The sequence below is a fragment of the Streptomyces sp. NPDC004721 genome (assembly GCF_053601495.1).
On sequence record NZ_JBSGBZ010000009.1, the window covers coordinates 185,238 to 235,731 of the forward strand.

Sequence of the window (50,494 nt, forward strand, 5' to 3'; positions counted from 1 at the left end):
CGAGGTCACGCGCGCCGCCGGTGTCGCCCCGACGGCCTTCTACCGCCACTTCCACTCCACCGCGGATCTCGGCGTGGCCCTGGTCGAGGAGGCGCTGAGCAGCCTGCACCCGATGATCCGGTCGACGGTGTCCGAGGCGGACGACAGCGAGCAACGCATCACGCGCGCGGTCGGATTGATCGCGCGTCATGTCGAGGCGTACCCCGCCCACGTCCGCTTCATCGCCCGGGAGCGCCACGGCGGGGTGCAGCAGGTGCGGGAGGTCGTCGGCGAGCAACTGGCCAGGTTCGCCCGCGAGGTGAGGGACGAACTGGCCAAGGACCCCCAGTCCGCGGGGTGGAGCGAGGACGATCTGCTCATGCTCGCCCATCTGTACGTCGATCAGATGCTGATCACCGGCTCGCTGTTCCTGGAGGCGCTCGACGCCCCCGAGGAGGAGCGCGAGCGCGTCACCCGGGTCGCGACCCGGCAGCTGCGTCTGATCAGCATCGGCCGCCGGCACTGGCTGGACTGACGGTCCGACCGGGCGCCGGTACGGCGATTCCTCAGTCGAGCCTGACCCGTGCGAGCTGCCGGGACTGCGCCACCAGCCGGCCGGCGCCGTCCCAGACCTCGGCGTCCTCCTCCAGGAAGCCGCCGGCCAGGTTGCGGGTGGTGATGGACACGCGCAGCGGGCCCGGCGCCGGACGGCAGCGGACGTGCACGGTCAGCTCGACGGTCGGCACCCAGCCCTTGATGCCCAGCTCGAACGCGGTCGGGGGCAGCGCGTCCACCGCGAGCAGCAGGGACAGCGGGTCGTGGTCCCGGCCGTCGGCGAGGCCGAACCAGGCGCGCATCTCCCCGTTCCCGGAGGGCGAGCCGAGCGCCCAGCCGAGGGTGGCGGGGTCCAGCTTGAGCATCAGGCGGTCGGTGATGGCCGAGCTGCCGGGTACGGGCGCGGGGACGCCGACCGCGTCCTGGGGGCCGAAGCACTGCTCCATGGGCGGGATCGCGGGCGGCTTCGCCGAGGTGCGCACGTCGTCGGGCAGGGTGCCGAGGTCGCCGTAGGAGGCCAGGACGCGGATGCGCTCCACCTCGCGGCCGTCGTCGTCGCGCTGGAAGAGGGAGGCCTGGCCGGTCGACAGGGTGCGGCCGGTGCGGACCACGTCCGTGCGGACGATGGCGCGTCCCGGCCGGGACGCGGTCAGGTAGTGGGCCGAGATCGTGAACGGGTCCGGGTGCGGCAGGGCGTCCGCGAGCGCACGGCCGAGGACGGCCAGCAGATACCCGCCGTTGACGGCGTTGATGATCGTCCAGCCGGCGGAGAGGTCGACGTCGTAGACGCCGGGCTCGCTCCGGGTGACCGCGGTGTCCCGGTCGAACTCGCTGTCGCCGATCGTGGCCCGCGCGGCCGCGGCGGTGGCTGCTTCTGACATGTGTGAACGGTACATCAGGGCACTACTAAGCGGTAGCTTTCGTCCGTTGTGCTCGTATGACGAACATCCCGCGGGGTGAGATGCAGGCAATTTCTTGGTAAGTGTCCGCACTTGCCCGTAACCCCGAGGCCCCGTCCCCCCTCTATCGGGACATGAGCCTCACCGGGACTCCGTTCCTGTACACCGCCATCGTGCTGGCCGTCGTCGCGCTGGCGCTGCCGTTCGTCCTGTGGACGCGGCTGAAGGGCCCCAAGGCGCTGCGTGCCGCCCTCCGGGCCCTGATGCTGATGTTCGCCCAGGCCACGGCCATCACCCTGGTCTTCGTGCTGGTGAACAACGCCAACAACCTGTACGACAACTGGGCCGACCTGCTCGGCACGGGCAACCACGTCCAGCAGGCCGCCAACCTGGGCGCCGACGGCACCGGGGGCATCGCCTACCGGAAGCTGCCCAGGGTCGTGCAGCAGTTCACCCCGGCCGACGGGCCCGGGATGCGCGCGGCCGGCGGGGTCAGGGTCACCCAGCTCAGGGGCCGGGTCTCGGGGGTGAACGCCGAGGTCTACGTATGGCTGCCGCCACAGTACGACGAGCCCGCCTACAAGAACAGGAAGTTCCCGGTGGTCGAGCTGCTGTCGGGCTACCCGGGCTCGGCGAAGGCCTGGTTCGGTTCCCTGAAGGTGCACCAGCAACTGGAGCCGCTGATGCGCAGCGGACGGGTCGCGCCGTTCATACTGGTGGCGCCGCGCACGAACCTGATCGCCAAGATCGACACGGGCTGCGCCAACATCCCGGGCACCGTGAACGCGGACACCTGGCTGAGTATCGACGTACCGAAGATGATCACGGACAACTTCCGTGTCGCGTCCGGTCCGAACGGCTGGGCCACCGCCGGCTACTCGGCCGGGGGGCACTGCGCGACCAAGCTCGCCGTCGCCCACCCCGACCGCTACCGGGCCTCGGTGAGCCTGTCCGGATACAACGACCCGATCGGCGAGCGCAATTCGCTCGCCAGCCAGAACCTCCGGCTGCGGCGCGCGAACAACCCCTACATCCTGCTGAAGAACTACCGCACCCCGCCTCCCGTCGCGCTCTACCTCTCGGGCCAGAGCGGCGACGGGTACCAGGCGGGCGTCGCCCTGGAGCGGATCGCGAAGCCGCCGACCACCGTGCACGTGGTCTTCGTGCCGCGCAGCGCGGGCGGCCACAGCATGGCGCTGTGGCGCCCGCAGATCCCGGCGGCGTTCCGCTGGCTGACCAGGGTGCTGGAGCACAGGCCGCACCACCACCTCCGGACGGCCCTCACTCCTCCCGTACCGTCGTCCGGCGGTTCCAGGCCCGCGGAGCTCGCCAGTGGTACCGCATCGCGAGCAGCCGCAGGACGAAGGCGGTGACCACCGCCAGCCCGCTGGTGAACGGGTTCAGCGCGTCGTAGTGGATGCACAGCACCACCATGGTGGCGCCGACGATCGCCGGGACCGCATACAGGTCGCGGTCCCAGCGCAGCAGCGACGGCACGTCGTTGGCGAGCACGTCCCGCAGCACACCACCGCCCACGGCGGTGGCCATGCCCAGCGTCGCCGACGCGGTGAGGTTCAGCCCGTAGGCGTACGCCTTCGTCGTGCCGGCCACGCAGAACAGGCCGAGGCCGGCCGCGTCGAACACGTACACCGCGGTCTGGATGCGCTCCATGTGCGGGTGCAGGAAGAAGACCACGAGCGCGGCGAACAGAGGGGTGAGGAAGTACCCGAGGTCGGTGAAGGCGGCCGGGGGCACGGCCCCGATGACGATGTCACGGAACAGCCCTCCGCCCAGCGCGGTGGCCTCGGCGAGGACGGCGATGCCGAAGACGTCGAAGTTCTTGCGGACGGCCAGCAGCGCGCCGGAGATGGCGAAGACGAAGATGCCGACCACGTCGAGCGTGTGCTGGACGGAGGGGCTGAACAGTTGCTGAAGCACGCCACATTGTTACTCGGGGCCGGTTCGCCCCCGAACACGACGGAGCGGGAGAGTGCGACCGCCGGGGCCGGCGGCTCCGCACTCTCCCGCTCCGTCACGCGCACGGCCTCACCGTGCCGCCCTGCCTACTTCCCGGTCGGCTCCTGGCCGCCGGAGCCGTCGGTGCCGGACTCCGAGGTCTCGGAGGTCTCGGCGGACTCCGAGGACTCGGCGGTCTCGGCAGACTCCGAGGAATCGGCGGACTCGGCGGACCCGGTGGTCCCGGACGGCTTCGCCGTCTCGCCGACCTCCGCGGCCACCGCCGCCGAAGTCGCCGCCGACTCCGCCAGGACCTCGTCGGCCACGAGTTCCGCGGCCTCCTTGGCGGCCGTGAGCAGCACGGTGTCCTGCGGGGCCTGGTCCTCGAAGTTCTCCGGGTGGTGGCAGGCCACCTGCTGACCGGGCTTCAGTTCCTTGAGGGGCGGCTCGGTCGTACGGCAGATCTCCGTCGCCTTCCAGCACCGGGTGTGGAAGCGGCAGCCGCTCGGCGGGGCGATCGGCGAGGGCACGTCGCCCTTGAGCAGGATGCGCTCACTCTTGGCGTTCTTGCGGCTGGGGTCCGGGATCGGGACGGCCGACATGAGCGCCTTGGTGTACGGGTGCATCGGCGCCTTGTAGAGCGACTCGCGGTCGGCCAGCTCCACGATCTTGCCGAGGTACATCACCGCGATCCGGTCCGAGACGTGCCGGACGACCGACAGGTCGTGCGCGATGATCACGTACGTCAGGCCGAGCTCCTGCTGGAGGTCGTCGAGCAGGTTGACGACCTGCGCCTGGATCGACACGTCGAGCGCGGAGACCGGCTCGTCCGCCACGACCAGCTTCGGGTTGAGCGCGAGCGCCCGGGCGATGCCGATGCGCTGGCGCTGACCGCCGGAGAACTCGTGCGGATAACGGTTGTAGTGCTCGGGGTTGAGACCGACCACCGACAGCAGCCGCTGCACTTCCTTCTTGATCCCGCCCTCGGGCTCGACGCCCTGGAGCCGGAAGGGAGCGCCGACGATCGTGCCGATGGTGTGGCGCGGGTTCAGCGACGAGTACGGGTCCTGGAAGATCATCTGCACATCACGGCGCAGCGGGCGCATGCCGCCGACCCCGAGGTGCGTGATGTCCTTGCCCTCGAACTCGACCTTCCCCGCGCTCGGTTCCAGCAGACGGGTGATCAGTCGGCCCATCGTCGACTTGCCGCAGCCGGACTCGCCCACGACGCCGAGGGTCTCACCGGCCCTGACCTCGAAGTCGATACCGTCGACCGCGCGCACCGCTCCGACCTGGCGCTGGAGGAGACCCTTCCGGATGGGGAAGTGCTTCTGCAGGCCGGTCACCTTCAGCAGGACCTCGCCCGGGGCGGCGTCCTTGGTGAGGGTGGCCGTGCCGGAGGCCCTGTCCTCGGCGCCGTCGCTCTGTGCAGGGATGCTCACTGCCTTGTCCTCTGCGTTCTCGCTCACAGCTTCGGCGCAATCTCTTCGGTCCAGATCCGCTCCCGCTGCTCCTGCGTCATGTGGCAGGCGGCCCAGTGCTGGCTGCCGACCTCGGTCAGCTCGGGGCGGACCGTGCGGGTGACGTTGTCCTTCGGGACGTCGGCGTACGGGCAGCGCGGGTTGAACGCACAGCCGGACGGCACGTTGATCAGGGAGGGCGGGGACCCCTTGACCGGGATGAGCCGCTCCTGCTGGTCGCGGTCCAGACGCGGCATCGAGCCGAGCAGGCCCCAGGTATAGGGGTGCCGGGGCTCGTAGAACACCTTCTCGGCCGGTCCGCGCTCGACGCAGCGGCCGCCGTACATCACCAGGAGGTCGTCGGCCAGTTCGGCGACGACGCCCAGGTCGTGGGTGATGATGATGACCGCGGAGCCGAACTCCTTCTGCAGGTCGCGAATCAGGTCGAGGATCTGCGCCTGCACGGTGACGTCCAGGGCGGTGGTCGGCTCGTCCGCGATGAGCAGTTCGGGGTTGTTCACCAGCGACATCGCGATCATCGCGCGCTGGCGCATACCGCCGGAGAACTCGTGCGGGTAGCTGTCCACGCGCTTGTCCGGCTGCGGGATGCCCACCCGGTCGAGCATTTCGACGGCCCGCTTGCGGGCGGTCTTCTTGTCGACGTTGTTGTGGATCCGGTACGCCTCCACGATCTGCTGACCGATCGTGTAGTACGGGTGCAGCGCGGACAGCGGGTCCTGGAAGATCATCGCCATCTCGCGGCCGCGCATCTTCCGCACGTGGTCGGGATCGGCGGACAGCAGTTCGGTGCCGTTCAGCCAGATCTCGCCGGAGATCCGCGCCTTGCGCTTGCCGTACTGGCCGGCGGTGTGCAGGCCCATGATGCCGAGCGAGGTCACCGACTTGCCGGAGCCCGACTCACCCACGATGCCGAGGGTCTTGCCCTTCTCCAGCTTGAAGCTGAGCCCGTCGACGGACTTCACCAGGCCGTCGTCGGTCGGGAAGTGCACCTTCAGGTCGCGTACTTCGAGGAAGGAGGTCGGAGCGGGCGAGGCGGCGGTGGGTTCGCCCACGGCGGCGTCGCTCTTGCTGAGTTCGGTCATGCGAGCCTCACTCGGGGGTCGATCACGGCGTACAGGACGTCCACCACGAGGTTGGCGATCAGCACGGCGAGGGAGGTGATCAGAACGACGCCCAGGATGATGGGCAGGTCCTGGGTCTTGATGGCGTTGAGCACCGCCTGGCCGAGGCCGGGCAGGCTGAACGTGGTCTCGGTCAGGATCGCGCCGCCGATGAGGGCGCCGAGGTCCATGCCGAGCATGGTCAGGATGGGCGTCATGGTCGAGCGCATGGCGTGCTTGCCGATGACGGTCTTCTCACGCATACCCTTGGCACGGGCGGTGCGGATGTAGTCCTCGCCCAGGATCTCCAGCATGGTGGCGCGGGTGATACGGGCGTACATCGCGGCGTAGAGGAACGCCAGGGTGATCCAGGGCAGGATCATGCCGCCGAGCCAGCCGGTGAAACTGTGGCCGAGGGGTACGAACTCCCCGTCGATCCAGTTCAGGCCGAACGCGAAGATCGCCAGGCTGAGCATGCCGGTGAAGTAGATCGGGAGCGAGACACCGCCGAGAGCGACCAGCATCGCACCCCGGTCCCACAGGCTGCCCCGCTTGAGCGCGGAGAGCACACCCGCCGCGACACCGAAGAGCAGCCACAGCACGGCGGCACCGAGCGCCAGTCCCAGGGTCACCGGGAAGCGGTCGGTCAGCACCGGCCAGACGGCCTGCTCGCTGCGGAAGGAGTAGCCGAAGCACGGCGCGGCGCAGTGGGTGACGTCGCCGCCGCCCGCGTAGGTGCGGCCGACGAAGATGCCCTTGAAGAACTCCCAGACCTGAAGGAAGACCGGGTCGCCCAGCTTCAGCTTCTGCCGCACCGCTTCCACGGCGGCAGGGTCGGCCTGCTTGCCCAGGAAGCTGGTGGCCACGTCGACGCCCGCCCACTTGGGGACGAGGAAGAAGATGCTGAAGACCACCAGGATGATGACCAGCAGCATCACGGCGGCAGCAAACAGCCGCCTGATGAGGTAAGCGAGCACAGCTTACGGCCCGCCGCGGGACCGCGGACCCCCGGATGTTTTCCCGGGGCCCGCGGTCCCGCCGCGCCGGCCTTCACCTGCCTTTCGTGCCGTTCGGCGGGTGTGCCGGGTTTACTTCGAGGACTTCAGACCGAGGTTGACGAAGTCGTACATGCCGCTGTAGCCGGCCGACGTGTAGACGTTCGCCAGCCGGTCGGAGCGCCAGTTGATGAACCGCTCGAAGACGAAGGGCATGTAGTAGCCGCCCTCCATGACCTTGTGGTTGATCTGCGTGGCGATCTCGGCCTTCTTGGCGTCGTCCAGCTCGTTGACGTAGTCGTCGAACAGGCCGTCGATCGCCTTGTCCTTGATCAGGGCGTAGTTGTTGTTACCGCTCTGCAGGATGTACTTGCTGTTCCACAGCGGCAGACCGAAGCCCTGGACGGACGGGAAGTCCGGGCCCCAGCCCATGATGATGATGCCGTAGCCCTTCTTCTTCACGTTCGCGGGGCTACCGATGATGCCGGTGGTCTGCGAGCCGTCGTACTGGTCGATCTGGACGTCGACGCCGATCTTCTTCAGCGACGCCTGGAGCGACTCGGCGGTGGCCACCTCGACCGGCTTGTTGTTGCGGACGGCGATGGTGGTCTTGAAGCCGTTCGGCTTGCCGCAGGCCTTCAGCTCTTCCTTGGCCTTCTCGACGTTGCCGTTCTTGTTGGCGGTGGCCAGCTCGAACGGGTCGTACTTCTGGCCCTCGGCGCCCGGCACCGACGGGGGCAGCATGTTGGTGCCGATGTCACCGCCGGCGACCGGGCCACCGCGCGCGGTCTGCAGCGACACGTGGTCCGCGCCGTAGATCACGGCGTTGCGGCAGTGGATGTTGTCGAACGGCTCCACGCTCTGCGGGAAGACCGCGTAACGGACGTAGCCGGAGACCGGGTTGTCCAGGTTGCCCTTGTACTTCTTCAGGGCGGTCTGGCGGCCCTGCGGCGACATACCGGTCTGGTTCAGGTCCAGGTCGTAGTCACCGGCGATCAGGCGCTGGTCCATGTCGTTGGCGTTCGAGAAGAACTTGATGGTGATCTCGTCCGGGTAGGCCTTGCGGATCGGGTCCGAGGCCTGCTTCCACTCGGTGTTGCGGACGAGCTTCAGGTCCTTGCCGGGGTCGTACGAGGCGAACTTGTACGGGCCCGAAGAGAACGGGTGCAGACCGTACTTGGACTTGGTGTCCATGTCCTGCCGGACGGGGGACGCGGAGATCAGGGACAGCATCTGCTCGAAGTCCGAGTTGGCCTTCGGCAGGTGGAAGACGATGGTCTTGTCGTCCGGCGTGTCGATCGCCTTCAGACCCAGGTGTTCCTTGTCCTTGTCCTTGTAGGGGCCCTGGTACTTGCCGTCCGGGTCCAGGACCTCCTTCAGGTAGGTCGGACCGCCGGACAGCACGTCCTGCGCCCAGACGCGCTCGATGCCGTACTTGATGTCCTTGGAGGTGATCGGCTTGCCGTCCTCCCACGTCACGTCGTCGCGCAGCGTGTAGGTGTAGGTCTTGCCGCCGTCGGTGACCTTGGCGAGATCCGTGGCGAGGTCCGGGGTCAGCTCGGCGCCGGCCTTACCGGGCTCCGTCTTGTTCGTGACCAGCTGGCGGCTGTAGTAGCGGGAGAAGTTCCACATCATGCCGTAGTAGCCGCGCGTGGTGTCCCACGAGTCGGCGTCCTGGGCGGAGGCGAACTTCAGCGTGCCGCCCTTCTTGGCCTCGGATGCCTGGGCGACCTTGTTGTTGGCTGCGTCGAAGCCGGCCGCGCCGGTCTTCGAACCGCCGCCACCACCGCCGTTGTCGTCCTTGCCGCCGCCGCACGCCGCCGTGGTCAGCAGCGCGGCGACCACAGCAGCAGCGGCCACGGCCTGCTTGCGCCGCCCTGAGGTGCGTTGGGTAGTCACGTTCTCGGATCCTCCGGATAGATGAGAGACCCCGTGTAGGTGCACGGGTCGCTGGGGGTAGGGCAGTTCAGCGGGAGCCCTTGGGGTCGAGCGCGTCCCGCACGCCGTCGCCGAAGAGGTTGAAGGCAAGGACGGTGATGAAGATCGCCACACCGGGGACCACCATGTACATGGGGTCCGCCTGGTAGTAGTCGATGGCAGTCGAGAGCATCTGGCCCCAGGAGGCGGTCGGCGGCTTGACGCCCACGCCGAGGAAGCTGAGCGCGGCCTCGGTGAGGATGTTGGTCGGGATCATCATCGTCGTGTACACGATGATCGGCGCCACGAGGTTGGGCAGCAGCTCCTTGAACAGGATGTAGAAGCGGCCGGCGCCGAGCGAGCGCGCCGCCTCGACGTACTCGCGTTCACGCAGCGAGAGCGTCTGGCCGCGCACCACGCGGCCGATGTAGGGCCAGCCGAAGAAGCCGATGACCAGGATCATCACGAAGACGCGCACACCAGTGCCGGACAGGCCGAGCATCTCGCTCGGCATGACGGAGACCAGCGCGATGATGAACAGCAGCTGCGGGAAGGCGAGCAGGCCGTCCATGACCCGGCTGATGGCCGCGTCCACCCAGCCGCCGAAGAAGCCGGCGAGGATGCCGAGGACGGTGCCCAGGATGACGGCGACCACGGCGGAGAGGAAGCCCACGAGCAGCGAGATCTGGGCGCCATAGACGATGCGGGCGAAGATGTCGCGGCCGCTGACCGGCTCGACGCCGAGGAGGTGGTCGCCGCTCATGCCGCCGAGGGAACCCTTGGGGGTGCCGAAGAGCGGGTCGATCAGGTCCTCGTGGTGCAGCTCGGGGTCCTGACCGACGACGTGCGCGATCACGGGCGCGAGCAGCGCGACCAGGATGAGCAGGAGCACGATGATGCCGCCCGTCAGGGCGAGCTTGTCCCGCTTGAGGCGCTCCCAGGCGATCCGGCCCAGGGAACGCCCCTGTACCGCCTTGGCAGCGACGCCGGCGGCCGTCGCCTCGTCGGCAGCGCTCGGGGCCGCTTCCGCGGTCGGCTCGTGCAGTGGTGCCGTCATCTGGCAGGGACCCCTCTCAACCGGCGGTGGCCGGCCCGCGCTTGCCGCTGTGGCGGCTGTTCAGTCCGTCGTACACAGGGGCGAACGCCCCTTGGTGCGGGAGTCTTCAACGCCATGGTGATCTGTTGCCAGTCTTGGCGGTGAATGGATGCGCAAACGTGATGCGGGTAGTGGGGTTCCGTTATCCGGACAGTGGGTAACGGGGGTCGGACAGGGACCAGTTGGGGCGGCCCACAGCAAAAACGGACCATCCGCATCCATCTACGCGCGCAGAGGATCACCGGTGCGTGAGCCCTGCCGGCGGACGGACCGGACGGATCAGTAGCCGCCGCGCACCGGCGGATAGCCGTAGCCGGCCGCCGGGGCCTGCGCGGGGGCCGCGGGGGTCTCCCGGTCGTAGAACGGACGGGAGTTGGCGCGCAGCCACATCGCGACCGGGTCGTACTCGTCGGACATCGCGACCGTCGACACCGGCAGCCCGTCGGGGACGGCGCCGATGGACTGCTGCATCATCACGCGCACCGAGTCGACGGCCGGCGGCGAGGTGTCGTACACGTCGAGACCGATGGCGAGATACGGCGCTCCGAGCGCGGGCTGCACCCAGGCGCGGCGCAGCGAGCGCAGGGCCGGGGTACGGTGGGCGTTCTGGGTGAGCAGGGCGTAGAACTGCGGGGCCTCTACGGCGGGTTCGGACAGCCGGAGGGGGCCCGCGGGCTGGCGGTCAAGACCGGTGGCGATGCGACGCAGGTCCAGCCACGGGATGCCGACGCCGCCGCCCGGGGCGTGCGGGTTCAGCCAGAGGCCGTAGTGGTCGGGGTAGAGGGTGCGGGCCACGTCGAGGCTGTCCACGACCTCGTACGAACGGTTCCAGCCGCTCGCCGACAGCTCCTGGGCGGAGGTCACGCAGGGCGCGTAGCCGTGGCCGTCGACCTCCATGTGGCCGTACTGGGCGTCGGGGGAGCCCGCCTGGCCGTGCCAGAGCAGCATCCAGACCTGGCCGGAGGACGGGGTCGCCAGCGCGCGCAGCAGCGCCTCGTAGGCGTCGTAACGCCCGGGCGTCACCTGGCGCAGCGTCTGCTCGACCTGCCCGGCCGTGGTGCCGCTGGCGCTCACTTGTACCGCCCCTCCATACAACCGACGTTTCGACCGAGCCGTGGGCCGGGTCCTGTCGTCACCTTCCCGTCGTCCGCCCGGCGGGCAGGCGGGAAGGTGACGGCAGGCCTAGCTTAGAGCCGCCGTCCGGCGGCCGGGGACTCGCCGTGCGCCGCCGGCTGCGGATCGTGTGCGCTTCCCCGGCGTCCCGGGTCGGGCTCAGTGGGCGTGCTGGTAGAACGGGCGGACGTTCTCCCTCATCCAGTCCGCCACGGGATCCTGGGCCACGTCCAGGAGGACCAGGTTGACCGGCCACCCGGCCGGGTTCTTCGTCAGGGCGCGGCCCAGGGCGTCCAGGGGGGCGGCCTGCGGGTCGCCCTCCCACTGGGACAGTTCGACGCCTATGAACATGACCGGGTCGTCCGTCTCGACGGCGGCCAGGCAGCGGCGGGCGGTGCTGACCACGCCGGTCTCGGCGAACTCGGCGCCGGCGGCGGCGAGGAAGTCCACCGGGTCGTCCTGCCAGTCCGGTTCGAAGAGGCGGACGCGGCCGCCGTTCGACAGGCCGTCCAGCGGGGTGCGCCCCGCCCGGCACAATTCGGCCACCGCGGCCGGCGGCAGCGGGACGCCGACCACGCCGTCCGGGTTGAGCGCGATGCCGGCCTGCGGGGGCAGTCCGCGCGCGAAGTCGACGGCGGGCGCGACGGTGTACGCCATGTGCGGACCCACGGCCCGGCGGAGCTGCTCCTCGGAGCTGAAGACCGGCACATACGCCTGGCCGTCGATCTCCAGCGTGGGCAGGTCGAGCGGGCCGCTGTGCGGACCGCCGCCGTTGGGCAGGGGCACCCAGATGAGGCTCCGGCCGAGGACCTCGACGATCCGGCCACCGGCGGTCGGGACACCGAGGGAGGCGGACAGCACCTCCTCCAGCTCGTTGCCGGGCCATCCGCCGTGGGAATGGGATTGCGCCTGTGCCGGAAGGTCCGCGGAGAAGTCCGCCGGGAAGTCCATCTGCTACCGCCTGCTGTGAACACTGCTGTGGCCGAAAGGCTATCGGGTACACGCCCAAACCTCACGGAAAATCCCACGACCAGGGCCTACGGCTCCCCACACGAGCCCCCGGCCGAGTGGGCGGCCACATCGCCCCACGAGGCGCGAACGGCGCGGCGCCCTCATCTCGGTGAGACGGCTCGCACGCCGGGCAACCGCCGGGAGGACGACCCGCCCAGCACGACCGCCCCCGCCCCGCGAGCGCGCCGTGCGGCGGGACGCGTCCCGGTTCACTCAGCGGTCCGCGCGGCGCCGGACCAGCCTCGTTCCGGTGGACAGTCCGTGCGCTGCGCACTGCGCCGCCGGCCGGCGGGCCCCGGGCGGGGTCGGGTGTCGGCGCCGAACGGGGCTCCGCGCGCCAACCGCCGCGAAGGGCTGCGCGCGGTCCTCGGGTCGCGAACCCGGTCCGCCGCAGTAGCGCTCCCGCCTCACGGTCCAGCAGGGTCGCAGAGCCGCAGCCCCTCGGCAGAACGCTCCGCCGACAGGCCGGGCGGTGGCGCCGGAAGGCGTACCGCGGCACCACGCCCCGATCCGGTCAGCGGTCCGTACAGCCCGAGCCACGCCCATTACTGTCAACGGTCCACGTGGCGCGAGACGCCGCGGTGCGGTGGGCAGTCCGTGTCCTGGGCGCTGCGCCGTGGCAGCCGGGCCCGGGGGCCCGGGGGCCCGGGTGTCGGCGTAGTGAGCTGGGCGGTCGCGCGGGGTGGGGCGGAGTGCGCCCGGTGGGCGGCCCTCGGGGCTGAACAGGGCTCCCCCGCGTGGACCGCCGTGACGGGCCGCATGCTGTCCTCAGGTGGCGAAATCGATGCGGCGCAGGCGGGTCGCTGCCTCGCGGTCCAGGAGGACCGCCGAGCCGCAGCCCGCCGGCAGGGTGTTCCGCTCCACCGCGTGGAGCAGGGCGGCGGTGGCGCGGCGGTGTCGGTGGAAGGCGTAGCGGGAGACACCGCGGCCCCGTGCGTGCTGGCCGGTCAGGGCGGTGCCGGGGGTGACGTCCAGCAGGACGAGGTGCAGGGTGCCGCCGCGGCGGCGGGCGGTGCGGGCCAGCCAGGCGCGGACCCAGGGCTGCGTGCCGCAGTCGTGGACCACGAGCGCCGCCCCGGAGCGCAGCGCCCGGCGCAGCCCCGCGAAGTGGGCGAGGCGGACCAGGGGGCGGTACAGCGCGTAGGGGAGGTGCGCTGCCAGGCGGGCGTCCCAGCGGTCGCGGGTGTCCTGGGAGTCGATGCGGACGCCGTGCACCGCGCGCCGCATCAGCGTGGACTTGCCGCTGCCAGGCAGACCGGTCACCACGACCAGGTCGCGCGGGCCGAAGTGCAGCACGCGCGGGCCGCGGCCGGATAGGTCCCGCAGGTCGCGGACCAAGAGGGCGGGGGCCTGGGCCGTCGCGTACAACGCGGTCCTGTGCGCCGTCATCATTCCTCCCCACGGATCGTAAAGAGAAGGTAATGTGCGGCGCCCGCTGTTTCCGTGCACGTCCTGCCACAGGACGGTCACAGATGCCGCCCTGCCGCAAATCGGGCCGAGCGTGCAATGATGTGCGCGCAACTGCATATCGGCCGCTTGAATCCGCGCGGGAGAGTCCCCAGCCGTCTCGCTGGGGCGCCGAAGGAGCAAGTACCTCCCTTGAATCTCTCAGGCACCGTTACCGCGCGGGCGAGGCACATCTGAAAAGCGGGCCGCTGGCGCAGTGGCTCCACCCAAGGTGCAAGCCGTGCACCGTCCGTCCGACGGCGGTCATGGCGAACCTCTCAGGTTCCGATGACAGATGGGGAGGACTTGATCCGTCCTCGCCTGCCATGCCTTGGAGACCGTCCGATGAGCAGTACCGAACCCGACCGACCCCGCCGCACCGCGCTCGACGCGCTGCACCGTTCGCTCGGCGCGACGATGACCGACTTCGCCGGCTGGGACATGCCCCTGCGCTACGGCTCCGAGCGCGACGAGCACATCGCCGTACGGACGAAGGCCGGCCTCTTCGACCTGTCCCACATGGGCGAGATCAGCGTCACCGGCCCGCAGGCCGTCGCGCTGCTGAACCACGCCCTGGTCGGCAACATCGCCACCGTCGGCCTCGGCCGCGCCCGCTACACCATGATCTGCCAGGCCGACGGCGGCATCCTGGACGACCTGATCGTCTACCGCCTGGGCGAGACCGAGTACCTGGTCGTCGCCAACGCCTCCAACGCCCAGGTCGTGCTCGACGCGCTGACCGAGCGGGCGGCGGGCTTCGACGCCGAGGTGCGCGACGACCGGGACGACTACGCGCTGCTCGCCGTGCAGGGCCCCGAGTCCGCCGGCATCCTGAAGTCCCTCACCGACGCCGACCTGGAGGGCCTGAAGTACTACGCCGGGCTCCCCGGCACGGTCGCCGGCGTCCCAGCGCTGATCGCGCGCACCGGCTACACCGGCGAGGACGGCTTCGAGCTGTTCGTGGCCCCGGGCGACGCGGAGAAGCTGTGGCAGGCGCTGACCGAGGCCGGAGCGGACGCCGGTCTTGTCCCGTGCGGCCTGTCCTGCCGGGACACGCTGCGCCTGGAGGCGGGCATGCCGCTGTACGGGCACGAGCTGTCGACCTCGCTGACCCCGTTCGACGCGGGCCTCGGCCGGGTGGTCAAGTTCGAGAAGGAGGGCGACTTCGTGGGCCGCGAGGCGCTGGTGGCCGCCGCCGAGCGCGCCGCCGCCGAGCCGCCCCGGGTGCTCGTCGGCCTGGTCGCCGAGGGCCGCCGGGTCCCGCGCGCCGGGTACGCGGTCGTCGCGGGCGGCGAGGTGATCGGCGAGATCACCTCCGGCGCCCCCTCCCCCACCCTGGGCAAGCCGATCGCCATGGCGTACGTCGACGCCGCGCACGCCGCTCCGGGCACGGCCGGTGTCGGTGTGGACATCCGGGGCAACCACGAGCCGTACGAGGTCGTGGCGCTGCCCTTCTACAAGCGGCAGAAGTGACAAAGCGGCGGACGTGACACCGCCGTAGCCGGCACGGAGGCGACGTGAGACACGTCACCCCTGGTCACGCCCGCCTTTCGCAGTCCCTCATTCATCACCACTGACTCGCGTACAGGAGAATTCTGGCCATGAACAACCCTCAGCATCTGCGCTACAGCAAGGAGCACGAGTGGCTGTCGCCCGTCGAGGACGGCGTGGCGACGGTCGGCATCACGGAGTTCGCGGCCAACGCGCTCGGCGATGTCGTCTACGCCCAGCTCCCGGAGGTCGGCGACACGGTGGCCGCGGGCGAGACCTGCGGTGAGCTGGAGTCGACCAAGTCGGTGTCCGACCTGTACTCCCCCGTCAGCGGCGAGGTCACCGAGATCAACGAGGACGTGGTGAACGACCCGTCGCTGGTGAACTCCGCGCCCTTCGAGGGCGGCTGGCTGTTCAAGGTGCGCCTGGCCGAGGAGCCCGCCGACCTGCTCTCCGCCGACGAGTACGCCGCCGAGACGGCCGGCTGAGAATCGGGTACACGCACATGACTGCTCTCAACACACCCCTGCACGAGCTCGACCCGGACGTCGCCGCCGCGGTCGACGCCGAGCTGCACCGCCAGCAGTCCACGCTGGAGATGATCGCCTCCGAGAACTTCGCCCCGGTGGCGGTCATGGAGGCGCAGGGCTCGGTCCTCACCAACAAGTACGCCGAGGGCTACCCCGGCCGCCGCTACTACGGCGGCTGCGAGCACGTCGACGTGGTCGAGCAGATCGCCATCGACCGCATCAAGGAGCTGTTCGGCGCCGAGCACGCCAACGTGCAGCCGCACTCCGGCGCGCAGGCGAACGCGGCCGCGATGTTCGCGCTACTCAAGCCCGGTGACACGATCATGGGTCTGAACCTCGCCCACGGCGGGCACCTGACCCACGGCATGAAGATCAACTTCTCCGGCAAGCTCTACAACGTCGTCGCCTACCACGTGGGCGAGGACGGCCTGGTCGACATGGCCGAGGTGGAGCGGCTGGCGAAGGAGTCCAAGCCGAAGCTGATCGTGGCCGGCTGGTCCGCGTACCCGCGGCAGCTGGACTTCGCCGCGTTCCGCCGGATCGCGGACGAGGTCGGCGCGTACCTCATGGTCGACATGGCGCACTTCGCCGGCCTGGTGGCCGCGGGCCTGCACCCGAACCCGGTGCCGCACGCCCACGTGGTCACCACCACCACCCACAAGACGCTGGGCGGCCCGCGCGGTGGCGTGATCCTGTCCACGGCCGAGCTGGCGAAGAAGATCAACTCCGCGGTGTTCCCCGGTCAGCAGGGCGGCCCGCTGGAGCACGTGATCGCCGCCAAGGCGGTGTCCTTCAAGGTCGCCGCGAGCGAGGAGTTCAGGGAGCGCCAGCGTCGTACCCTGGAGGGCGCCCGCATCCTGGCCGAGCGCCTGGTCCAGGACGACGTCCGGGCGGTCGGCGTGGACGTCCTGTCCGGCGGTACGGACGTGCACCTGGTCCTGGTCGACCTGCGCGACTCCGAGCTGGACGGGCAGCAGGCCGAGGACCGCCTCCACGAGCTCGGGATCACCGTCAACCGCAACGCGATCCCGAACGACCCGCGCCCGCCGATGGTCACCTCGGGCCTCAGGATCGGCACGCCGGCCCTGGCCACCCGCGGTTTCACGACCGAGGACTTCACCGAGGTCGCGGACGTGATCGCCGAGGCGCTGAAGCCGTCCTACGACGCCGATGCCCTCAAGGCCCGGGTGCGCGCCCTGGCCGACAAGCACCCGCTGTACCCGGGTCTGAACAAGTAGGGCCCGTTCCGAGGAGTGCCGCGTACGGGCCGGAGAACCCGGCCCGTACGCGGCGCCCCGCCCCTGGCACCCCCAGCACCACCCCGTCTTGAGGAGTCACCGTGGCCATCTCGGTCTTCGACCTGTTCTCGATCGGCATAGGCCCGTCGAGCTCCCACACGGTCGGCCCGATGCGGGCGGCCCGCATGTTCGCCCGCCGGCTCCGCAACGAGGACCTGCTGGAGCGGGCCGCCTCGGTCCGCGCCGAGCTGTACGGCTCCCTCGGCGCGACGGGCCACGGCCACGGCACGCCGAAGGCGGTGCTGCTCGGCCTGGAGGGCGCCTCGCCGCGCACGGTGGACGTGGAGACGGCCGACGAGCGGGTCGAGACGATCAGGACCTCCGGCCGCCTGAGCCTGCTCGGCGAGCACGAGATCGCGTTCTCCTACGACGACGACATGGTCCTGCACCGCCGCAAGGCGCTCCCCTACCACGCCAACGGCATGACCCTGTGGGCGTACGACGCCTCCGGCGCCGAGCTGCTGGCCAAGACGTACTACTCGGTGGGCGGCGGCTTCGTCGTGGACGAGGAGGCGGTGGGCGCCGACCGCATCAAGCTGGACGACACGGTGCTGAAGTACCCCTTCCGTTCGGGCGACGAACTGCTGCGCCTGACGAAGGAGACGGGCCTGTCGATCTCCTCCCTGATGCTGGAGAACGAGCGGGCCTGGCGCACCGAGGAGGAGATCCGCGAGGGCCTGCTGGAGATCTGGCGGGTGATGCAGGCGTGCGTGCGGCGCGGCCTGTCCCGCGAGGGCATCCTGCCGGGCGGCCTGAAGGTGCGCCGCCGTGCGGCCGTCACCGCCCGCCAGCTGCGCGCCGAGGGCGACGCGACGGCCCGCGCGATGGAGTGGATCACCCTCTACGCGATGGCGGTGAACGAGGAGAACGCGGCCGGCGGCCGGGTGGTCACCGCCCCGACCAACGGCGCGGCCGGCATCATCCCGGCGGTCCTGCACTACTACATCAACTTCATCCCCGGCGCGGACGAGGACGGCGTGGTCCGCTTCCTGCTCGCCGCCGGCGCGATCGGCATGCTCTTCAAGGAGAACGCCTCCATCTCCGGCGCCGAGGTCGGCTGCCAGGGCGAGGTCGGCTCCGCCTGCTCGATGGCGGCGGGCGCCCTCGCCGAGGTCCTGGGCGGCACGCCCGAGCAGGTCGAGAACGCCGCCGAGATCGGCATGGAGCACAACCTCGGCCTCACCTGCGACCCCGTGGGCGGCCTGGTCCAGATCCCCTGCATCGAGCGCAACGGCATGGCCGCGGTCAAGGCCGTCACCGCCGCCCGGATGGCCATGCGCGGCGACGGCTCCCACAAGGTCTCCCTCGACAAGGTCATCAAGACCATGAAGGAGACCGGCGCGGACATGTCGGTGAAGTACAAGGAGACGGCCCGGGGCGGGCTCGCGGTGAACATCATCGAGTGCTGACGGGGTCCGGCCCGTGCCGCCGCACGGGCCGCTACCTCCTGACGCTCAGCCAGACGATCAGCGCGACGATCGCGAGCGCCGCGAGCGAGGCGGCGACGATCTTGCCGGCGCTGTACGGGCGCTCGCCGACCACCTCGCCGGTGCGGGCGTTCACCGTGACCTGCCAGGTCCGCCCGGCGTGGACGTAGGTGAGGAACCACACCGGGAGCAGCATCAGCTTGAAGGTGACGTCGGAGTAGTGGGTGTCGACCGATTGGACCCGCTGCTCGTCGCCCCCGATGTCGCTGCGGCAGTCACCCTCGATGACCTCGGCCATCCGCTGCCTGGCCGTCTCCAGGCCGTCCTCGGGCTCGATGTCGTAGCGCACCGTCTGGAAGCCCGCCAGGTACTCCTCCTGGTAGGGCCTGGCCTCCTCCAGCGGCCAGGGCGTGAGCTTGTCCAGCTGCTTGGCGGTGACATGGCCGGTGCCGGGCACCAGGACGTCGTCGAAGTCCCGGGACACCGTTCCGGAGGCCGGGTACCAGCGGGTGTGCCGCACCTGCTCGGTCACGGTGCGGGTCTCGCCGTTCTCGGTGACGGTGCGCGTCACGGTCTCGTAGTAGTACTCACCACGCCGGCCCCGGTAGTCGGAGACGGTGGCCGCGTCGTACGTCCAGTGCGGCAGGTAGCTGCCCTTGAAGGACTCCGCCTCGGTGACCTTCTTCAGGTCCTTGGGGGCGAACCAGCGGGAGGACGTCCACGTGCGCAGCGCGTCCCGGGCCGCGTCGCGGTCCAGCCCGAAGGGGACGACGGCCTCGGGGACGACCCGCTCGGTGGCGTTGGCGTCGGCCACCAGGGGGGTGGCGCAGAACTGGCACCGCACGGAGAGCGTGTCGCTCTCGGTGCGGGCCCCGCAGCCCGGGCAGACGAAGGTGTTCACCGAGCCGGGCCCGGCCTGCGGCTTGGCGGGGAGGGCCGCCAGCTCCTGGATCGGATGCTCCCGCACCGCCCGCGGGACGGGCACGATGGCCTGCTGGTGCCCGCAGTAGGGGCAGCGCAGCGCGTCGGTCCCCGGGGCGTACTCCACGGTGGCACCGCAGGCCTCGCACGGGTACGAGCGCGCGGAGGCGGCGGTGGCCTGGTCCTCGGTCATGGTCGTCGTCCCCGCCCGCTCAGGCCTGGGGCGGCAGCGGCGGGGGGACGCTGCCGAAGAGGCGTTCGACCTCCGGGACCTGTTCGGCGGGGAGCCAGCCGGACATGCCGTTCTGCCAGACCAGGGTGGTCCGGGTGAGGGTGCCGGCGCTGATCAGGCCGGTCAGCGCGGCACTGTCGTAGGGGCCCTGCTGGGCGCCGCCGACGCCGATGAACCACTGCTGCTGGGGCAGCGGCGGCGGGGCGGCCGGAGTGGCGGCGGGCGCGGGTGCGGGGGCGGCGGCAGGGGGCTGCTGCGGGGTGAGGCCCTCCGCCATGCGCCGGCCCAGGGCCATCCCGACGCCCAGTCCGACGCCCTCGCCCGCGGCGCCGGGGTTGCGCGCGGCGTCACCGATCGCGTCGGCCGCCTGGAGCTGGGTGTACTGGTCGAGGTTGCCCACGATCCCCATCCGGGAGCGGGCGTCGACGGCGGCCTCGACCTCGGGCGGGAGCGAGATGTTCTCGATGATGAACTTGGGCACGGCGATGCCGACCGGGGCCAGTTCCTCGGTGAGGGCGCCCGCCAGCCTGGCGCCGAGCCCGTCCTGCCGCGTGGCCAGGTCCAGCATCGGCACCCCGGCCGTGGCCAGGGCGTTGGCCAGCCGGCCGACGATCAGCTGCCGCAGGTACTCCTGCACCTCCTCGGTGCGGAACTGCGGGTCGGTGCCTGCCAGTTCACGCAGCAGCGCGGCTGCGTCCACGACCCGGGCGGCGAAGGCGCCGAAGGCCCGCAGCCGGATCATGCCGAACTCGGGGTCGCGGACGATGACGGGGTTCTGGGTGCCCCACTTGAGGTCGGTGAACTGGCGGGTGGTGACGAAGTAGACCTCGGCCTTGAAGGGCGAGTGGAAGCCGTACTTCCAGCCCTTCAGGGTGGACAGCACCGGCAGGTTCTGCGTCTCCAGGGTGTAGGTGCCGGGCGTGAAGACGTCGGCGATCTGCCCCTCGTTGACGAAGACCGCCGTCTGCGACTCGCGGACGACGAGCTTGGCGCCCATCTTGATCTCGTTCTCATGGCGCGGGAAGCGCCAGACGATGGTGTCGCGGCTGTCGTCGGTCCACTCGATGATGTCGATGAACTCACCACGTATGCGGTCCATCAGCCCCATGGCCCGTCCCCCCGTTTCCTCTGCGTGCGGGTCACTCCGCGACCGCACGATAGCAATCGCCGCCGGCCCGGGAATCCGACACCTGCACGAGCCTGTTCCCCCGGGGGCTACCGCACGGTAACCGTCCTTCCCTACGCTTCCGCTCACCTCAACTACGAACAAAGGGAGTTGGCCATGCGTGGGACGAGAGGGCTGGCGGCCTTACTGGGTGCCGTCGCGCTGCTGACGGCGGTTCCCGGCAACGCACGTGCGGCGGAGCCGACGTTCTCCGGGACGACGGCGATCGGTACGCACAACGCGTACGAGAAGGCCAAGTACACCTACTTCGCGCAGGCGCTGGACTCCGGCGCCTCACTGCTCGAAATCGACGTCTACACCGACCCGTTGACCCGGCGCTGGCGGGTCAGCCACAGCAATCCGCTGGGCAACGACAACAACTGCGAGGCCGCGAAGACCCCCGGCGAGCTGTACGGCAAGAGCCGCAACCAGGACCTCGGGAGCTGCCTGGACAACATCGCCGCCTGGCACCAGCTGCACCCCGGCCACCGGCCCATCGTCTTCAAGATGGAGATGAAGAACGGCTTCAACAACACCATCGGGCTCGGGCCCGCCGCGTTCGACACCCTGGTGCGGCAGAAGCTCGGCGACATCGTCTACAAGCCGTCCGACCTGCTGGGCGGGAAGCACCCGTCGCTGGACGCGGCCGCGAAGGCCGACGCCTGGCCGTCCCGGGACGCCCTGACCGGCAAGGTCCTCTTCGAGCTGATCCCCGGCACGGTGGAGCAGGCCAACCCCTTCGACCACTACTGGACCGACCAGGAGTACGGCGACCACCTGCGCGACCTGTACGCGGCTGGGAACATCGCCTCCGCCCAGGCCTTCCCCGCCGTGCTCGGCGCCGCCGCCGGCGACCCGCGCGCGAGCCGTTACGACGCCTCGATCCGCCCCTGGTTCGTGTTCTTCGACGGCGACGCGGCGACCTATGCCGGCCAGGGCTACGACACGTCCTTCTACGCGCGCAACCACTACATCCTGATCACGACGGACGCGGCAGGCGTGGCCCCGGCGATCTCCTCGACCGACCCCACGGACGCCGAGGTGGCCGCCCGCCTCTCCCTCCTGGCCGGGCACCACGCCAGCGTGATCACCTCGGACTGGTCGGCCAAGTCGGCCGCCGTACTGGGTTCGGTGGTCCCCCGGAGCTGATGTTCGAACGCCCTGAAGGGATCGTCCGTACCAGGATGGGGCAGAACCCAACCGACGACTCCTCCCCCACGGCACCTTCAGGGAGTGTGCATGCTGCACGGCATCGACGTGAGCGCCTACCAGTCCTCCACCTACGGCACGAGCGGCCTCTCCTTCGTCTTCATCAAGGCGACGGAGGGCCGTTCGTACGTCAACTCCAAGCTCAGCGCCCAGACCAAGCACGGCCGCGACGCCGGTCTCGTGGTCGGCTTCTACCACTTCCTGTGGCCGGGCGACATCACCGCGCAGGCGGAGTACTTCGTCTCCCAGGCACCCGAGAAGGCCGGCGACATCCTCGCCGTCGACTGGGAGACGACGGGCGGGGGCACGCACGCGAGCAACGCGGAGAAGGACGCGTTCATCCGCAAGGTCAAGTCCCTGCGCCCGCACAACCGGGTCGTGCTCTATACAAACCGCAACTACTGGCTGGAGATCGACAAGACGTCGTATACGGGTGACGGCTTGTGGATCGCTGACTACGGCACGGCGGGCAAGCCCCGTATCAAGGCCACGTGGCTCTTCCACCAGTACACAAGTAACCCCAACGACAAGAACGTGGCGAACTTCTCCAGCAAGGCGGCGCTCAGCGAGTGGGCCCAGGGCGCCTGACCGATCTATTCATCTCAGCCGCTGCACAGTTCCGCCCGGAGCCGCATCGCGGGCGGATGCGTGAGGTACGCGTTCAAGAGCTCGAAGGTACGAAGCTCGGGTGGCAGAGCTTCATACCACCCCAGAGCCTGGACATTGCAGTTGTTGCAGACGAGGCCTCGCACGCACTCACCGCAGCTTCGCCTGCCCGGGCAACACGCGTGGTCGTGGTCGATGTGCATGGCCTTGTCTCCGCTGTCGACCACCCCGCAGACCGCGCATCTCCCCTTCTGGAATCGCAGCAGCAGATCTAGAAACTCCTTGGTCACGTTGTAGTGCCCGAGGCGAACACGCTCTGCGTTGCACGTTTTGCAGTACGGCCGGGTAACGCCTGATGCCCTGACCTTCGAGTAATCAGATACGAGCTTGTACTGAGCACATCCGAGGCACTCGACGACTCCTCGCTCAACCATTGACCTGAAGTCACCGTTGCTCCGCTTCTTCCTCAGTGGAGACAGGGGCTGCCCCTTGCACACCTGTTGATAGTGCGCCGTACACAGCCCCCTGGCCGAGACAGCCCTCAGACAGGCGTCGAATGCGCAAATCCGGCTCTCCGCTGATGCGCGATCGCTCCGGATAGGTGCCAGTTCGCGCCCTCTCCGTACCTGGGCGTAGTGGGCCCTGCAAAGCCCCTTCGTCAGCGGATGTCTCTCCGAAGAGCGGCTGCAGGACCAGCCGTCTCCAGCCGCTTTACATATCCTCACCCGAACCCCCGATCAGGCACCGTACTGGCATACGTTCCGATCAACGATCGACTCGAACTCAAGTCACGCAGCCGCACGCCCGCACGAAAGGGTCTCTGGCGGAAAGCCTGTCTGGCGACCAGTTACCTGGGCGGAAAGTCCTACAGCAGTTCGACCAAGAACGCCTCGCTGACCTGGACCTTCACCGGCCGCTCCGTGGCCTGGCTGGTCTCCCGGGCCGCCACCTCCGGGCAGGCGTACATCGATGTCGACGGCACCAAGACCGCCACGGTCGACCTGAAGTCGGTGACGACCAACTACCGTGAGGCGATCTGGACCAAGACCTGGTCCACCAGCGCGAAGCACACCGTCAAGGTCGTGGTCGTCGGCACCTCGGGCTGCCCCGCCGTCACCACGGACGGCATCGTCTACCTCAAGCAGCACCACCCCATCGGGCCCGGCGCCGCCCCGCACCGTCGCCGGGCCCGTACGGCCCTCGCCGTCAGCCGTGCACGCGGGCCCGCAGGGCGGCGATCACCCAGGCGAACTCCCTCTCGTACGTCGGAGCGGACGTGCCCTTCAGGGTCGCCAGCAGTTCGCGGTAGCGGGCGAGCCTGGTGTTGTGGGACGCCTCCAGGCGAGCGAGGACGGCCGCGTGGTCGGCGTTGCCGAGGAGGTCGTCCAGCACCTCGTCGGCTTCGGGTGCCTCCGGGGCGAGGCCGCGTTCCAGGGCCTGCCCTGCCAGTTGGACGAGCCGCTTGACGAACCACATGGACGCCCCGGCGGGCGTCTCGTGGCCGCGGTCGGCGGCGTTGAACTCGGCCGCCCTGCGCATCTGGGTCCGGAACTCCGGGTCCCGCACCAGTTCGGCCAGTTCCACCCAGGCGTCGACCTGCTCGGGTGTCGGCTCCTCGGGCAGGTCCATCGCGGTGCGCCGCATACGTTCCCGGATCTCCGGATCGGCGGTGTCGAGGCCGTGGAACATCTCCTCCACGAACTCCTCCATGATCCGTCTGCGTTCGGTCGCAGACAGCCGGGCCAGTTTGTTCATCAGGGTCATCTCCTCCGCACTCGAGCCGCGCCGGGCCACGGTCGACAGCACCGCCCGGGTCACCTTCAGGGAGCGGATCTGCGCGTCCAGCGCGGCCACGTGGGCTGCCGCGACCTCCGCGACCGTCCGCTCCCCCGCGAGCACCCTGCGCACGTCGGCCAGGCCGAGGCCCAGCTCGCGCAGGGTGCGGATCAGCTCCAGGCGGGCGACGGAGGCCGCGTCGTAGAGGCGGTAGCCGCCCGTGGAGCGGGCCACCGGGGGCAGGGCGCCCTCGTCCGACCAGTAGCGGATGGTGCGTACGGTCAGTCCGGTGACCCGGGCCAGCTCGCCGATGGTGAGAAGGCCGGTGCCGTCTTCGGTCATGTCGGCGAGTGTGGACCTTCCAGCGGCTGGAGACTCAAGGCGAGCGCTGGGCGGCGGCGGGATCAGTGCCACGGCCGGTGGTGCGGGTTGCTCTCGCAGCCGGCCTTGATCCTGTCGTCGAACCGAGGGCAGGCAGGGGCGGCGGCCCGGGCCGCGGTCGTGCCGGGGCCGCGGTCGTGGGGGCGGTCGGGGCCGTGGTGGCGAGGACGGCGGAGAGGGACGCGGTGGTCCGCCGCCGCGGACGAGCGGTGATCACGCACGGCCCGATCCCGGTTCCGCGGCGGACGGCGGATCGTCACCCGGTCGTGGCGTGTCCAGGACGTGTCCGACCGGTGCCAACCCGACGCGGGTCAGCGGAAGATGCCCGTGTGACCCAGGGAGTAGCGGCCCGGTTGGGGGTACACCGCGAGGCCGTGCGGACCGCTGCCGACCTTGATGCGGGCGAGCTGGGCGCCGGTTCGGGTGTCGATGGCGTACACCTCGGAGTTGTAACGGCCCGACAGCCACAGGACCTTGCCGTCGGTGGAGACGCCGCCCATGTCGGGGCTGCCGCCGTGCGGCAGGCGCCACTTCTTGGTCAACTTGTCCTGGGCGAAGTCGAAGACGGAGATGGTGCCCTCGCCGCGGTTGGAGATGTACATCTCGCGGGAGTCGCGGCTGACGTACAAGCCGTGGGCGCCCTTGCCGGTGGGCAGGAAGCCCGGCTTGCCGAAGGTGTCACCGTTCAGGATCCACATCCCGTTGGCCACCATGTCGGCGATGTAGAACTTCTTGCCGTCGGGCGAGACCTTCACGTCCTGCGGCATGGCGCCGCGGAAGTCCAGCTTCTGCTGTCCGACGACCTCCATCTTCGCGGTGTCGACCTTGAGCAGTTCGGCGCTGAACTCGCAGGAGACGATGAAGTAGCGGCCGTCCAGGGAGAAGTCGGCGTGGTTGACGCCGGCGCAGGCGACCGGGACGGCCTTGACCGTCTTCATGGTGTGCGCGTCGCGGAAGACGAGCTGGTGGTCCTTGGAGGCCATGACGACGGCGTACTTGCCGTCGGGCGTGAAGTAGAGGTTGTACGGGTCGTGCACGTCGACCGGCTTGCCCGCCTTGCCGGTTCTCGGGTCGATGGGGGTCAGGGAGTTGCCGAGGTCGTTGTTGACCCACAGCGTCTTCAGGTCCCAGGACGGCACGACGTGCTGGGGCTGGTGGCCCACCGGGATGGTCTCGATGACCTTGTACGTCTCGGGGTCGATGACCGTCACGGTGTTGGAGTTGGTGTTGGGGACGTAGACGCGGGACGGGAAGTCCTTGACGACCGGGGAGAGTTTGCCCGGGCGGTCGGCGGCGTAGACGTCGGTCGGGTCGAGGACCGGCGGCATGCCGGGCAGCACGTCGGCGACCTGCTGCTGGGCGGGCCGGGCGGGCTCCTTGCTGGCGAGGGACTCGTCGGCGTGGTTCTTCGAGCCGCCGCCGGTGCAGGCGGACAGCGCGGTGAGCGCGAGGCAGGCGGCGCCGGCGGTCAGGGCCCGGGCGATGGAAGTGAGTGGCATCAGCTCAGCAGCTCCGTGGTGGTGACCGCGTGGAGGCCGCGGCGGTCGAGTTCTGTGAGTACGTCGGGGAGGGCGGTGACGGTGTCCGGGTATCCGAAGTGCAGGCTCACCACGGATCCGTTGCGGACCTCCGCCAGGACCTTGCGGGTGACGGCCGGGGCGCCGGGCCGGGTGTAGTCGAGCGAGTCGACGTCGTAGGACAGCACGTGCGGGTACCCGGCCGCCCGGGCCAGCCGCTGGACCAGCGGGGAGGCGGTCGGCGCGCGCGAGGGGCGGAACCAGGTGCCGATCGAGCCGGTGAGCCGCTTCAGCCGGTCCGCGCAGCCGGTGATCTCCGCGCGTGCGTCGGCCTCCGCCATGGCGTTGACGGCCACATGGCGCTGGGTGTGGTTGCCGAGGTCGTGGCCGCCGTCGAGGATCCGGCGGGCCAGCTGCGGATACTGGTCGAGCCAGGTGCCGACGGCGAGCACGGTGAGGCGGGCGCCGTGTTTCTCGGCCTCGGTGAGCAGGCTGCGGGCGATCTCGGGGTCGCCCTGGCCGTGGAAGGTGAGGGCGACGCGGGGCCGGTCGCGCGGGCCGTGGGTGATCTGCGCGGGCTGCCGGGGAAAGGGCCGCGGCGCGGGCGCGGCCTGCGGAGTGCCGGCGGGCGGGGACTCGGCGGAGGAGGCCGAGGATGCGGTGGCGGACGGGGCGGCGCCGGTGGAGGAACACCCGGCGGCGAGCGCGCCCCCGGCGACGAGCCCGGCACCGGCCCGCAGCACGCCGCGGCGATCGGTCGTGGTCACCCGCACCATTTAAGAGGGGAAGGGTAAGAAAACGGGCGATTCACACGTATTGATACGAGATGAGCGTCGGTCAGCCATGGCGGGTGGCGCGGTCAGCGGTCGGCCACACGCATCTCGAACCACGTCGTCTTGCCCCGCGGCAGCAGGTCGACCCCCCAGCGGTCGGACAGCTTGTCGACGAGGAACAGGCCGCGCCCGCTGATGTCCAGCTCCTGTACGGGCATCAGGCAGGGCAGCCCTCGGGAGGGATCGCGGACCTCGACGCGGAGCCACCCGCGGCGGCGGCGCATCCGCAGACCGAAGACGCGGGCGCCGGTGTGCCGCACCGCGTTCCCGACGAGTTCGGAGACGAGCAGGACGGTGTCCTCGGCCAGTTTCGGGGACAGTCCCCACTGCCGCAGGACGACGACCTGGGCGAGCCTGCGGGCGGTGGCGGCGGATTCGGGGCGGGACGGGAGCGGAACCTCGGACTCCGTCGGATTGCCGTACAACTCCAGCGCCTTGAGAGCCCGTTCGTCCTCGACCGCAGGCGACCAGCGCGTCGCGGTCGCACGTGACTGTTCCCGCGGCTGTTCGATGCCTTCCAGCCCCGCCATGCCCCCATCATGGCCGTCCGCGACCTCCCGGGGGGCCGTTCCGGCGGAATACGCCCTCTGGGGGCCCTCCCCGCGCGGGATTCGAACGGCATATGCCGGTGGCACATCGGGCCCGTCAGCAGCCCCGTTGACCTGGGCGGACGGATCGGTTGGAGGCAATCGACCGGCTCCCTCGGCAAGGCAGACTCACGGCTGGCTCAAGGCTGCCACAAACCACCCGCCGGGGGGACCGAATCAGACATCATGTCAATTGCAAGGCCATGGGCGAGGATTCACCGGAACTTCGCCTTGCCGGGACCCTCCTCGATGAAGCTGCGCATGCCGCGCTCGCGGTCCTCCGTGGCGAACAGGCCCGCGAACCAGTTGCGCTCGATGGCGAGCCCGGTCTCGAGGTCCGTCTCCAGGCCGGCGTCGACCGACTCCTTGGCGGCGCGCAGCGCGATCGCGGGTCCCTGCGCGAGCCGGGCGGCCCAGGTGTGCGCGGCCTCGTACACCTCTGCGGCCGGAACCACGCGGTCCACCAGGCCGAGCACGAGAGCCTCGTCGGCCTTGACCTGACGGCCCGTGAAGATGAGGTCCTTGGCCCGGGAGGGGCCGATCAGCCGGGACAGCCGCTGGGTGCCGCCCGCGCCGGGGATGAGGCCGAGCAGGATCTCCGGCTGGCCGAGCTTGGCGTTGTCGGCAGCGATGCGGTAGTCCGCGCAGAGCGCGAGCTCGCAGCCGCCGCCCAGCGCGTAGCCCGTGACCGCGGCGACCACCGGCTTGGGGATGCGGGCCACGGCGGTGAAGGAGTCCTGCAGGGCGCGGGCCCGCACGACCATCGCCGCGTGGTCCATCACCTGCATCTCCTTGATGTCCGCGCCGGCCGCGAACACCTTCTCGCCGCCGTAGATCACCACGGCGCGCACGTCCTCGCGGCGGGTGGCCTCCTCGGCGAGCTCCTTGATCCGGTCCTGCGTCGCGACGTCGAGCGCGTTCATGGGCGGGCGGTCCAGGCGCAGCGTGCCGACGCCCTCGGCGACTTCCAGAGATACGGTCATGACTGCAGGTTAACGTCCACTAACGGCAACCCGCCCGGTGCGGTCGATCACACCGGGCGGAGCCGTCAGTGGAGGCGTCAGGGGAAGGGTCAGGCCTTCCAGTCCTCCCAGGACATGTTCCAGCCGTTGAACCCGTTGTCCGGGGCGACGGTCCGGTCCTGGGAGTTCTTCACGACAACCACGTCGCCGATCATCGAGCGGTTGAAGAACCAGGCGGCCGGCACCCCGCTGTCGTAGCCGCCGCGCACGTCGCGCAGGCCGACGCAGCCATGGCTGGCGTTGTAGTTGCCGAAGGCGCCGCCGCCCCAGTAGTTGCCGTGGATGAAGGTGCCCGAGGCGGTCAGGCGCATGGCGTGCGGCACGTCATCGATGTCGTACTCGCTCTTGCCGTCGGAGTCGGTGAAGCCGACCGTCGCGCCGTCCATCCGGGTCACCTTGAACTTCTCGCTGATGACCATCTGGCCGTTCCAGGTGGCGTTGCCCGGCTTGCCGGCGGTGATGGGGATGGTCCTGACGACCTTGCCCTCCCGCATGACCTTCATCGTGTGCTTCTTGGCGTCGACCACGGAGACCTGGTTGCGGCCGATGGTGAAGGAGACGGTCTTGGTCTGCTTGCCGTAGACGCCGGAGCGGCCCTCGACGCCGTCGAGGGCGAGCTTGACGGTGACCTTGGTGCCGGCCTTCCAGTACTGCTCGGGCCGGAAGTCGAGGCGGTCGTTGCCGAACCAGTGGCCGGCGACCTCGACGGCCGGCTCGGTCTTGATCTCGATCGCCTTCTCGACGGCCTTCGGGTCCGTGATGCCCCGGGTGAAGCGGAGGGAGAACGGCATTCCGACGCCGACGGTGGAGCCGTCCTCCGGGGTGAAGTGGCCGACGAAGGTGTTCTGCGGCGTCAGCGTGGTGAAGCTGGAGTCCTCGGCCGCCTCACGGCCCTCGGAGTCCTTGGCGACGGCGTGCACCGTGTACTTGGTCGACGCGGCCAGGTGGATGTCCGGGGTCCACGCCGAGCCGTCGGCGGATATCCGCCCGGCTATCGCGGTGCCCTTGGCGTCCTTGACGACGACCTGGGTCAGCTTGCCCTTGCTCGCACCGACCTTGAGGGCGCCGCTGGTGTCGACGGACTTCGCGCCGTTCTCGGGCGCGATGGTCACGACCGCCTCCGACTGCTCACTGCGGGCCGTCTCGGACCCCTTGCCCTTCCCCCCATTGGACGCCGGACCCTGGGCGCCGCCTCCCCCGCACGCGGTGACGGCGAGAAGCAGCACCCCGGAGGCCAGCGCCAGCAGCCCCTTGCTTCCCCGTCGTCCCCGCGCATCCACCGACGCCCCCGATATCGGCCGCACATTCACTTGTTTCTCCCCTCCCCGGGCCGGCCCCCGGCCCGTACCCCAGCGCGTCGTACGCGCTCTGGCGCATAGTAACCACAAGGTCAGAGGCGAGTTGTCAGGCGATTGTCACTGTTCCGTCCCAAGTTCCACAGCTCCCGTCAACACCGCTCGCGGCTCAACGCCGAACCTCATTTGGTTACTTCACCGTGCGGCCCGTCTTCCATTCCTCCTCGACGTCCTTCAGAGGCAGTTCGACGGCGACTTGGGGCCCGGGGCCAGAACTGACGGGCCGGAAGTCGAGTCGGGCCTTGCCGAACCAGCCCCGGCCAAGCCGGCACGGCGGCCGGTGCGGCCCCGGGAAACGTGAGTGCGAGGCAAGCTCTGGGCAGAACAGTGGGGAGGACCGCGCGACGGGGAGCCGCGACCGGGGGTCGGCCGCAGGGGGGCGGGCCGGAGGCGCACACGAGCCGGAAGAGCCGCACAGAGCCGCACAGCCGAAAAGAGGGGCCGCCCTGGTGTCCAGCGCAGCCGAGCAGGAGGCGGTGGCGGGCGGGCGCGCCACCGACAAGGGGCGGCCGTCCGCCGCCGTGAACGGCGCGCACCGGGCCGCGCCGCCACCCGTCGTGCCCGTGTGGCCGGGTGCGCCGACGCCGCTGGGCGCACGTTTCCGGGCGGGCCCGGACGGGGCGCCGGGCACCGGCTTCGCGCTGTGGGCGGGCGGGGCGGAGGCGGTCGAACTGTGCCTGTTCGACGGGCCGGGCCCGGACGCGGAGGAGACGAGGGTCGCGCTGACCGAGCTGACGCACGAGACCTGGCACGGCTTCGTGCCCGGTGTCATGCCGGGGCAGCGCTACGGCTACCGGGTGCACGGCCGCTGGGACCCGTGGACGGGCGCCCGCTGGAACCCGGCGAAGCTGCTGCTCGACCCGTACGTGCGCGCGGTGGACGGTGAGTTCCGGCTGCCGCCGGAGGTCTACGGGCACGTGCGCGACTGGCCGGACCAGCAGGTCGCGGACACCGTGCGCGACGAGCGGGACTCGGCGCCGTACGTGCCCAAGGGCGTCGTGGTCCACGATGACGACGACTGGTCCGACGACGGCCGCCCCGGTACGCCGTGGGCGGACTCGGTGATCTACGAACTGCATGTGCGCGGCTTCACCAAGCTGCACCCGGGGATTCCCGAGGAGCTGCGCGGGACGTACGCCGGTCTCGCCCACCCGGCGGCGATCGAGCACCTGGTGAAGCTGGGCGTGACGGCGGTGGAGCTGCTGCCGGTGCACCAGTTCGCGCACGAGGACCATCTGCTGCGCCGCGGCCTGCGCAACTACTGGGGCTACAACTCGATCGGCTACTTCGCCCCGCACGCCGGCTACGCCGCCTCCGGCACCGCGGGAGCTCAGGTGGGCGAGTTCAAGCGGATGGTGCGCGCGCTGCACGCGGCCGGTATCGAGGTGATCCTCGACGTGGTCTACAACCACACGGCGGAGGCCGGCGAGTTCGGTCCGACGCTGTCCCTGAAGGGCGTCGACAACCAGCGCTACTACCGCCTCCAGCCGGACGCCCGCAGGTACACCGACTACACGGGCTGCGGCAACACCCTGCACGTGGTCCAGCCGAACGTGCTGCGTCTGATCACCGACTCGCTGCGGTACTGGGTGACGGAGATGGGCGTGGACGGCTTCCGCTTCGACCTCGCCGCCGCGCTGGCCCGCGCCATGCACGACGTCGACATGCTCTCGCCGTTCCTCGCGGTCATCGCGCAGGACCCGGTGCTGCGCCGGGTCAAGCTGATCGCCGAGCCGTGGGACGTCGGCTCGGGCGGCTACCAGGTGGGCGCCTTCCCGCCGCTGTGGACGGAGTGGAACGACCGCTACCGCGACACGGTGCGGGACTTCTGGCGGCACGCGCTGCCGGACGTGCGGGAGATGGGCTACCGGCTGTCCGGCTCCAGCGACCTGTACGCCTGGGGCGGCCGCCGCCCCTACGCCTCCGTCAACTTCGTCACCTCGCACGACGGTTTCACCCTGCGCGACCTGGTGTCCTACGAGCGCAAGCACAACGAGGCCAACGGCGAGGGCAACCGGGACGGCACCGACGACAACCGCTCCTGGAACTGCGGGGCGGAAGGGGAGACGGACGACGAGCGGGTGCGGGCACTGCGGCGCGGGCAGTTGCGCAACCTCATGACCACCCTGCTGCTGTCGACGGGGGTGCCGATGCTGGTCGCGGGCGACGAGCTGGGACGCACCCAGGGCGGCAACAACAACGCCTACTGCCAGGACAACGAGACCGGCTGGCTGGACTGGAGCCTGCTGGAGGACCCCGGCTGGCGGGAGCTGGCGGAGCTGACCGCCCGTCTGATCGGGCTGCGCCACCGGCATCCGGTGCTGCGCCGCCGCGCGTTCTTCTCGGGGCGCGCGCACTCGGCGGACGGTCTGCGGGACCTGGCCTGGTTCACGCCGTGCGGCACGGAGATGACGGAAGGGGACTGGTACGCCCCCGCGGCCACCCTGGGGATGTACCTGTCCGGCCGGGACATCCCGGGCCGCGACGAGCGCGGTGACCCGATCGTCGACGACAGCTTCCTGGCGGTGCTGCACGCCGGGGACCGCCCGGTGGACTTCGTGCTGCCGGGGCCGCCGTGGGCCCGGCGGTACGAGGTGATCGTGGACACCTCGCGCGAGGAGCAGGCTCGGGCGCCGGGCGTGGCGCACACCGCGGGCGCCGCGATCACGGTGCCGGCGAGGTGCGTGCTGCTGCTCAAGGTGGCGGAATAGAGAGGCTCTATCCGAGGATGCCCCGGTCGTACGCGACTGCGACCGCCGCCGCGCGGTCCTTGACGCCGAGTTTGGCGTACAGGTGGGTGAGGTGGGTCTTCACGGTGGCCTCGCTGATGAACAGCTCGCGGGCTATCTCCCGGTTGGAGGTGCCCTTGGCGACCAGGGCCAGCACCTCGCGCTCGCGGGCCGACAGCGGCTCGTTGCCGCGTGCGGGCGCGCGGACCGCGGAGACCAGCCGGGAGGCCACGGCCGGGGAGAGGACCGTACGGCCCTCGGCGGCGGCGCGGACGGCGGTGAACAGCTCGTCGCGCGGAGCGTCCTTGAGCAAGTAGCCGGTCGCGCCCGCCTCGATCGCGGGCAGGGTGTCGGAGTCGGTGTCGTACGTGGTCAGCACGAGCACCTTGGCGCGGGCGCCGCAGCGGGTCAGCTCGCGGATGGCGTCCACGCCCGAGCCGCCCGGCATGCGCAGGTCCATCAGAATCACGTCCGGGTCGAGTGCCGCGGCCCGCTCCAGGGCCTCCACGCCGCCCGAGGCCTCGCCGAGGACGGTGAATCCGGGCGCGGACTCGAACATGCCGCGCAGGCCGTCGCGCACGACGGGATGGTCGTCGACGATCAGCAGGGAGATCACGGCGTCATCGGTCATGGCGTACCAACGGTACGCGAGCCGAGACCGCCGTGCCGTGCCCCGGTTCCGACTCGACCGTGAGGGAGCCCGCGATGCGCTCGGCGCGGGCGCGCATGCCGTCGAGGCCGAAGCCGCCGGCGCGGGTGCGTTCGGGCACGGCGAGGGGGTCGAAGCCGTGGCCGTCGTCGCGGATGTCGAGCACGACCTCGTCACCCATGAAGGACAGGGTGACGCCGACGCGGGAGGCGCCGGCGTGCCGGGCGGCGTTGGACAGGGCCTCCTGGGTGATGCGCAGCAGGGTGGCCGCGACTTCGTCGTGCAATTGCTCGGCGGTGCCGGTGACGGTGAAGTCAGCCCGTGCGCCAATGCGCTCGCCCCACTCGGCGACGGTCCGCTTGAGTGCCTCGGGCAGGCCGTTGCCGTCGAGGGCCATGGGGGCGAGGTTGTGCACGGAGCGGCGGGCCTCGCCCAGGCTGTGCCGGGCGAGGCCGAGGGCGCGGTCGACGTGCTCGCGCGCCACGGCCTCGTCCGGTGTGCCGGCGACGACCTGGAGCTGGGCGATGATGCCGGTCAGGCCCTGGGCGAGGGTGTCGTGGATCTCGGCGGCCAGCCGCCGGCGCTCATCGGCGACCCCGGCCTCGCGGGCCTGGACGAGGAGTTGGGCGTGCAGAGCGGCGTTCTCGTCCAGGGCCTGCTGCAACGCCGCGTTGGTGCGGCCCAGTTCGGCGATGGTCTCGGCCTGGGTGCGGGCCCGGGCGTCCTCGAGGCCGGCTAGGTGGGCGAACAGCGTGAGCAGCATGATGTTCGCCGCGAGGATCACCCCGAAGAAGACCCACCCCATCTCCCCGCGCGGGGGCATCCCGCCCGCCTGGGAGCCCGCGACGGTCACGGCGGTGGCAAACAGACCGGTCTTGCGCAGCCGTGGCGGCAGCAGCCGGTCGGCACCGAAGTAGCCGGTGACGGCGTAGAAGGCGAACAGGGGGTTCAGCCAGGTCAGGGCGAAGCCGAGTGCCCAGCGCACGCCGTAGTAGGCGGCGCTCGCGCCCGACGGGCCGGGCCGGGCACGGGAAGCCCGCCTCCACCACACCTCCAGGGCGGCGGCCGCGACGACCAGGCCGGCGGCCGCGTACCACTTCTCGCTCGTCATGCCGACCGCGTCGGCCGCCGCCGAGGCGACCAGGGTGCCCAGGGCCAGCAACCCGGCAGGCCCCCAGCGGTGGAACGCGGCCCACCGCCGTTCGACCACCTCGATGTCGTCCATCCCCTCAGTGTGGAGCCGGGAGCCACGCACGTCGCCGCTCACTCCCAGCGGAACCAGCGGGAGGCCGCCGCGGTGAGCAACGCCGCCCACGCGGCCGTCACGCCCAGGTGGGACCAGCCCGGCCAGTGGCCCTCCGCCGCCTGGTTCAGGGCCTGGGCCGCGGCGCCGAACGGGGTCCAGCCGACGATCCGGGCGAGCAGGTCCGGCATGGCCTGCACCGGTAGCCACACGCCCGCGCAGAACATCATCGGGAAGAGCGCCGCGGACCCGATCGCTCCCGCGATCCTCGTGGTGCGGGACAGCGCGGAGATCACCGCGCCCAGGGCGAGCGCGGCGAACACCGCCAGCAGCAGGGCGACGACGTAGCCGAAGGGCTGCCTCGGCGGGGTCACGTCGAAGGCGAGCCGGCCGACGGTGAGCGAGAGCAGCGCCGAGGCCAGGGCCGCGCCCCCGAACACCACCATGTGCGCGGACAGCAGGGCGGCGGGCCGGACCGGGGTGGTGGACATCCGGCGCAGGATGCCGCGTTCGCGGTAGCCGGTGAGGACCTGCGGCATGCCCTGGAGCCCGCCGAGGATCAGCCCGAGCAGCACCGCGACCGGCACGTAGGCGTCGATGGGGCGCAGGCCCCCGAAGGACGGGTCGGCCTCCCGGAAGGACGGGATGGAACCGAGGATCACCAGGAGCAGGGTGGGGAACAGCAGGATCCAGAAGATCGCGCCGGGCTCACGGCCGAACAGGCGGATCTCGGCGCGCAGTACGGCCGGGTTGACCAGGGTGTTGCTCATGCCTCGACCTCCGTCAGATCCAGGAAGGCGTCGTCGAGTGTGGCGTCGGTGACGCGGAGTTGATGGGCCGTGATGTGGTGGCGGGCGAGCAGCGTGATGACGGCGTTGACGGTCTCGTCGGTCCCGGAGAGGGTGATCCGGCCGTCCTTGCGGGCGATGGAGGCGAGTTCGGGCAGGGCGTTCAGATCACGGTCGTCCAGCGGCTCGGACGGGGTGAAGCTGATGACGGTGGCGCCGGCCGAGCGCCGGATCAGGCCGTGCGGGGTGTCCAGGGCGGCGATCCGTCCCCGGTCGATGACGGCGATCCGGTCGCACAGCCGCTGCGCCTCCTCCATGAAGTGCGTGACCAGGAGGATGGTGACGCCGCGGGCCCGGACGTCCTCGATGAGCTGCCAGGTGTCGCGGCGGGCGCGCGGGTCGAGCCCGGTGGTCAGCTCGTCGAGCACGACGATCCGGGGGTTGCCGATGAGGGCGAGCGCGATGAACAGCCGCTGCTTCTGGCCGCCGGAGAGCTTGGCGAAGCAAGTGGTGAGCTTCTGCTCCAGGCCGAGGCGTTCGGCCAGCGGCCGCCAGTCGGCCGGATTCGGGTAGAAGGACGCGTACAGCTGAAGCGCCTCGCGGACGGTGAGCTTGGCCTGCAACTCGCTCTGCTGGAGCTGGGCGCCGAGCACGCGGGCGACCTGTTCGTGGTCCGCGACGGGGTCGAGACCGGTGACGCGGACACGGCCCGCGTCGGGGACGCGCAGGCCCTCGACGCACTCGACGGTGGTGGTCTTGCCGGCGCCGTTCGGGCCGAGGACGCCGAAGATCTCGCCCTCCTCGACGGCGAAGGAGACGCCGTCGACGACGGTCCGGCCGCCGTAGGACTTGCGCAGTTCGCTGACTTCGATGACGGACATGGCTCAACGATCCCGGCCGGCGGGGTCCGCGTACATCGCCCGGCGCGCTCGAAGCCGCATCAGCCGATCGGTTGATGCGGCCCTACGACCGGACCGGCCCCGGCCTGGTTCCCGCGGTCGAACACGCAGGTCGTAGGACCAGCGGCGGAGTCCGGTCCGGCCAAAACTCGGTGGGAGTTGTCGGCGCCGGTCCGTAGGCTCGCCCGTGATGCCCACGACACCTGACACCCTCGAGGACCGCACCGACCGCTCCGGTCCGACCGGCCGTTCGGCCGTCCGTTCGCTGCTGCGCCTGTGGCCGTACGTGCGGCCCGTCCGCGGACGGCTGTTCACCGCCGCGTTCATCGCGGTCGTCGCCTCCTGCGTGGGGCTGGTGATCCCGCTCGTCCTGAAGTGGATGGTGGACGGGCCGATCGCCGACCGGGATCCGCGCGGCGTGTGGCTCGGCGCGCTGTACCTGCTGCTGCTCGGGGTGGGCGAGGCGCTGCTGTTCGGGCTGCGGCGGTGGCTGGTGGCGCGGCCGCTGTCGAACGTCGAGGCGGAGATGCGGGCGGACCTGTTCCGGCATCTGCAACGGCTGCCGGTCTCCTTCCACGACCGGTGGGCGTCCGGGCAGTTGCTGTCCCGGGGCACGACGGACCTGATGCTGCTGCGCATGTTCCTCGCCTTCCCGTTGACGTTCCTGCTGGTCAACGGGGTCACGATCCTCGTGGGCGTGGTCATCATGCTGATGCAGGACTGGACGCTGGGGCTGGTGATGCTGGCGCCCGCCGTGCCGCTGATCGCGTTGAGCGCGGTCTTCGAGAAGCGGTACGCGCATGTGGCGCGGCTGGCACAGGACCAGGTCGGGGACCTGACGACGGTGGTCGAGGAGAGCGTGCTCGGCATCCGTGTCATCAAGGGGTTCGGCCGGCACCGCAGTCAGGCGCGGGCGTTCCGCGACCTGTCGCGGACCCTGCGGGGCACGGAGTTGCGCAAGGCCCGTCTGCTGGCGGCCATCTGGGCGGTCATCATGACCCTGCCGGAAGTGGCCATCGGGGCCACGCTGGTGGTGGGCGCGGTGCAGGTCGCCTCGGGCGGTCTTTCGGCGGGGACGCTGGTCGCCTTCCTGTCCACGGCACTCGCCCTGCGCTGGCCGGTGGAGTCGATCGGCTTCCTGCTGGCGATGAGCCAGGAGGCGGCGACGGCGACCGAGCGGTACTTCGAAGTGATGGACGAGGAACCGGAGTCCGGGGAGCCGTCGGTGCGCGGCGCGCGTACGCCGGTGCCGGGCGGCGGCTCGCGCGGCCCGGCGTCGCCGGACCCGGCGCGCGAAGGGCTCCGCTTCGACAACGTCCGCTTCCGCTACCCTGACGCGCCGCCCGGCTCCCAGCCCCTCCTGGACCGTATCGACCTGCACATCCGCCCCGGTGAGTCGATGGCCCTGGTCGGGGCGACCGGAAGCGGCAAGACGACCCTGACGGCGCTCGTCCCCCGCCTCCACGAGGTGACCTCGGGCCGGATCACGCTGGACGGCGAGGACATCACCGCGATGTCCCGCGAGGAGCTGCGCTCGCTGGTCGCGGTGGCCTTCGAGGAGCCGACCCTGTTCTCGGCGAGCGTCGGCGACAACGTCCTGATGGGCTCCGACGGCAGCGCCGGGGAGGCCGAACTGGACCGCGCGCTGTCCGTCGCCCAGGCCGGATTCGCGCACACCCTCCCCCAGGGCACCGCGACCCAGGTGGGCGAGCAGGGCCTCAGCCTCTCCGGCGGCCAGCGGCAGCGCCTCGCGCTGGCCCGTGCCGTCGTCGGGCGGCCCCGGTTCCTGATCCTGGACGACCCGCTGTCCGCCCTGGACGTGCACACCGAGGCGGCCGTGGAGGCGGCCCTGCGCCAGGTCCTGGCCGACACCACCGCCCTGATCGTGGCGCACCGCCCCTCCACGGTCCTGCTCGCCGACCGGGTCGCCCTGCTCTCCGACGGCCGCATCACCGCCGTGGGCACCCACCACGAACTGCTGCGCACCAACGCCGAGTACGCCCACCTGATGTCGGGCGGACGCTCGCCGGAAGAGCCGGAAGAGCCGGGAGAACAGCAAGGACCGGGAGAACCGGAAGGACCGCAAGGACCGCAAGGACCGCAAGGACCGCAAGAAGAGGACGACGAGCGATGACGGCCCCCACGAAGCCCGTACCGGCCACCGGGGACGAGCAGGACCCGCCGCGCCCCGAGGGCACCGGCGACCCCTTCGACCGCGACGTCCTGCCCACTCCCCCGGGCGCCACCTCCGCCCTGCTGCGCTCCCTGCTCGCCCCCATGAAGGCCCGGGTCGCCGGCACCACACTCCTGCTGCTGCTCCAGCAGGCGGCCGTCCAGGCGGGCCCGCTGCTGGTGGCGTACGCGATCGACACCGCCGTACCGGCGTTCCGCGACCACCACCACGGCCCGCTGGTCGCGGTGGCGGTCGGCTATCTGCTGTGCGCGCTCGCCTCCGGCGCGCTCCAGTGGGCGTTCATCATCGCCTCGGCCCGGGTCAGCCAGGACGTGCTGCTGGACCTGCGGGGCCGGATCTTCCGCCATGGGCAGGCGCTCAGCGTGGACTTCCACGAGCGCTACACCTCGGGCCGGCTGATCTCCCGCTCCACCACGGACGTGGAGTCGCTGCGCGAACTGCTCAGCGAGGGGCTCGACGAGCTCGTCTCGGTCGTGCTGTCCTTCGTCTGCATCTCGGCGATGCTGCTGTGGCTGGACCTGGGGCTCGGCGCGGTGGCGGTGGCGTCCTTCGCGCCGCTGTACCTGCTGATCCGGGCGTACCGGCGGCGCGCGGGGCGGGTGTTCCAGGAGCGGTCGACGGCGATCGCCGCGGTGATCGTGAAGTTCGTGGAGACGATGAACGGCATCCGGCCGGTGCGCGCGTTCCGTCGCGAGGCCGCCAACGACGCCGGTTTCCGCGTCCTGAACGGGCGCCACGAGCGCACCAACGGCGACGCCCTGCTGGAGATGGCCCGCTATGTCGTCAGTTCCCGGCTGGTGGCCAACACGACGGTCGCGGTGATCGTGCTGTGGGGTGCCTACCGGGTGGCGGACGGCTCGCTGGAGCTGGGGGTGCTGGCGGCTGCGGTGCTGTACCTGCGCCGGCTGTACGACCCGATCGACCGGCTCGGCATGTTCCTCAACTCGTACGAGTCGGCGGCCGCCTCGCTGGAGAAGATCGCCGGTTTGCTGGCGCAGACGCCGTCCGTGCCCGAGCCGACGGCGCCGCGGCCGCTCCCGGCGCCGAGGTCGGACCTGCCCGGCCGCGAGGTGGTCTTCGACGGGGTCAGCTTCGGCTACCGCACCGGCGGCGAGGTGCTGCCCCGCTTCGAACTGGTCGTTCCGGCCGGGCAGACCGTCGCCGTGGTCGGCTCCACCGGCGCGGGCAAGACCACCCTGGCCAAGCTGCTGGCCCGCTTCTACGACCCCTCCGCCGGGCGCGTGCTGCTCGACGGGGTGGACCTGCGCGAACTCGGCGTGACCGAACTGCGGCGCGGGGTGGTCATGGTGACGCAGGAGGCCTTCCTGTTCTCCGGCACGGTCGCGGAGAACATCGCGATCGGCCGCCCGGACGCCACCCGTGAGGAGATCGAGCAGGCGGCGAAGGCGATCGGCGCGCACGACTTCATCAGCGCCCTGCCCGACGGCTACGACACGGACGTACGCAAGCGGGGCGGCCGCATCTCCGCGGGCCAGCGGCAACTGGTCTCCTTCGCACGGGCGTTGCTCGCCGATCCGGCCGTGCTCATCCTCGACGAGGCGACCAGCTCGCTGGACATCCCGGGCGAGCGGGCGGTGCAGACGGCGATGGCCACGGTGCTGCGAGGGCGTACGGCGGTGGTGATCGCCCACCGGCTGTCCACCGTGGAGATCGCCGACCGGGTGCTGGTGATGGAACACGGGCGCATCGTCGAGGACGGCAGCCCGGACCAGTTGATCGCGGGCACCGGGCGGTTCTCGGAGCTGCACCGGGCCTGGCGGGAGAGCCTTGCATGAGCGAACGGGGGATCCGGCGCGGATGATCGACGCATACGAGGACCCCGGCGACGCCGACTGCCGCAGCGGCCCGCGGTACCTGTGGTGGCTGGTGACCCGGCAGCCGGGGCGGTCCGTCGCCGGGGCGGTGTTCGGCAGCACCTGGATGGTGCTGCTGGCGGCGACGCCCTATCTGATGGCCAAGGCGATCGACGAGGGTCTGGAGCCCGGCGACATGGTCGCGCTGGCTGGGTGGACGACGCTGCTGTTCCTGGTGGGCGCGTTCAACGCCTGGCTCAGCATCATGCGGCACCGCACGATGACCCGGGTGCGGATGGACGCCAACTTTCGCACGGTGAAGGTGGTCGTCCGGCAGGCGGTACGGCTGGGTGCCACGCTGCCCGCACAGGTCGGGGCCGGGGAGGTGGTAACGATCGGGGTGGGCGACGTGCAGACGATCAGCCAGTCCCTGACGGTCGTCGGACCGGGCGTCGGCGCGGTCGTCGCCTACCTCGTGGTCGCGGGGCTGCTGCTCACGCTGTCGGTGCCGCTGGCCGTGGTGGTGCTGGTCGGAGTGCCGCTGCTCGGCGTGATCGTCGGGCCGCTGCTCGGGCGGCTCCAGGGCACGGAGACGGAGTACCGCGAGCGGCAGGGCGTGCTGACCGCGCGGATCGGCGACCTGGCGGGCGGGCTGCGCGTCCTCAACGGCCTCGGCGGCAAGTCGCTGTTCGCCGACGCCTTCCGCCGGGACTCGCAGGGGCTGCGCGCCCAGGGGTATCGGGTCGGGGCGGTGACCAGTTGGATCCAGGCGCTCGGGGTGGGGCTGCCGACGCTGTTCCTCGCCGTGGTGACCTGGCTGGCGGCCCGGATGGCGGCCCAAGGCGCCATCAGCATCGGTGAGTTGGTCTCGGTGTACGGGTATGTCGCGGTGCTGGCCGGGTGGCCGGTGGCCTTTCTGATCGAGGGCAGCTACCAGCTCAGCCGGGGCGTGGTCGCCGCCCGGCGCGTCGTGCGGCTGCTGCGGCTGGAGCCCGCGCCGGACGTCGGCACTGCGGGCGCGCCGGCCGAGCCGTCGCCGTTGCACGATCCGGAGTCGGGGGTGCGGGTGCTGCCCGGGCGGCTGACCGCGCTGGCCGCGGCGCGGCCCGCCGACGCCGCCGCCGTCGTCGACCGCCTGGGCCGGTACGCGCCCTCCGAGGCCACCTGGGGCGGCGTGCGCCTGGACAGGATCGCCCTGCCGCGGGTCCGCGAGCGGATCCTGGTCGCCGACCACGAGGCGGACCTGTTCGCCGGGACACTGCGGCACCTGGTCGGCGGATGCCGGGAGCCGGACGACATCGACGAGGCGGAGATCGCTCGGGCCGTGCACACGGCGGCGGCCGACGACATCGTGCAGGGCCTGCCGGAAGGGCTCGACTCGGCGATCGACGCGCAGGGACGCAACGTCTCCGGCGGCCAGCGCCAACGCGTACGGCTGGTGCGGGCGCTGCTGGCCGACCCGGAGGTGCTGCTCGCCGTGGAGCCCACCTCCGCGCTGGACGCGCACACCGAGGCGACGGTGGCGGACCGGCTGCGGGCGGCCCGCGAGGGCCGTACGACCGTGGTGACGACCACCTCCCCGCTCGTCCTGGACCGCGCGGACGTGGTGCACTTCCTGGTCGACGGCAAGGTCACGGCCACCGGAAGCCACCGGCGGCTGCTGGCGGAGGAGGCCGGCTACCGGGCGCTGGTGGCACGGGACGCGGACGCGGCCGAGGAGGTCGTGCGATGACGAGCCGTCACCTGCCGGTCGCCGAACCCGCCCAGGTGCGTCGCGCCGCCGTGCGGCTGGTGCGGGCCGACGCGCGGGCCTTCACCGGTGTCCTGGCGCTGAACGCGGCGGCGGCCGCGGCGGGGCTGGCCGGGCCGTGGCTGCTCGGGCGCATCGTGGACGCGGTGCGGGCCGGGAGCGGGGTCGGTGCCGTGGACCGGATGGCACTGGGCATCCTGCTGTGCTCGCTGACGCAGCTTCTGCTGGTGCGCTGGGCGCGGTACATGGGGCACCGGTTCGGCGAGCGGACGTTGGCCCGGGTGCGCGAGGAGTTCGTGGACCGTGCGCTGGCGCTGCCCGCGTCCGTGGTGGAGCGGGCCGGCACCGGCGACCTGACGGCGCGCGGCACGGCCGACGTGGCCACCGCCGGCACCACCCTGCGCGATGCCGGGCCCGAGCTGCTCATCAGCACCGTGCAGGCGCTGTTCGTGCTCGGCGCGGTCTTCGTGCTCGACCCGTTGCTCGGCGCTGTGGGCGTCGTGGGCCTGGTGCCTATCTGGTTCGCCCTGCGCTGGTACCTGCGCCGGGCGCGGGCCGGTTACCTCGCCGAGGGCGCGGCCACCTCCGAGGTCGCCGAAATCCTCGCGGCGACGGCGGCGGGCTCGCGCACGGTCGAGGCGTTCCGGCTGGCGAAGGTGCGGACCGCCGCGAGCCGCGAGGCGCTGGAGACGTCCCGGCGCACCCGGTTCCGCACGCTGTACCTTCGCACGGTGTTCTTCCCCGTGGTGGAAGTTTCCTACGTGCTGCCCGTTGCCGGAGTGCTCCTGGCCGGCGGGGTGCTGCACGCGCAAGGGACGGTGAGCCTGGGCGCGGTGGTGGCGGCCGCGCTGTATCTGCGCCAGTTCAGCCAGCCGCTCGACGAGATCCTGATGCGGGTCGAGCAACTGCAGAACAGCGGTGCCTCCTTCGCCCGGGTGGAGGGGCTCGCCCGGGCCCTGGGTCCCGTACCGAAGGGCGACGGTCCGGAACCGGCGGGCGACCGCATCGACGTGACCGGGGCGCGCTATGCCTACGAGCGGGGCGGCGAGGTGCTGCGCGGGGTCGACCTGACGGTGCGGCCAGGGGAGCGGCTGTCCGTGGTCGGACCGTCCGGCGCGGGCAAGACCACGCTGAGCAGGCTGCTGGCCGGTGTCGACGCGCCCACGGCGGGCTCGGTCACCGTGGGCGGGGTGCCGGTCGCCGGTCTGGAGCCGGAGCGGCTGCGCCGCCAGGTCGTCCTGGTCACCCAGGAGCACCATGTGTTCCTCGGCACGGTCCGTGACAACCTGCGGATCGCCGAACCCGCCGCCACCGACCAGGAGTTGTGGTCGGCCCTCGCGGCCGTGGGGGCCGACGCCTGGGTGCGGGAACTGCCGAAGGGCCTGGACACCGGGCTGGGTGCGGCCGGTCACCGCACCGACGGCTCGCAGGCGCAGCAACTCGCCCTCGCCCGTGTGGTGCTGGCCGATCCGCACACCCTGATCCTGGACGAGGCCACGGCGTTGCTCGACCCGGCCACGGCGCGCCACACCGAGCGGGCCCTCGCCGCCGTCCTCCGGGGCCGCACGGTCATCGCCATCGCCCACCGACTCCATACCGCGCACGACGCCGACCGGGTGGCCGTCATGGAGGACGGCCGTCTGACCGAACTGGGCACCCACGACGACCTGGTGGCCTCCGGCGGGGCGTACGCGGCCCTGTGGCACACCTGGCACGGGAACGGCGCGGCGCCGTCGGGCGAGGGCGGCACCGCGGTGCCGTAGCGGCCATCGCGGGGGCGCCGGCGGCCGTGTGAGGGGCGTCGAACCCTCGGATTTCGGTCGACATCGCGCCCTCCTGTCAGGGTGGCCTCCGTGTCGATCCGGCCGCCCTGACGGCTGAAAATCGCCCCTCCCGCAGCCCATCCGGCGGCCGGGACCTCGGGTGCCGTCTCCGAGGTCCAACGCGTTCGAGGAGGCCCGTTCATGACGCCGCAACATTTACCGGACAGTCATTTTTCAGCCAACATCACTTCGGGGCACTGACATGTACGCGTCGTTGGTGCCACTCTTCCTCCACCCGCCGCACGAGCACAGCACCCTCACCCCCCGATCCGGGCCGGCAGCCCCACGCCATACCGGATCACCCCCACATAAGGAGCTTGTGTGACTCCCCGCTACGCGCGTCACAAGCGCATCACTCTGGCCGTCGCCACCGCTGTCGCCGCCGGAGCCCTCCTCAGCACCGGTCTGACCACCAGTGCCTCGGCCCAGACCACGGCCGAATCCACCGGCGCGGCCCACCTCGCCGCCGCCCCCACCTTCCTGACCTCCGCCGCCCGCACCTCCCTGATCCAGCAGGCGCAGGCCGACGCCTCCGGGACCGCCCAGGAGATAGGCCTCGGCGCGAAGGAGGAGCTGGTCGTCAGGGACGTCGTCCAGGACGCCGACGGCACGGTGCACACCCGCTACGAGCGCACCTACGCCGGTCTGCCCGTCCTCGGCGGCGACCTGGTCGTCCACACCTCCAAGGCCGGCAAGACCCAGGGCGTGACCAGAGCGACCAAGGCGGCCATCAAGGTCGCCACGCTCACCCCGAAGGTCGCCACCGCCAAGGCCGAGAAGCAGGCGGTGACCCTGGCCCAGGCCGCCGGCTCGGAGAAGGCCACCGCCGACCAGGCCCCGCGCAAGGTCATCTGGGCGGGCGACGGCACGCCGGTCCTCGCCTACGAGACGGTCGTCGGCGGCCTCCAGGAGGACGGCACGCCGAACCAGCTGCACGTCATCACCGACGCGGCCACCGGCAAGACGCTCTTCGAGTACCAGGGCATCGAGACCGGCACCGGCAAGACCCTGTACTCGGGCACCGTCAGCCTCACCACCACCCTGTCGGGGTCGACGTACCAGCTGTACGACACCACCCGCGGCGGTCACAAGACGAACAACCTGGCGGGGAAGACCTCCGGCACCGGCACCCTGTTCACCAACACCACCGACGTGTGGGGCACCGGCACCGCCTCCAGCTCCGTCAACGACCAGACGGCTGCCGCGGACGCCGCCTACGGCGCCCAGACGACGTGGGACTTCTACAAGAACACCTTCGGCCGCAACGGCATCAAGAACAACGGCGTGGGTGCCTACTCCCGGGTCCACTACGGCAACAACTACGTCAACGCCTTCTGGGACGACAGCTGCTTCTGCATGACCTACGGCGACGGCTCGGGCAACACCCACCCGCTGACCTCGCTGGACGTCGCCGGCCACGAGATGAGCCACGGCGTCACCTCCAACACCGCCCGCCTGAACTACTCGGGTGAGTCCGGCGGCCTGAACGAGGCCACCTCCGACATCTTCGGCACCGGCGTGGAGTTCTACGCCAACAACGCGTCCGACCCCGGTGACTACCTCATCGGCGAGAAGATCAACATCAACGGCAACGGCACCCCGCTGCGCTACATGGACAAGCCCAGCAAGGACGGCGGCTCCGCCGACTACTGGTCCTCCACCGTGGGCAGCAAGGACGTGCACTACTCGTCCGGCGTCGCGAACCACTTCTTCTTCCTCCTCGCGGAGGGCAGCGGCGCGAAGACGATCAACGGCGTCAGCTACAACTCGCCGACGTACAACGGCGCCACGGTCACCGGCATCGGCCGCGCCAAGGCGCTGCAGATCTGGTACAAGGCGCTGACCACGTACATGACGTCGACCACCAACTACAAGGCCGCCCGCACGGCGACCCTGAACGCGGCGTCGGCGCTGTACGGCTCCGGCAGCACCGAGTACAACACGGTCGCGGCGGCCTGGACCGCAGTCAACGTGACCTGATCTCCCGCTAGTTGAGCGGCGCGGCCCCCGGGAGGACACCCCTCCCGGGGGCCGCCCTACGCTTGGGGCCATGTCGACGGCACATTTCACCTACGAGGAGGTCGGCGCGACCCGCGAGCAGGGTCACTGCCCGCCCGGCTTCCACCCTCTGCACGTGCGCACCCGCATAGGCGAGGGCGAGGAGGTGTTCCGCCGGGCCTCCGAGGCCGTGATGACGTGGGAGATGCACCGCGCCCTGGGCGTCGGCATCGAGGCGAGCGCCGACCGGGCCGCGCCCGGCATCGACGTCACCGTCACCCTCGCCGGCGTCGTCAGGGCCCCCTGCCGCGTGGTCTGGACGGAACAGGAGCCCCGCCGCGCCGGCTGGGCCTACGGCACCCTGCCCGGCCATCCGGAGTGCGGCGAGGAGTCCTTCCTGGTGGACCGCACGGGCGACGGCACCGTCTGGCTCACCGTGACCGCGTTCAGCCGCCCGGCCAAGTGGTACGTCCGAGCGGCCGGCCCGGCCACCCGCGGCCTCCAACACGCCTACGCCCGCCGCTGCGGCACCACCCTGCGCAAACTGTGCGCCGACATCCCGGAGCCGTAAGCCGACCCGACGCCCCCATGGCAACGCGCAGGCAGCGAACTCCCGGCTCGCGAAAACGGCGCCTGATCCCGACCGGGACCCGCGCCCGGGCACCATGCCCGGCCGACGCATGGACGCCTCCGCACCCCGGCAGTGTTGCCCAGCCGGCACAACACGCGCACCGCCCCACAGCATCACGCCCGATCAACGCGCCCGCTCCCCACGGCAGCGCGCCCGCTCCACACAACTCACCCGACCCGCGCGGCGGCGTCCCGCCGTGGCGTGGTGCCGTCCCGGTTGTGTGGCCCAGGCGGTCGGTTGCCAGGCCGGTGGGCCGCGAAACGGGGCACGGGGCAGCGTTGCCTCGTGGTGCGGCGGGCGACCGCCGCGGTGGCCGCCCGCCGCCTCACCGGCGTGCCCGTGGCCCCGGCGGTCGGCTGCCGGGTCGGCGGACGCCCTTCGGGGGTCCGGTCAGCGCAGGAGTACCCCCGCATGCTCGCCGGCCTCCTCCGGTGGGGTGGTCATCAGGCCCAGTTCCGCGCTGGAGGCGAGGAAGCGGTGAGTGGGGAGGATGCGGACCGTGTAGCCGTAGGGGCCGGTGCGGTCCAGGGACAGGGGGCCCTCGTACACCCAGCGGCCGTCGGAGTCGGGGGCGCCCGCGGGTTTCAGCGGGACGGCGGTGGCGTCGGTGATGCGGTCCTCCTCGTCCACCCGGCCCGAGACGGCCTGCACCTCCACGTCGTCCGGGCCGAGGCTGCCCAGCCCCACACGCACCCGCAGGCCGAGGGTGGCACCGAGTTCGGCGGTGGCCGTACTGACCGAGGTCTCCACGTGGTCGACGGTCACCTCGTGCCACGCCGAACGCACCCGCGCCTTCCACGCCGCGAGCTCACGCGCAGCGTCCGGACCGAGGGCGCGGTGGGCCTGGGCGGCGGGAGCGTACAGCCGCTCCACGTACTCGCGGACCATGCGGCCCGCCAGCACCTTCGGGCCGAGCAGGGACAGGGTCCTGCGGACCATCTCGATCCACCGCTCGGGCAGCCCGTCCCGGCCGTGCTCGTAGAAGCGGGGCGCCACCCGCTGCTCCAGCAGGTCGTACAGCGCGGCGGCCTCGACGTCGTCGCGGTGGTCCGGGTCGGTGCCCGCCCCGTCCGCGGTCGGGATGGCCCAGCCGAAGTCCGGCTGGAACCACTCGTCCCACCAGCCGTCCAGCACGGACAGGTTCAGACAGCCGTTGAGCGCGGCCTTCATTCCGGAGGTCCCGCACGCCTCCAGCGGCCGCAGCGGATTGTTCAGCCAGACGTCGCAGCCGTGGTAGAGCTTCTGCGCCATCGCCATGCCGTAGTCCGGCAGGAAGACGATCCGGTGGCGCACCCGCGGGTCGTCGGCGAAGCGGACCAGCTCCTGGATGAGCCGTTTGCCGCCGTCGTCCGCCGGGTGCGCCTTGCCCGCGACCACGATCTGCACCGGCCGCTCGGGGTGCAGCAGCAGGTCCATCAGCCGGTCCCGGTCACGCAGCATCAGCGTCAGCCGCTTGTACGACGGGACCCGGCGCGCGAAGCCGATCGTCAGCACCTCCGGGTCGAGGACGCCGTCGATCCAGCCCAGCTCGGCGGTCCCGGCGCCGCGCTGCCGCCAGGCGGCCCGCAGCCGGCCGCGCACCTCCGTCACCAGTTGCTCGCGCAGTTCGCGGCGCAGCTCCCAGACCTCCAGGTCGGAGATGTCGGCGACTGCGTCCCAGCGGTCGGAGTCGCCCACGGTCAGCGCGTCCTCGGTGCGCTGGGCGCCGACCTGCCGGGCGCCGAGCCGGAACACCTCCGGGGCCACCCAGGTCGGGGCGTGCACCCCGTTGGTCACCGAGGTGATCGGCACCTCCTCGGGGTCGAATCCCGGCCACAGTCCGGCGAACATCTCTCGGCTGACCCTCCCGTGCAGCAGCGAGACGCCGTTGGCGCGCTGGGCCAGCCGGAGGCCCATCACCGCCATGTTGAACAGGTTCGGCTCGCCGCCGGGGTACGTCTCCATGCCCAGCCGCAGGATCCGCTCGACGTCGATGCGGGGCAGCTCGGCGTCGGGCCCGAAGTGGCGGGCGACCAGCTCCCGGTCGAAGCGGTCGATCCCGGCCGGGACGGGCGTGTGGGTGGTGAAGACGGTCCCCGCGCGCACCGCCTCCAGGCCCGAGTCGAAGTCCAGCCCCCGGTCGCACAGCTCGGCGATGCGCTCCAGGCCGAGGAAGCCCGCGTGGCCCTCGTTGGTGTGGAACACCTCCGGCTCGGGATGGCCCGTGAGCCGGCAGTACGTCCGCACCGCCCGCACCCCTCCTATGCCCAGCAGCATCTCCTGAAGGAGCCGGTGCTCACTGCCGCCGCCGTAGAGCCGGTCGGTCACCCCGCGCTCGCCGAGGTCGTTCTCCTCGACGTCGGAGTCCAGCATCAGCAGCGGAATCCGGCCGACCTGGGCGACCCAGATCCGGGCGTGCAGGGCCTTGCCGCCGGGCAGCGCCAGCGAGACCCGCGCCGGGGCGCCGTCGGACTCCCTCAGCAGGGTGACGGGCAGCTCGTTGGGGTCCAGGACCGGGTAGTGCTCCTGCTGCCAGCCGTCCCGGGACAGGGTCTGCCGGAAGTAGCCGTGCCGGTACAGCAGCCCCACCCCGATCAGCGGCACGCCGAGGTCGCTGGCCGCCTTCAGATGGTCGCCGGCGAGGATGCCGAGGCCGCCGGAGTACTGCGGCAGCGCGGCCGTGATGCCGAACTCGGGCGAGAAGTAGGCGACCGCGGCGGGCAGGCCCTCGGACCGGTCCTGGTACCAGCGGTCACCGGTCACGTAGTCGTGCAGGTCGTCGGCGGCGGCGGTCAGCCGGCGCAGGAAGCGGCGGTCGCCGGCCAGCTCGGTCAGCCGCGCGGGACGCACACTGCCGAGCAGGCGTACGGGGTCGCCGCCCGAGGAGGCCCAGCGCTCGGGGTCGACGGACTGGAAGAGGTCACGGGTCTCGGCGTGCCAGGACCAGCGCAGGTTGCGGGCCAGCTCGCTGAGCGGGCGCAGGGGCTCGGGGAGAACGGGACGGACGGTGAACCGACGGATCGCCTTCACATGCCACCTCGGCGCGTTCGCTGGATGGACGCACTGCGCTGTGCGCCCCGTCACACAAAACCGTACCGGTCCGGGTGCGGGCACCGCTGGGTTCGGACACTGTCCGACATCGACCTGAACAGACCGGTTCGACCCCTGCGGCGTCCGTGTCCGGACTGGACCGGTCTTGTGTGTGGACATACGCGCGAGTAGTTAACAAAGTGCCGGAATGCTCACCCGAATAGGGTGGGAAGGCTCCTTCGGTACACCGAAAGCAGGACCAGACGCAGTACCCCGCAGAACCCAGCAGGACCCACCTCCCCACACACATCCGCCCACACCCTCGTTGACGCGGACAGGAGCGGTCATGCCCGCCACGCACCACCCGGCAGCATCACGGACAACCAGCAAGAGCAGCACCGGCGACGCCTCCGACCGGTCCGGGGCCGACGCGCCGCCGGCCCCCCACCAGGACGCCGCCCGGCAGACCCCGACGGCCCCGGAGCCGCCCCCCACGGGCGGCGCCACGGCCGTCGGCCGGATACCCGTCCTCGACGTCCGCCCGGTCGTCCAGCACGGCCGCAGGCCCGCCAAGGCGGTGACCGGAGAATCGTTCGAGATCTCGGCCACCGTCTTCCGCGAGGGTCACGACGCCGTGGCCGCGAACGTCGTCCTGCGCGATCCGCGGGGCCGCCCCGGCCCGTGGACGCCGATGCGCGAGCTGGCGCCCGGCACCGACCGCTGGGGCGCCACCGTGACCGCCGGCGACCCCGGCCACTGGACGTACCAGGTGGAGGCCTGGGCGGATCCGGTCACCACCTGGCGGCACCACGCGCAGATCAAGATTCCCGCCGGTCTGGACACCGACCTGGTCCTGGAGGAGGGCGCGCGCCTGTACGAGCGCGCCGCCTCCGGAGTGCCCCGGGACGACGGCGGCCGGGACACCGTCCTGGCCGCCGTGGCGGCGCTGCGGGACGAGAACCGGCCGGCCGCGGCCCGGCTGGCGGCGGCGTTGACGCCGGAGGTGGACGCGGTCCTGGCCCGGCATCCGCTGCGGGACCTGGTCACCGCCTCCGAACCACTCGCCCTG

At 71.3% G+C, this 50,494-nt stretch carries 40 protein-coding genes, 1 pseudogene and 2 riboswitches (1 of these 43 running past the window's edge); of the genes and pseudogenes, 17 read left to right on the forward strand and 24 right to left on the reverse strand.

What is annotated here, in order from left to right; all coding sequences use genetic code 11:
* Positions 1-514, forward strand: the 3' portion of a protein-coding gene (locus ACWEK3_RS11040) for a TetR family transcriptional regulator (RefSeq protein WP_450543520.1). It extends 113 nt beyond the left edge of the window; only the last 514 of its 627 coding nucleotides appear in the window; its start codon lies beyond the left edge, outside the window; it ends in the stop codon at positions 512-514.
* Between the two features lie 31 nt (positions 515-545).
* Here the strand turns inward: ACWEK3_RS11040 and ACWEK3_RS11045 are convergent, their stop codons facing one another.
* Positions 546-1,415: a thioesterase family protein gene (locus ACWEK3_RS11045; RefSeq protein WP_450543518.1), complete on the reverse strand. Its 870-nt coding sequence runs from the start codon at positions 1,413-1,415 to the stop codon at positions 546-548.
* Between the two features lie 152 nt (positions 1,416-1,567).
* Between ACWEK3_RS11045 and ACWEK3_RS11050 the strand changes: the two genes are divergently transcribed.
* A complete protein-coding gene (locus tag ACWEK3_RS11050) occupies positions 1,568-2,806 on the forward strand; it encodes an alpha/beta hydrolase (protein ID WP_453249529.1) in 1,239 nt (412 codons plus the stop codon).
* On the opposite strand, the gene ACWEK3_RS11055 is transcribed toward ACWEK3_RS11050, so the two are convergent.
* From ACWEK3_RS11055 to ACWEK3_RS11095, 9 genes are all read right to left on the reverse strand, one after another.
* Positions 2,715-3,371, reverse strand: a complete 657-nt coding sequence (locus ACWEK3_RS11055; RefSeq protein ID WP_361423643.1) for a trimeric intracellular cation channel family protein — start codon at positions 3,369-3,371, stop codon at positions 2,715-2,717. The two genes, ACWEK3_RS11050 and ACWEK3_RS11055, sit on opposite strands and share 92 nt — an antisense overlap.
* A 125-nt stretch (positions 3,372-3,496) precedes the next feature.
* The gene (locus ACWEK3_RS11060) at positions 3,497-4,831 is read right to left on the reverse strand and encodes an ABC transporter ATP-binding protein (protein WP_450543513.1); all 1,335 of its coding nucleotides are present in this window, start codon (positions 4,829-4,831) and stop codon (positions 3,497-3,499) included.
* A 23-nt stretch (positions 4,832-4,854) separates the two neighbouring features.
* Positions 4,855-5,952, reverse strand: a complete 1,098-nt coding sequence (locus ACWEK3_RS11065; RefSeq protein ID WP_450543511.1) for an ABC transporter ATP-binding protein — start codon at positions 5,950-5,952, stop codon at positions 4,855-4,857.
* Positions 5,949-6,947 (reverse strand): ABC transporter permease, encoded by a 999-nt coding sequence (locus ACWEK3_RS11070; RefSeq protein ID WP_450543509.1) that lies wholly within the window; start codon positions 6,945-6,947, stop codon positions 5,949-5,951. The genes ACWEK3_RS11065 and ACWEK3_RS11070 overlap by 4 nt, the downstream gene beginning before the upstream one ends.
* Positions 6,948-7,058: 111 nt before the next feature.
* Positions 7,059-8,864 carry an ABC transporter substrate-binding protein gene (locus ACWEK3_RS11075; RefSeq protein WP_453249530.1) on the reverse strand — a complete coding sequence of 602 codons (1,806 nt, stop codon included), beginning with the start codon at positions 8,862-8,864 and terminating at the stop codon, positions 7,059-7,061.
* Positions 8,865-8,931: 67 nt separating this feature from the next.
* A complete protein-coding gene (locus ACWEK3_RS11080; protein ID WP_450543505.1) occupies positions 8,932-9,939 on the reverse strand; it encodes an ABC transporter permease in 1,008 nt (335 codons plus the stop codon).
* Positions 9,940-10,257: 318 nt separating this feature from the next.
* On the reverse strand, positions 10,258-11,052 hold the full coding sequence (locus tag ACWEK3_RS11085; protein WP_453249531.1) for an enhanced serine sensitivity protein SseB C-terminal domain-containing protein: 795 nt from the start codon (positions 11,050-11,052) through the stop codon (positions 10,258-10,260).
* Positions 11,053-11,250: 198 nt separating this feature from the next.
* Complete coding sequence (locus tag ACWEK3_RS11090) at positions 11,251-12,042, reverse strand: enhanced serine sensitivity protein SseB (RefSeq protein WP_453249532.1); 792 nt, start codon at positions 12,040-12,042, stop codon at positions 11,251-11,253.
* A gap of 828 nt (positions 12,043-12,870) precedes the next feature.
* Positions 12,871-13,491, reverse strand: coding sequence for an AAA family ATPase (locus ACWEK3_RS11095; RefSeq protein WP_450543499.1), 621 nt, complete (start codon positions 13,489-13,491; stop codon positions 12,871-12,873).
* Positions 13,492-13,639: 148 nt separating this feature from the next.
* A riboswitch (glycine riboswitch) is annotated at positions 13,640-13,736 on the forward strand.
* Positions 13,737-13,853: riboswitch (glycine riboswitch) on the forward strand. It begins immediately after the preceding riboswitch.
* Between the two features lie 40 nt (positions 13,854-13,893).
* On the opposite strand from ACWEK3_RS11095, the gene gcvT reads away from it, so the two are divergent.
* The 4 genes from gcvT (at position 13,894) to ACWEK3_RS11115 (ending at position 18,276) form a co-directional block, all read left to right on the forward strand.
* Positions 13,894-15,021, forward strand: a complete 1,128-nt coding sequence (gene gcvT / locus ACWEK3_RS11100) for a glycine cleavage system aminomethyltransferase GcvT (RefSeq protein WP_450543497.1) — start codon at positions 13,894-13,896, stop codon at positions 15,019-15,021.
* 128 nt (positions 15,022-15,149) lie between these two features.
* A complete protein-coding gene (gcvH, locus tag ACWEK3_RS11105) occupies positions 15,150-15,527 on the forward strand; it encodes a glycine cleavage system protein GcvH (protein ID WP_365418372.1) in 378 nt (125 codons plus the stop codon).
* Positions 15,528-15,544: 17 nt separating this feature from the next.
* On the forward strand, positions 15,545-16,807 hold the full coding sequence (gene glyA / locus ACWEK3_RS11110; protein WP_453249533.1) for a serine hydroxymethyltransferase: 1,263 nt from the start codon (positions 15,545-15,547) through the stop codon (positions 16,805-16,807).
* A gap of 101 nt (positions 16,808-16,908) precedes the next feature.
* Positions 16,909-18,276, forward strand: coding sequence for an L-serine ammonia-lyase (locus ACWEK3_RS11115; protein ID WP_376549197.1), 1,368 nt, complete (start codon positions 16,909-16,911; stop codon positions 18,274-18,276).
* Between the two features lie 31 nt (positions 18,277-18,307).
* Here the strand turns inward: ACWEK3_RS11115 and ACWEK3_RS11120 are convergent, their stop codons facing one another.
* Positions 18,308-19,408, reverse strand: coding sequence for a hypothetical protein (locus tag ACWEK3_RS11120; RefSeq protein ID WP_450545453.1), 1,101 nt, complete (start codon positions 19,406-19,408; stop codon positions 18,308-18,310).
* A 19-nt stretch (positions 19,409-19,427) separates the two neighbouring features.
* Entirely contained in the window at positions 19,428-20,546 is a 1,119-nt protein-coding gene (locus tag ACWEK3_RS11125; RefSeq protein WP_453249534.1) for an SPFH domain-containing protein, read from the reverse strand.
* A gap of 183 nt (positions 20,547-20,729) precedes the next feature.
* Between ACWEK3_RS11125 and ACWEK3_RS11130 the strand changes: the two genes are divergently transcribed.
* Both ACWEK3_RS11130 and ACWEK3_RS11135 read left to right on the forward strand, forming a co-directional pair.
* A complete protein-coding gene (locus ACWEK3_RS11130) occupies positions 20,730-21,761 on the forward strand; it encodes a phosphatidylinositol-specific phospholipase C domain-containing protein (protein WP_453249535.1) in 1,032 nt (343 codons plus the stop codon).
* 90 nt (positions 21,762-21,851) lie between these two features.
* Positions 21,852-22,409, forward strand: a complete 558-nt coding sequence (locus ACWEK3_RS11135) for a GH25 family lysozyme (RefSeq protein ID WP_453249536.1) — start codon at positions 21,852-21,854, stop codon at positions 22,407-22,409.
* A 14-nt stretch (positions 22,410-22,423) separates the two neighbouring features.
* Here the strand turns inward: ACWEK3_RS11135 and ACWEK3_RS11140 are convergent, their stop codons facing one another.
* A complete protein-coding gene (locus tag ACWEK3_RS11140) occupies positions 22,424-22,861 on the reverse strand; it encodes an endonuclease domain-containing protein (protein ID WP_453249548.1) in 438 nt (145 codons plus the stop codon).
* Positions 22,862-23,266: 405 nt separating this feature from the next.
* Between ACWEK3_RS11140 and ACWEK3_RS11145 the strand changes: the two are divergent.
* Positions 23,267-23,569: pseudogene (locus ACWEK3_RS11145) on the forward strand (N-acetylmuramoyl-L-alanine amidase); the annotation flags it as partial.
* A gap of 64 nt (positions 23,570-23,633) precedes the next feature.
* Here ACWEK3_RS11145 and ACWEK3_RS11150 read toward each other — a convergent pair.
* The 6 genes from ACWEK3_RS11150 to ACWEK3_RS11175 form a co-directional block, all read right to left on the reverse strand.
* A complete protein-coding gene (locus ACWEK3_RS11150; RefSeq protein ID WP_453249537.1) occupies positions 23,634-24,545 on the reverse strand; it encodes a helix-turn-helix domain-containing protein in 912 nt (303 codons plus the stop codon).
* Positions 24,546-24,895: 350 nt separating this feature from the next.
* Positions 24,896-26,083, reverse strand: a complete 1,188-nt coding sequence (locus tag ACWEK3_RS11155) for a YVTN family beta-propeller repeat protein (RefSeq protein WP_450545445.1) — start codon at positions 26,081-26,083, stop codon at positions 24,896-24,898.
* The gene (locus tag ACWEK3_RS11160) at positions 26,083-26,877 is read right to left on the reverse strand and encodes a polysaccharide deacetylase family protein (RefSeq protein ID WP_450545443.1); all 795 of its coding nucleotides are present in this window, start codon (positions 26,875-26,877) and stop codon (positions 26,083-26,085) included. The genes ACWEK3_RS11155 and ACWEK3_RS11160 overlap by 1 nt, the downstream gene beginning before the upstream one ends.
* Positions 26,878-26,960: 83 nt before the next feature.
* On the reverse strand, positions 26,961-27,464 hold the full coding sequence (locus ACWEK3_RS11165; RefSeq protein WP_390723528.1) for an ATP-binding protein: 504 nt from the start codon (positions 27,462-27,464) through the stop codon (positions 26,961-26,963).
* Between the two features lie 272 nt (positions 27,465-27,736).
* Positions 27,737-28,504, reverse strand: a complete 768-nt coding sequence (locus ACWEK3_RS11170; RefSeq protein ID WP_453249538.1) for an enoyl-CoA hydratase/isomerase family protein — start codon at positions 28,502-28,504, stop codon at positions 27,737-27,739.
* Positions 28,505-28,593: 89 nt separating this feature from the next.
* Complete coding sequence (locus ACWEK3_RS11175) at positions 28,594-29,853, reverse strand: L,D-transpeptidase (protein ID WP_450545439.1); 1,260 nt, start codon at positions 29,851-29,853, stop codon at positions 28,594-28,596.
* Between the two features lie 494 nt (positions 29,854-30,347).
* Between ACWEK3_RS11175 and glgX the strand changes: the two genes are divergently transcribed.
* Positions 30,348-32,609 carry a glycogen debranching protein GlgX gene (gene glgX / locus ACWEK3_RS11180; protein ID WP_453249539.1) on the forward strand — a complete coding sequence of 754 codons (2,262 nt, stop codon included), beginning with the start codon at positions 30,348-30,350 and terminating at the stop codon, positions 32,607-32,609.
* 7 nt (positions 32,610-32,616) lie between these two features.
* Here the strand turns inward: glgX and ACWEK3_RS11185 are convergent, their stop codons facing one another.
* Genes ACWEK3_RS11185 through ACWEK3_RS11200 form a run of 4 tightly spaced genes read right to left on the reverse strand, consistent with a single transcriptional unit; the run spans position 32,617 to position 36,188 of the window.
* Positions 32,617-33,258, reverse strand: a complete 642-nt coding sequence (locus tag ACWEK3_RS11185; RefSeq protein WP_450545435.1) for a response regulator — start codon at positions 33,256-33,258, stop codon at positions 32,617-32,619.
* Complete coding sequence (locus ACWEK3_RS11190; protein ID WP_453249540.1) at positions 33,248-34,501, reverse strand: sensor histidine kinase; 1,254 nt, start codon at positions 34,499-34,501, stop codon at positions 33,248-33,250. The genes ACWEK3_RS11185 and ACWEK3_RS11190 overlap by 11 nt, the downstream gene beginning before the upstream one ends.
* A gap of 38 nt (positions 34,502-34,539) precedes the next feature.
* Entirely contained in the window at positions 34,540-35,289 is a 750-nt protein-coding gene (locus ACWEK3_RS11195; RefSeq protein WP_450545431.1) for an ABC transporter permease, read from the reverse strand.
* On the reverse strand, positions 35,286-36,188 hold the full coding sequence (locus ACWEK3_RS11200) for an ABC transporter ATP-binding protein (protein ID WP_450545429.1): 903 nt from the start codon (positions 36,186-36,188) through the stop codon (positions 35,286-35,288). Before ACWEK3_RS11200 ends, ACWEK3_RS11195 begins: the two co-directional genes overlap by 4 nt.
* Positions 36,189-36,396: 208 nt before the next feature.
* On the opposite strand from ACWEK3_RS11200, the gene ACWEK3_RS11205 reads away from it, so the two are divergent.
* The 6 genes from ACWEK3_RS11205 to ACWEK3_RS11230 all read left to right on the forward strand — a co-directional run bounded on the left by ACWEK3_RS11205 (position 36,397) and on the right by ACWEK3_RS11230 (position 46,356).
* The gene (locus ACWEK3_RS11205; RefSeq protein ID WP_453249541.1) at positions 36,397-38,340 is read left to right on the forward strand and encodes an ABC transporter ATP-binding protein; all 1,944 of its coding nucleotides are present in this window, start codon (positions 36,397-36,399) and stop codon (positions 38,338-38,340) included.
* A complete protein-coding gene (locus ACWEK3_RS11210; RefSeq protein ID WP_450545425.1) occupies positions 38,337-40,196 on the forward strand; it encodes an ABC transporter ATP-binding protein in 1,860 nt (619 codons plus the stop codon). The genes ACWEK3_RS11205 and ACWEK3_RS11210 overlap by 4 nt, the downstream gene beginning before the upstream one ends.
* 22 nt (positions 40,197-40,218) lie before the next feature.
* Complete coding sequence (locus tag ACWEK3_RS11215) at positions 40,219-41,946, forward strand: ABC transporter transmembrane domain-containing protein (protein ID WP_453249542.1); 1,728 nt, start codon at positions 40,219-40,221, stop codon at positions 41,944-41,946.
* Complete coding sequence (locus ACWEK3_RS11220) at positions 41,943-43,727, forward strand: ABC transporter ATP-binding protein (RefSeq protein WP_453249543.1); 1,785 nt, start codon at positions 41,943-41,945, stop codon at positions 43,725-43,727. The genes ACWEK3_RS11215 and ACWEK3_RS11220 overlap by 4 nt, the downstream gene beginning before the upstream one ends.
* Before the next feature lie 381 nt (positions 43,728-44,108).
* Positions 44,109-45,767: a M4 family metallopeptidase gene (locus ACWEK3_RS11225; protein ID WP_453249544.1), complete on the forward strand. Its 1,659-nt coding sequence runs from the start codon at positions 44,109-44,111 to the stop codon at positions 45,765-45,767.
* Between the two features lie 70 nt (positions 45,768-45,837).
* A complete protein-coding gene (locus ACWEK3_RS11230; RefSeq protein WP_376402659.1) occupies positions 45,838-46,356 on the forward strand; it encodes a DUF1990 family protein in 519 nt (172 codons plus the stop codon).
* A gap of 450 nt (positions 46,357-46,806) precedes the next feature.
* On the opposite strand, the gene ACWEK3_RS11235 is transcribed toward ACWEK3_RS11230, so the two are convergent.
* A complete protein-coding gene (locus ACWEK3_RS11235) occupies positions 46,807-49,425 on the reverse strand; it encodes a glycosyltransferase family 1 protein (RefSeq protein ID WP_450545417.1) in 2,619 nt (872 codons plus the stop codon).
* A gap of 346 nt (positions 49,426-49,771) precedes the next feature.
* Between ACWEK3_RS11235 and ACWEK3_RS11240 the strand changes: the two genes are divergently transcribed.
* Positions 49,772-50,494, forward strand: a 723-nt coding sequence (locus tag ACWEK3_RS11240) for a maltotransferase domain-containing protein (protein WP_453249545.1), incomplete at its 3' end; no start/stop codon positions are given.

Excerpts from the sequence above, each read along its gene's own strand:
- ACWEK3_RS11095 (WP_450543499.1), bottom strand. The coding sequence starts at position 13,491 with ATGACGGCGCACAGGACCGCGTTGTACGCGACGGCCCAGGCCCCCGCC.
- ACWEK3_RS11135 (WP_453249536.1), top strand. The coding sequence starts at position 21,852 with ATGCTGCACGGCATCGACGTGAGCGCCTACCAGTCCTCCACCTACGGC.
- ACWEK3_RS11150 (WP_453249537.1), bottom strand. The coding sequence starts at position 24,545 with ATGACCGAAGACGGCACCGGCCTTCTCACCATCGGCGAGCTGGCCCGG.
- ACWEK3_RS11140 (WP_453249548.1), bottom strand. The coding sequence starts at position 22,861 with ATGGTTGAGCGAGGAGTCGTCGAGTGCCTCGGATGTGCTCAGTACAAG.
- ACWEK3_RS11165 (WP_390723528.1), bottom strand. The coding sequence starts at position 27,464 with ATGGCGGGGCTGGAAGGCATCGAACAGCCGCGGGAACAGTCACGTGCG.
- ACWEK3_RS11125 (WP_453249534.1), bottom strand. The coding sequence starts at position 20,546 with ATGGACCGCATACGTGGTGAGTTCATCGACATCATCGAGTGGACCGAC.
- gcvT (WP_450543497.1), top strand. The coding sequence starts at position 13,894 with ATGAGCAGTACCGAACCCGACCGACCCCGCCGCACCGCGCTCGACGCG.
- ACWEK3_RS11080 (WP_450543505.1), bottom strand. The coding sequence starts at position 9,939 with ATGACGGCACCACTGCACGAGCCGACCGCGGAAGCGGCCCCGAGCGCT.
- ACWEK3_RS11215 (WP_453249542.1), top strand. The coding sequence starts at position 40,219 with ATGATCGACGCATACGAGGACCCCGGCGACGCCGACTGCCGCAGCGGC.
- ACWEK3_RS11045 (WP_450543518.1), bottom strand. The coding sequence starts at position 1,415 with ATGTCAGAAGCAGCCACCGCCGCGGCCGCGCGGGCCACGATCGGCGAC.
- ACWEK3_RS11120 (WP_450545453.1), bottom strand. The coding sequence starts at position 19,408 with ATGACCGAGGACCAGGCCACCGCCGCCTCCGCGCGCTCGTACCCGTGC.
- ACWEK3_RS11185 (WP_450545435.1), bottom strand. The coding sequence starts at position 33,258 with ATGACCGATGACGCCGTGATCTCCCTGCTGATCGTCGACGACCATCCC.
- ACWEK3_RS11090 (WP_453249532.1), bottom strand. The coding sequence starts at position 12,042 with ATGGACTTCCCGGCGGACTTCTCCGCGGACCTTCCGGCACAGGCGCAA.
- gcvH (WP_365418372.1), top strand. The coding sequence starts at position 15,150 with ATGAACAACCCTCAGCATCTGCGCTACAGCAAGGAGCACGAGTGGCTG.
- glyA (WP_453249533.1), top strand. The coding sequence starts at position 15,545 with ATGACTGCTCTCAACACACCCCTGCACGAGCTCGACCCGGACGTCGCC.
- ACWEK3_RS11160 (WP_450545443.1), bottom strand. The coding sequence starts at position 26,877 with ATGGTGCGGGTGACCACGACCGATCGCCGCGGCGTGCTGCGGGCCGGT.
- ACWEK3_RS11210 (WP_450545425.1), top strand. The coding sequence starts at position 38,337 with ATGACGGCCCCCACGAAGCCCGTACCGGCCACCGGGGACGAGCAGGAC.
- ACWEK3_RS11050 (WP_453249529.1), top strand. The coding sequence starts at position 1,568 with ATGAGCCTCACCGGGACTCCGTTCCTGTACACCGCCATCGTGCTGGCC.
- ACWEK3_RS11195 (WP_450545431.1), bottom strand. The coding sequence starts at position 35,289 with ATGAGCAACACCCTGGTCAACCCGGCCGTACTGCGCGCCGAGATCCGC.
- ACWEK3_RS11200 (WP_450545429.1), bottom strand. The coding sequence starts at position 36,188 with ATGTCCGTCATCGAAGTCAGCGAACTGCGCAAGTCCTACGGCGGCCGG.
- ACWEK3_RS11220 (WP_453249543.1), top strand. The coding sequence starts at position 41,943 with ATGACGAGCCGTCACCTGCCGGTCGCCGAACCCGCCCAGGTGCGTCGC.
- ACWEK3_RS11205 (WP_453249541.1), top strand. The coding sequence starts at position 36,397 with ATGCCCACGACACCTGACACCCTCGAGGACCGCACCGACCGCTCCGGT.
- ACWEK3_RS11130 (WP_453249535.1), top strand. The coding sequence starts at position 20,730 with ATGCGTGGGACGAGAGGGCTGGCGGCCTTACTGGGTGCCGTCGCGCTG.
- ACWEK3_RS11230 (WP_376402659.1), top strand. The coding sequence starts at position 45,838 with ATGTCGACGGCACATTTCACCTACGAGGAGGTCGGCGCGACCCGCGAG.
- ACWEK3_RS11170 (WP_453249538.1), bottom strand. The coding sequence starts at position 28,504 with ATGACCGTATCTCTGGAAGTCGCCGAGGGCGTCGGCACGCTGCGCCTG.
- ACWEK3_RS11190 (WP_453249540.1), bottom strand. The coding sequence starts at position 34,501 with ATGGACGACATCGAGGTGGTCGAACGGCGGTGGGCCGCGTTCCACCGC.
- ACWEK3_RS11155 (WP_450545445.1), bottom strand. The coding sequence starts at position 26,083 with ATGCCACTCACTTCCATCGCCCGGGCCCTGACCGCCGGCGCCGCCTGC.
- ACWEK3_RS11065 (WP_450543511.1), bottom strand. The coding sequence starts at position 5,952 with ATGACCGAACTCAGCAAGAGCGACGCCGCCGTGGGCGAACCCACCGCC.